The 57671-nt window shown below is 58.1% G+C and carries 50 protein-coding genes, 1 tRNA gene, 3 rRNA genes and 2 pseudogenes (2 of these 56 only partly in view); 34 read left to right on the plus strand and 22 right to left on the minus strand.

The window, feature by feature from the left end; genetic code table 11:
- From OHJ17_RS22130 to OHJ17_RS22160, 7 genes are all read left to right on the plus strand, one after another.
- Window positions 1-281, plus strand: partial view of a LysE family translocator gene (locus tag OHJ17_RS22130; RefSeq protein ID WP_004177543.1) — the end only. Its footprint begins 382 nt before the window's first position; 281 of the gene's 663 nt are visible here — the last part of the coding sequence; its start codon lies off the left edge, out of view; the stop codon is at window positions 279-281.
- Complete coding sequence (locus OHJ17_RS22135) at window positions 274-1566, plus strand: DUF445 domain-containing protein (RefSeq protein WP_004192182.1); 1293 nt, start codon at window positions 274-276, stop codon at window positions 1564-1566. The genes OHJ17_RS22130 and OHJ17_RS22135 overlap by 8 nt, the downstream gene beginning before the upstream one ends.
- Window positions 1567-1619: 53 nt before the next feature.
- Window positions 1620-2861 (plus strand): multidrug efflux MFS transporter MdtM, encoded by a 1242-nt coding sequence (gene mdtM, locus OHJ17_RS22140; RefSeq protein ID WP_004894536.1) that lies wholly within the window; start codon window positions 1620-1622, stop codon window positions 2859-2861.
- A gap of 25 nt (window positions 2862-2886) precedes the next feature.
- Window positions 2887-3126 carry a DUF2164 domain-containing protein gene (locus OHJ17_RS22145; protein ID WP_002887416.1) on the plus strand — a complete coding sequence of 80 codons (240 nt, stop codon included), beginning with the start codon at window positions 2887-2889 and terminating at the stop codon, window positions 3124-3126.
- 97 nt (window positions 3127-3223) lie between these two features.
- Entirely contained in the window at window positions 3224-4375 is a 1152-nt protein-coding gene (locus OHJ17_RS22150) for a double-cubane-cluster-containing anaerobic reductase (protein WP_002887414.1), read from the plus strand.
- Between the two features lie 9 nt (window positions 4376-4384).
- Window positions 4385-5152, plus strand: coding sequence for a putative 2-hydroxyacyl-CoA dehydratase activator YjiL (gene yjiL / locus OHJ17_RS22155; protein WP_002887413.1), 768 nt, complete (start codon window positions 4385-4387; stop codon window positions 5150-5152).
- Window positions 5149-5403, plus strand: a complete 255-nt coding sequence (locus tag OHJ17_RS22160) for a putative Se/S carrier protein (protein ID WP_002887412.1) — start codon at window positions 5149-5151, stop codon at window positions 5401-5403. Before yjiL ends, OHJ17_RS22160 begins: the two co-directional genes overlap by 4 nt.
- Here the strand turns inward: OHJ17_RS22160 and OHJ17_RS22165 are convergent.
- From OHJ17_RS22165 to OHJ17_RS22180, 4 genes are all read right to left on the minus strand, one after another.
- Complete coding sequence (locus tag OHJ17_RS22165) at window positions 5400-6464, minus strand: DUF2955 domain-containing protein (RefSeq protein ID WP_002887411.1); 1065 nt, start codon at window positions 6462-6464, stop codon at window positions 5400-5402. The genes OHJ17_RS22160 and OHJ17_RS22165 overlap by 4 nt on opposite strands.
- On the minus strand, window positions 6454-7521 hold the full coding sequence (locus OHJ17_RS22170) for an HlyD family secretion protein (RefSeq protein WP_002887394.1): 1068 nt from the start codon (window positions 7519-7521) through the stop codon (window positions 6454-6456). Before OHJ17_RS22170 ends, OHJ17_RS22165 begins: the two co-directional genes overlap by 11 nt.
- A gap of 6 nt (window positions 7522-7527) precedes the next feature.
- Window positions 7528-7992, minus strand: a complete 465-nt coding sequence (locus tag OHJ17_RS22175) for a MarR family winged helix-turn-helix transcriptional regulator (RefSeq protein ID WP_004177547.1) — start codon at window positions 7990-7992, stop codon at window positions 7528-7530.
- A gap of 164 nt (window positions 7993-8156) precedes the next feature.
- Complete coding sequence (locus OHJ17_RS22180) at window positions 8157-8321, minus strand: DUF1127 domain-containing protein (RefSeq protein ID WP_002887388.1); 165 nt, start codon at window positions 8319-8321, stop codon at window positions 8157-8159.
- 177 nt (window positions 8322-8498) lie between these two features.
- On the opposite strand from OHJ17_RS22180, the gene OHJ17_RS22185 reads away from it, so the two are divergent.
- Window positions 8499-9911: an aminotransferase-like domain-containing protein gene (locus OHJ17_RS22185; RefSeq protein ID WP_002887384.1), complete on the plus strand. Its 1413-nt coding sequence runs from the start codon at window positions 8499-8501 to the stop codon at window positions 9909-9911.
- 102 nt (window positions 9912-10013) lie between these two features.
- On the opposite strand, the gene OHJ17_RS22190 is transcribed toward OHJ17_RS22185, so the two are convergent.
- On the minus strand, window positions 10014-10982 hold the full coding sequence (locus OHJ17_RS22190; protein WP_032433806.1) for a hypothetical protein: 969 nt from the start codon (window positions 10980-10982) through the stop codon (window positions 10014-10016).
- 141 nt (window positions 10983-11123) lie between these two features.
- On the opposite strand from OHJ17_RS22190, the gene hsdR reads away from it, so the two are divergent.
- The 5 genes and pseudogenes from hsdR to OHJ17_RS22215 all read left to right on the plus strand — a co-directional run.
- Window positions 11124-13553: an EcoAI/FtnUII family type I restriction enzme subunit R gene (gene hsdR, locus OHJ17_RS22195; protein ID WP_032433805.1), complete on the plus strand. Its 2430-nt coding sequence runs from the start codon at window positions 11124-11126 to the stop codon at window positions 13551-13553.
- Between the two features lie 74 nt (window positions 13554-13627).
- Entirely contained in the window at window positions 13628-15097 is a 1470-nt protein-coding gene (locus OHJ17_RS22200; RefSeq protein ID WP_029602248.1) for an N-6 DNA methylase, read from the plus strand.
- A complete protein-coding gene (locus OHJ17_RS22205; RefSeq protein WP_040174621.1) occupies window positions 15097-16860 on the plus strand; it encodes a restriction endonuclease subunit S in 1764 nt (587 codons plus the stop codon). Before OHJ17_RS22200 ends, OHJ17_RS22205 begins: the two co-directional genes overlap by 1 nt.
- A gap of 215 nt (window positions 16861-17075) precedes the next feature.
- A pseudogene (locus OHJ17_RS22210) lies at window positions 17076-17285 on the plus strand (SymE family type I addiction module toxin); the annotation flags it as partial.
- 51 nt (window positions 17286-17336) lie between these two features.
- A pseudogene (locus tag OHJ17_RS22215) lies at window positions 17337-17417 on the plus strand (homocysteine S-methyltransferase family protein); the annotation flags it as partial.
- Between the two features lie 54 nt (window positions 17418-17471).
- Here OHJ17_RS22215 and fosA read toward each other — a convergent pair.
- Together fosA and OHJ17_RS22225 are read right to left on the minus strand one after the other, a co-directional pair.
- The gene (fosA, locus tag OHJ17_RS22220) at window positions 17472-17894 is read right to left on the minus strand and encodes a FosA5 family fosfomycin resistance glutathione transferase (RefSeq protein ID WP_023302439.1); all 423 of its coding nucleotides are present in this window, start codon (window positions 17892-17894) and stop codon (window positions 17472-17474) included.
- Window positions 17888-18796 carry a LysR family transcriptional regulator gene (locus tag OHJ17_RS22225; protein ID WP_004894547.1) on the minus strand — a complete coding sequence of 303 codons (909 nt, stop codon included), beginning with the start codon at window positions 18794-18796 and terminating at the stop codon, window positions 17888-17890. Before OHJ17_RS22225 ends, fosA begins: the two co-directional genes overlap by 7 nt.
- A gap of 86 nt (window positions 18797-18882) precedes the next feature.
- On the opposite strand from OHJ17_RS22225, the gene OHJ17_RS22230 reads away from it, so the two are divergent.
- Window positions 18883-19665 (plus strand): NAD(P)H-dependent oxidoreductase, encoded by a 783-nt coding sequence (locus OHJ17_RS22230; protein ID WP_032433802.1) that lies wholly within the window; start codon window positions 18883-18885, stop codon window positions 19663-19665.
- A gap of 36 nt (window positions 19666-19701) precedes the next feature.
- Here the strand turns inward: OHJ17_RS22230 and OHJ17_RS22235 are convergent, their stop codons facing one another.
- Genes OHJ17_RS22235 through OHJ17_RS22250 form a run of 4 tightly spaced genes read right to left on the minus strand, consistent with a single transcriptional unit; the run spans window position 19702 to window position 24137 of the window.
- A complete protein-coding gene (locus OHJ17_RS22235) occupies window positions 19702-20658 on the minus strand; it encodes an ABC transporter permease (RefSeq protein WP_032433801.1) in 957 nt (318 codons plus the stop codon).
- Window positions 20655-21626, minus strand: a complete 972-nt coding sequence (locus OHJ17_RS22240; RefSeq protein WP_004146909.1) for an ABC transporter permease — start codon at window positions 21624-21626, stop codon at window positions 20655-20657. Before OHJ17_RS22240 ends, OHJ17_RS22235 begins: the two co-directional genes overlap by 4 nt.
- Window positions 21619-23103 carry a sugar ABC transporter ATP-binding protein gene (locus OHJ17_RS22245; protein WP_009309139.1) on the minus strand — a complete coding sequence of 495 codons (1485 nt, stop codon included), beginning with the start codon at window positions 23101-23103 and terminating at the stop codon, window positions 21619-21621. Before OHJ17_RS22245 ends, OHJ17_RS22240 begins: the two co-directional genes overlap by 8 nt.
- A 50-nt stretch (window positions 23104-23153) precedes the next feature.
- A complete protein-coding gene (locus tag OHJ17_RS22250; RefSeq protein WP_002887349.1) occupies window positions 23154-24137 on the minus strand; it encodes an autoinducer 2 ABC transporter substrate-binding protein in 984 nt (327 codons plus the stop codon).
- A 504-nt stretch (window positions 24138-24641) separates the two neighbouring features.
- Between OHJ17_RS22250 and trpS the strand changes: the two genes are divergently transcribed.
- The 4 genes from trpS to OHJ17_RS22270 all read left to right on the plus strand — a co-directional run bounded on the left by trpS (window position 24642) and on the right by OHJ17_RS22270 (window position 30888).
- A complete protein-coding gene (gene trpS / locus OHJ17_RS22255; RefSeq protein WP_021313612.1) occupies window positions 24642-25649 on the plus strand; it encodes a tryptophan--tRNA ligase in 1008 nt (335 codons plus the stop codon).
- 306 nt (window positions 25650-25955) lie between these two features.
- Window positions 25956-27023, plus strand: a complete 1068-nt coding sequence (locus tag OHJ17_RS22260; RefSeq protein WP_250950023.1) for an HlyD family secretion protein — start codon at window positions 25956-25958, stop codon at window positions 27021-27023.
- A complete protein-coding gene (gene rbbA, locus OHJ17_RS22265; RefSeq protein WP_032433799.1) occupies window positions 27020-29764 on the plus strand; it encodes a ribosome-associated ATPase/putative transporter RbbA in 2745 nt (914 codons plus the stop codon). Before OHJ17_RS22260 ends, rbbA begins: the two co-directional genes overlap by 4 nt.
- Window positions 29764-30888 (plus strand): ABC transporter permease, encoded by a 1125-nt coding sequence (locus OHJ17_RS22270; protein ID WP_023313904.1) that lies wholly within the window; start codon window positions 29764-29766, stop codon window positions 30886-30888. Before rbbA ends, OHJ17_RS22270 begins: the two co-directional genes overlap by 1 nt.
- A gap of 40 nt (window positions 30889-30928) precedes the next feature.
- On the opposite strand, the gene OHJ17_RS22275 is transcribed toward OHJ17_RS22270, so the two are convergent.
- From OHJ17_RS22275 to OHJ17_RS22295, 5 genes are all read right to left on the minus strand, one after another.
- Window positions 30929-31246 (minus strand): hypothetical protein, encoded by a 318-nt coding sequence (locus tag OHJ17_RS22275; protein WP_002887322.1) that lies wholly within the window; start codon window positions 31244-31246, stop codon window positions 30929-30931.
- 590 nt (window positions 31247-31836) lie between these two features.
- A 5S ribosomal RNA gene (gene rrf / locus OHJ17_RS22280) occupies window positions 31837-31952 on the minus strand.
- Between the two features lie 96 nt (window positions 31953-32048).
- Window positions 32049-34950: ribosomal RNA gene (locus OHJ17_RS22285) — 23S ribosomal RNA — on the minus strand.
- A 182-nt stretch (window positions 34951-35132) separates the two neighbouring features.
- Window positions 35133-35208: transfer RNA gene (locus OHJ17_RS22290), tRNA-Glu, on the minus strand.
- A gap of 85 nt (window positions 35209-35293) precedes the next feature.
- A 16S ribosomal RNA gene (locus OHJ17_RS22295) occupies window positions 35294-36833 on the minus strand.
- The 16S, 23S and 5S rRNA genes sit together here with 1 tRNA gene alongside, the layout of an rRNA operon.
- Before the next feature lie 591 nt (window positions 36834-37424).
- Here OHJ17_RS22295 and OHJ17_RS22300 point away from each other — a divergent pair.
- Complete coding sequence (locus OHJ17_RS22300; protein WP_009309849.1) at window positions 37425-38546, plus strand: ribosomal protein uL16 3-hydroxylase; 1122 nt, start codon at window positions 37425-37427, stop codon at window positions 38544-38546.
- Window positions 38547-38592: 46 nt separating this feature from the next.
- Here OHJ17_RS22300 and kacT read toward each other — a convergent pair whose 3' ends face one another.
- The 4 genes from kacT to cusR all read right to left on the minus strand — a co-directional run bounded on the left by kacT (window position 38593) and on the right by cusR (window position 41612).
- Complete coding sequence (gene kacT, locus OHJ17_RS22305; RefSeq protein WP_002887280.1) at window positions 38593-39126, minus strand: type II toxin-antitoxin system toxin KacT; 534 nt, start codon at window positions 39124-39126, stop codon at window positions 38593-38595.
- A 10-nt stretch (window positions 39127-39136) separates the two neighbouring features.
- On the minus strand, window positions 39137-39403 hold the full coding sequence (gene kacA / locus OHJ17_RS22310) for a type II toxin-antitoxin system antitoxin KacA (protein ID WP_002887278.1): 267 nt from the start codon (window positions 39401-39403) through the stop codon (window positions 39137-39139).
- A 102-nt stretch (window positions 39404-39505) separates the two neighbouring features.
- A complete protein-coding gene (locus OHJ17_RS22315; RefSeq protein WP_023288193.1) occupies window positions 39506-40939 on the minus strand; it encodes a Cu(+)/Ag(+) sensor histidine kinase in 1434 nt (477 codons plus the stop codon).
- Window positions 40929-41612: a copper response regulator transcription factor CusR gene (gene cusR, locus OHJ17_RS22320; RefSeq protein WP_032105399.1), complete on the minus strand. Its 684-nt coding sequence runs from the start codon at window positions 41610-41612 to the stop codon at window positions 40929-40931. Before cusR ends, OHJ17_RS22315 begins: the two co-directional genes overlap by 11 nt.
- Before the next feature lie 172 nt (window positions 41613-41784).
- Between cusR and OHJ17_RS22325 the strand changes: the two genes are divergently transcribed.
- The 5 genes from OHJ17_RS22325 to OHJ17_RS22345 all read left to right on the plus strand — a co-directional run bounded on the left by OHJ17_RS22325 (window position 41785) and on the right by OHJ17_RS22345 (window position 48381).
- Entirely contained in the window at window positions 41785-43170 is a 1386-nt protein-coding gene (locus OHJ17_RS22325; RefSeq protein WP_032431458.1) for an efflux transporter outer membrane subunit, read from the plus strand.
- A gap of 17 nt (window positions 43171-43187) precedes the next feature.
- Complete coding sequence (cusF, locus tag OHJ17_RS22330) at window positions 43188-43493, plus strand: cation efflux system protein CusF (protein WP_032432083.1); 306 nt, start codon at window positions 43188-43190, stop codon at window positions 43491-43493.
- Between the two features lie 44 nt (window positions 43494-43537).
- Window positions 43538-44800, plus strand: a complete 1263-nt coding sequence (locus OHJ17_RS22335; RefSeq protein ID WP_004177564.1) for an efflux RND transporter periplasmic adaptor subunit — start codon at window positions 43538-43540, stop codon at window positions 44798-44800.
- A gap of 11 nt (window positions 44801-44811) precedes the next feature.
- Complete coding sequence (locus OHJ17_RS22340; protein ID WP_032433798.1) at window positions 44812-47961, plus strand: CusA/CzcA family heavy metal efflux RND transporter; 3150 nt, start codon at window positions 44812-44814, stop codon at window positions 47959-47961.
- Between the two features lie 72 nt (window positions 47962-48033).
- On the plus strand, window positions 48034-48381 hold the full coding sequence (locus OHJ17_RS22345; protein ID WP_004177568.1) for a DUF1294 domain-containing protein: 348 nt from the start codon (window positions 48034-48036) through the stop codon (window positions 48379-48381).
- A gap of 9 nt (window positions 48382-48390) precedes the next feature.
- Here OHJ17_RS22345 and OHJ17_RS22350 read toward each other — a convergent pair whose 3' ends face one another.
- Window positions 48391-48924, minus strand: a complete 534-nt coding sequence (locus OHJ17_RS22350) for a lipocalin family protein (protein WP_002887259.1) — start codon at window positions 48922-48924, stop codon at window positions 48391-48393.
- 116 nt (window positions 48925-49040) lie between these two features.
- Between OHJ17_RS22350 and OHJ17_RS22355 the strand changes: the two genes are divergently transcribed.
- The 10 genes from OHJ17_RS22355 to OHJ17_RS22400 all read left to right on the plus strand — a co-directional run bounded on the left by OHJ17_RS22355 (window position 49041) and on the right by OHJ17_RS22400 (window position 56855).
- On the plus strand, window positions 49041-49769 hold the full coding sequence (locus OHJ17_RS22355; RefSeq protein WP_002887258.1) for a MerR family transcriptional regulator: 729 nt from the start codon (window positions 49041-49043) through the stop codon (window positions 49767-49769).
- Window positions 49770-50000: 231 nt separating this feature from the next.
- On the plus strand, window positions 50001-50435 hold the full coding sequence (locus tag OHJ17_RS22360) for a nuclear transport factor 2 family protein (RefSeq protein ID WP_002887256.1): 435 nt from the start codon (window positions 50001-50003) through the stop codon (window positions 50433-50435).
- On the plus strand, window positions 50432-51151 hold the full coding sequence (locus OHJ17_RS22365) for an SDR family NAD(P)-dependent oxidoreductase (RefSeq protein WP_032433796.1): 720 nt from the start codon (window positions 50432-50434) through the stop codon (window positions 51149-51151). The genes OHJ17_RS22360 and OHJ17_RS22365 overlap by 4 nt, the downstream gene beginning before the upstream one ends.
- Window positions 51148-52407, plus strand: coding sequence for an NAD(P)/FAD-dependent oxidoreductase (locus tag OHJ17_RS22370; protein ID WP_032433795.1), 1260 nt, complete (start codon window positions 51148-51150; stop codon window positions 52405-52407). The genes OHJ17_RS22365 and OHJ17_RS22370 overlap by 4 nt, the downstream gene beginning before the upstream one ends.
- Before the next feature lies 1 nt (window position 52408).
- Entirely contained in the window at window positions 52409-53131 is a 723-nt protein-coding gene (locus tag OHJ17_RS22375; protein ID WP_004177578.1) for a DUF1365 domain-containing protein, read from the plus strand.
- Window positions 53128-54348, plus strand: coding sequence for an SAM-dependent methyltransferase (locus OHJ17_RS22380; protein WP_032433794.1), 1221 nt, complete (start codon window positions 53128-53130; stop codon window positions 54346-54348). The genes OHJ17_RS22375 and OHJ17_RS22380 overlap by 4 nt, the downstream gene beginning before the upstream one ends.
- Window positions 54345-54830, plus strand: a complete 486-nt coding sequence (locus OHJ17_RS22385) for a DUF2878 domain-containing protein (RefSeq protein ID WP_004186827.1) — start codon at window positions 54345-54347, stop codon at window positions 54828-54830. Before OHJ17_RS22380 ends, OHJ17_RS22385 begins: the two co-directional genes overlap by 4 nt.
- Entirely contained in the window at window positions 54827-55351 is a 525-nt protein-coding gene (locus tag OHJ17_RS22390; protein WP_004186821.1) for a hypothetical protein, read from the plus strand. The genes OHJ17_RS22385 and OHJ17_RS22390 overlap by 4 nt, the downstream gene beginning before the upstream one ends.
- A complete protein-coding gene (locus tag OHJ17_RS22395; RefSeq protein WP_032431450.1) occupies window positions 55348-55899 on the plus strand; it encodes a DUF3833 domain-containing protein in 552 nt (183 codons plus the stop codon). Before OHJ17_RS22390 ends, OHJ17_RS22395 begins: the two co-directional genes overlap by 4 nt.
- Window positions 55896-56855 carry a YbgA family protein gene (locus OHJ17_RS22400; protein WP_004178436.1) on the plus strand — a complete coding sequence of 320 codons (960 nt, stop codon included), beginning with the start codon at window positions 55896-55898 and terminating at the stop codon, window positions 56853-56855. The genes OHJ17_RS22395 and OHJ17_RS22400 overlap by 4 nt, the downstream gene beginning before the upstream one ends.
- Before the next feature lie 294 nt (window positions 56856-57149).
- Here OHJ17_RS22400 and OHJ17_RS22405 read toward each other — a convergent pair whose 3' ends face one another.
- On the minus strand, window positions 57150-57671 hold the final stretch of the coding sequence (locus tag OHJ17_RS22405) for a carbohydrate porin (RefSeq protein WP_004146875.1). 861 nt of this gene lie beyond the right edge of the window; the window shows 522 of its 1383 coding nt (coding positions 862-1383); the start codon falls outside the window, past its right edge; its stop codon occupies window positions 57150-57152.

Here is a 57671-nt window from a genome sequence, read left to right on the forward strand (position 1 = left end):
TCAACCCCAAAAACGCCCTGTTTTATCTGGCGCTGATGACTTCCCTGCTCGGGCCGGCTGTGACCCTGCTTCAGCAAACGGTGAGCGGGCTGTGGATGGTCAGCGTGGTGTTCTTCTGGGATTTACTGCTGGTGAGCGCGATTGCGCTGCCGCAGATACAGCGCCGCCTGGGCGCCATCGTCTGGCGAGTCGAGCGGGCGGCGGGAGCGATCCTGATGCTCTTCGGCCTGGGGATTATCTGGCGATTTTTGCACGACCTCGCCGTCAGGCTATATGCTTAAGCATATGGAAAAACTCGCTGAACTGAAACGCGCCAAACTGCTGGCGCTGTCGCTGCTGCTGATTGCAGCCGCCCTTTTTATCACTACCCTCGCGCTACCACCGTCGCCCTGGGTCGGTGCGCTAAAAGCTATTTCCGAAGCGGCGATGGTCGGGGCGCTGGCCGACTGGTTTGCGGTCGTGGCTCTGTTTCGCCGTATTCCGCTGCCCTTTGTCGCCCGCCATACGGCGATTATTCCGCGCAATAAAGACCGCATCGCCGACAACCTCGGCCGCTTTGTTGAGGAAAAGTTCCTTGATACCCCGTCGCTGGTCGCGCTGATCCGCCGCTATCAGCCAGCCCTGATGCTCGGCAACTGGTTCAGCCAGCCGGAGAACGCCCGACGGGTCGGCCAGCACCTGCTGCAGGTGATGAGCGGTTTTCTCGAACTGACCGATGACGCGCGCATTCAACGTCTGCTGCGACGCGCGGTGCATAAGGCTATCGATAAGGTCGACCTGACGCAGACCAGCGCCATGATGCTGGAGGGACTGACCCGCGACAATCGCCATCAAAAGCTGCTCGATTCGCTGATAAACCAACTGATTGCCCTGCTGCAGCGCGACAGCTCCCGCGCCTTTATCGCCCGCGGCATCGTACACTGGCTGGAGACCGAACACCCGCTGAAGGCCAAACTCCTACCCACCGAGTGGCTCGGCGAGCACAGCGCTGAGATGGTCACCGACGCGGTGAATACCCTGCTGGACGAGGTGACTCACGACCGTACGCATCAGATCCGTCAGACTTTTGACCGCGCCGTGCAAAAGCTTATCGATAACCTGAAATCCGACCCGGATATGGCGCAGAAGGCCGATAACATCAAAGCCTGGCTAAAAAATGATGAGACCTTTAACCACTATCTTGGCGAAGTATGGGGCGACCTGCGCGGCTGGGTAAAAAACGATATCAGCAGCGACGACTCACGTATTAAGCAGCGTATCGCCGAGGCGGGGCAGTGGTTCGGTGAAACCTTACTCCGCGACGACGCGCTGCGCGAATCGCTTAACGAACACCTGGAGCAGGCGGCGCACCGGGTGGCGCCGGAGTTCGCCGCCTTCCTCACCCGCCATATCAGCGACACAGTGAAGAGCTGGGACGCCCGCGATATGTCGCGGCAGATCGAGCTCAATATCGGTAAAGATCTGCAGTTCATCCGCATCAACGGTACCCTGGTGGGGGGAACCATCGGCCTGTTGTTGTGGCTGCTCTCGCAGATCCCCTCGCTGCTGCATCTGCATATTGGTTAGCAATGATACTATCCGAACAATAGCGCTGATAAATATTCCACAGGGAGGGCGAGATGATGCACAGGATTTCCCACTGGCTGAGCCGACACGCCGCCGCGCTGTTCTTCCCGGCGGCGTTAATTCTGTATGATTTTTCCGCTTATCTCACTACCGATCTGATCCAGCCGGGGATCCTGCACGTGGTGCGGGATTTCAATGCTGATGTGGCGCTGGCTCCGGCCTCGGTGAGCCTGTATATGGCCGGCGGCATGGCGCTACAGTGGCTACTGGGGCCGCTCTCTGACCGGATAGGACGGCGTCCGGTGCTGCTCACCGGCGCGCTGATTTTCACCCTCGCATGCCTGGCGACCCTGTTCACCACCTCCATGACGCAGTTCCTGATTACCCGCTTCGTGCAGGGCACCAGCATCTGCTTTATCGCCACCGTCGGCTACGTCACCGTACAGGAGGCCTTTGAGGAAAAAAGGTCGATCAGGCTGATGGCAGTGATCACCTCCGTCGTGCTGGTGGCGCCGATCGTCGGCCCGCTCTCCGGCGCGGCGCTGATGCATTTCATTCACTGGAAAGCGCTGTTCGGCATTATCGCCGCCATGGGATTGGTGGCCTGGCTCGGCCTGCTGTTGACCATGCCGGAGACGGTGCGCCGCGGCGATGTGCCGTTCAGCCCCCTGGGCGTGCTGCGCGATTTTCGCAACGTCTTTCGCAACCGCATCTTTTTACTCGGCGCCGCCACGCTGTCGCTGAGCTATATTCCGCTGATGAGCTGGGTGGCGGTATCGCCAGTGATTTTAATGGACGCCGGCGGACTGACCACCAGCGAGTTCGCCTGGAGCCAGGTGCCGGTCTTCAGCGCCGTTATCATCGCCAACCTGTCGGTGGCGCGCTGGGTAAAAGACCCTACCCGCCCGCGCTTTGTCCTCAGCGCGGTGCCGGTACAGATGCTCGGCCTGGCCATCCTGATCGTTGGCAATCTGGTATGGCCCCACGTCTGGCTGTGGTCGGTGCTCGGCACCTGCTTCTACGCCTTCGGCATCGGGCTGATTTTCCCGACGCTGTTTCGCTTTACCCTCTTTTCCAACGACCTGCCGAAAGGCACGGTCTCCGCCTCGCTGAATATCGTGATCCTCAGCGTCAGCGCGTTATCAATTGAAGGCGCGCGCTGGCTGTGGTTCCATGGCGGCAGACTCCCCTTCCACCTGTTGGCGGTGGCCGCCGGGATTGTCGCCGCCTGCTGCCTGGCCGGACTGTTACGCCACCAGCGCGGACAAGCGGTGATCGAAGCCCGGCAGTCGTGAGCCCTTTTACGGAGAAAGCCCCATCATGAATGACATTGAACTCAGCCAGGCGCAGCGCGACCTGCTGCGCGACAGGCTCAGCAAGTACTGCGCAGAGACCTTCGACCTCGAACTGGAGCAGTTTGACGCCGAATTTTTCGTCGACTTTATCGCCAAAGAGCTGGGGCCGCTGTTTTACAACGCCGGTATCGAAGAGGCCATCCGCACCCATCAGGCATGGAGCGAGCGTATCCAGGAAGAGATGGATTTGAAAAAGGTCTATTAACACCGCGTACAGACGCAGGAGATCAATAAAACCCTGCATACATCATGGCTATAATGGCGACTCTTTCAGCATCTCCCGTGTACGGGGAAGGAAAACCATGTCGCTTATCACCGATCTACCCGCCATTTTTGACCAGTTCTCAGAAGCTCGCCAGAAGGGCTTTCTCACCGTCATGGATCTTAAAGAGCAGAACGTACCGCTGGTGGGCACTTACTGCACCTTTATGCCCCAGGAGATCGCCATGGCGGCGGGCGCCGTTGTCGTCTCGCTGTGCTCAACCTCCGATGAAACCATCGAGGAAGCGGAAAAAGATCTCCCGCGCAACCTCTGCCCGCTTATCAAAAGCAGCTACGGCTTCGGCAAAACCGATAAATGTCCCTACTTCTATTTCTCTGACCTGGTGGTTGGGGAAACCACCTGCGACGGCAAAAAGAAAATGTATGAGTACATGGCCGAGTTCAAGGCGGTCCACGTCATGCAGTTGCCGAACAGCGCCAGCGATGCCGCCTCGCGCGCACTGTGGAAAACGGAGATCCTGCGCCTGCAGCAGGTGATTGAGGCCCGGTTTGGCACGCCGATTAGCGAGGCGGCGCTGCGCGAAGCCATCGTGTTGAAAAATCGCGAGCGCCGGGCGCTGGCCCACTTTTATCGTCTCGGGCAGCTCAATCCGCCGGCGCTCAGCGGCGGCGACATCCTGAAAGTGGTGTACGGCGCCACTTTTCGTTTCGACAAAACCGCCCTGATTGATGAACTGCATGCCATGGCGGAGCGCATCCATCAGGAGTGGCAGCAGGGTAAACGGCTGGAACCTCGTCCGCGGATCCTGATCACCGGCTGCCCGATCGGCGGCGCGGCGGAAAAAGTGGTCCGCGCCATCGAGGAAAACGGCGGCTGGGTGGTCGGCTATGAGAACTGCACCGGCGCGAAAGCGACCGAGCGCTGCGTGGCGGAAGAGGGCGACGTCTACGACGCCTTAACCGATAAATATCTCGCCATCGGCTGCTCCTGTATCTCCCCCAACGACCAGCGTCTGCAGCTGCTGAGCCAGATGGTGGAGGAGTATCAGGCCGACGGGGTGATCGACGTCATTTTGCAGGCCTGCCATACCTATGCCGTGGAATCGCTGGCGATTAAACGCCATCTGCGCCAACAGCACGATCTTCCTTACATGGCGATTGAAACCGACTATTCGACAGCGGACCTCGGCCAGCTCAGCACCCGCGTCGCCGCCTTTATCGAAATGCTGTAAGGAGCTGGCGTGAACTATACGGTTGGCATTGATTCCGGCTCCACCGCCACAAAAGGCATCCTGCTGGCGGACGGCGTCATCGTGCGCCGCTTCCTCTGCCCCACTCCCTTTCGCCCCGCCGACGCCATCCACGAGGCCTGGGAGACACTGCGCGCTGGCCTCACGGAGACGCCTTTTTTAACCCTCACCGGCTATGGCCGCCAGCTGGTGGATTTTGCCGATAAGCAGGTGACGGAGATCTCTTGTCACGGCCTCGGCGCCCGCCTGCTGGCGCCGGACACCCGCACGGTGATTGATATCGGCGGCCAGGACAGCAAAGTTATCCAGCTGGACGCCGGGGGCAACCTCAGCGACTTCCTGATGAATGACAAATGCGCCGCCGGCACCGGCCGTTTTCTGGAAGTCATTTCACGCACCCTCGGCGCCAGCGTCGAACAACTGGACGCCATTACCGACGGCGTGGAACCGCACGCCATTACCAGTATGTGCACGGTGTTTGCCGAATCGGAGGTCATCAGCCTGCGGTCGGCCGGCGTCGCGCCGGAGGCGATTCTGGCCGGGGTGATTAACGCCATGGCCCGGCGCAGCGCGAACTTTATCGGCCGCTTATCGGCGCAGGGGCCGCTGCTGTTTACCGGCGGCGTCAGCCACTGCGCCGCCTTTGCCCGGATGCTGGAAAGCCATGTCGGCATGGCGGTGACAACCCATCCCGACGCCCAGTTTGCCGGGGCGATCGGCGCGGCGCTGATCGGACAGCGCCAGCGGAGGCGCGGATGACAACGTTTCTGTTTTTATTTCACTCCACGGTGGGGGTGGTGCGGATGCGCAAAGCCATGCAGGCGGCGGGAGTGGCCTTCGAGGTCAAAGATATACCCCGCCAGCTGCGCAGCGGCTGCGGGCTGTGCATCCTGCTGGAGGGGACGGAAGCCGATGCGCGAGGCTGGATCGTCCCGGAACAGACGGCGGCGCTGTATCAGCAGAACGGGGAAGCATGGCGCTGTCTCGCCACCTTCCCACCGGCAGGTTAATCGCTCACCACAAAACGCGTCGCCGCGAAACAGTTCAGCAGGCGGTGCATGAGAAAAACCAGGGTCAGCGTCACCACCAGCGAGACCGTCACCGAGGTGATGCGGTACAGATCGCTGAACACCAGATCCTGATACGGATGCAGGTTCTGGCCGAACATAATGCCGATGGTAGTGATGCTGGCGAAGCCCACCCCGGCGCCCACTTTCTCCATCACGTGGAGGCGGGCGCTGAAGGCCAGCCCGAGACCAATCAGCGGCATCATCAGGATCATGTGGTTGCTGAAATCATAGATAATCAGCTGCACCACCAGTATATAGAGACAGGCCAGCACCACCCCGACGACGCGCCAGATCGAGCTGATCACCGCCCCGCGATAGTGCATCGGGAACAGGATCAGGATCCCGGCCATCAGCGCCGACAGCGAGTCGCTGAGATCGCAGATCTGAAACACCACAAAGATGATCGTCGCTACCGTACCGGAGAGCAGCGACTCATGACGGATGCGGGCGGCGTCTTTCTCAATCCGCGGCGGCGGCTTGCGCGGTTCGACGTCCGGGATCAGGTAATGCAGCAGCGCGCTCAGCGCCACGGCCATCACGCAGGCTTCCATATTGGAGAACATCAGGGTGTGCCAGTTGCTGGTGGGATAGCTCATAAAGTTGAGCATCGTGCTCTGGCACACCACCCCCATCGATCCCAACAGGAACAGCGGTCCCTGGCTCATAAAGCGGAAACGCATCACGTACAGGGCAAACACCACCAGGGTCATGATCACCGGCCACTGCGACAAATAGCCGACAATTAGCACCATTTCGACACAGTTTACCGCCGCGCTAAATATAAACTGGCGGGCGACGTGCAGGTTGAACATCGGTACCAGCGACATCAGCATCAGCGGATAAACGACGAAAAATACGCCGTACTGTACGTCGTAGAAGGTGGAGATGCTGAGCGCAATGGTCCCGGCCACGGCGATACGCACCGTCTGGCGAAAATCATTCGCCGTGTAGACGATATTGCCGTGCGGGGTAAAGACATGCGCTAGGGTATTAATAGACATAGTGCAACCAGCTCACCAGGTGGATCTGCAGGCCGGCGAAGGTGCGGGCGAAAGGTCCCTCGCTATTGTACAGCTGCACCGTGGCGCGGGCGCCGGTCGGCAGCGGTTTGTCCAGCGGCTGATCCAGCGCGACGTGAATGCGCATCCGCTGGGCGTCGCGCACCCAGCGGGTGGACTGCTCGGGCTGCGACAGCTGGCCGTTCACCGCCTCCTGTCCCGCCAGAATCCCGGCGTCGCTGCTGGTCACGTGCGCCGGGAAGACTTGACCCGGCAGGGCGTCAAAGACCACCGCCGCATCGGTATTCACCGCGGTGTGGCGCAGGCTTTTTTCGCGGAAGTCGGCGACGATGTCAGTGTTGTTGTTAACCAATGCCAGCACAGCCGTCGCCGCGGTGGCGTAGATCCCCGGGTTCAGCTGCAGGTTGCTGACCATGCCGTCAGTTTCCGCACGCACTTTGGTCCAGGCCAGGTTCAGCTGCGCCTCCTCCAGCGCATTACGGTATTTTTGCAGGGTGACGTTGCGCTTATCGTCGCGCTCGCCGCGCTGGATCAGCAGGTTCTGGATCTGCGCGTTCAGCGCCGAGACCGACTGCTCGCTGGTCTGCCAGGTGGTTCGCACCTTATCGAGGTCGGACTGCGAGACGTTCTGCATCGTACTCAAGCGCTGGTAGCGATCGAGCGTGACCTTATCGTTACGCGCGGTGTACTGCGCGGTGCGCAGGTTGGCGCGGGCGGCGGCGATTTGCGCGTCCAGCTGCTGGTTGCTCAGTTTCGCCTGCTCGAGGGCGATCTGCGCCGCTTCAACTTTATTAATGAATGGCGTTGGGTCGAGCTCATACAGCAGGTCGCCCTTTTTCACCTGGCTGTTGTTGTGCACGTAGACGTGCGAGACATAGCCGGAGACCCGCGACGAAACCGGGGTCACCACGCGCATGACGGTGGAGTCCGGCGTCAGCGGGATCCAGATATCGGCAACGATAAACCAGGCGAATATTCCCAGAAAAGCGGCAATACTCACCCGTACCCAGCGGGCAAATTTTTGTTCAGGCGTCATCATAGTGTGTTAGATCTTGTTATCTTCTTCGCGGATATTCCGCAAACGGCAGGCGATTTGATTTAACGTGGCGCTGAAGGTGGCGAGATCGGCCTCCGGGATGGTCTGGGTTACGCGCTCCTGATAGGTCTCGATCACGCAGCTCAGTTTTTCCAGAATAGCCCGCCCCTCAGCGGTCAGCGTCAGCAGGCGAATGCGTTTGTCATATGGCGATGTGGAACGCACCAGATAGCCCTGCTTTTCCAGTAATGAGAGGGTGCGCATTAGCGGCGGCAGTTCAATGCCCTGCACCTCCGCCAGTTCGCTGACCGAGACGTTGTCTCCCAGCTGATGCAGTTGCATCAGCACCGTCCAGCTGGACTGGGTGAGTCCGGTATCGGTGATAGCGGAGTCAATAATGGCGCGCCACTGGCGCACCACCATAGCCATCCGCATCCCCAGCGGGCGGCGGGCAAACAGTTCGTCTTCAGTCACGGGTCTTCCTCTCATTATTGAGAAGAAAATAATACTTATCAGGGTAAGTATCAAGAAACGGAAGCTCGTGCCGCATCAATTGATAAATTTCGTGAATGTATCCCGGCGGCACTTTGCGCTCACCGGGATAATGAAGAAGGTTTGCCTGTAAAAAACCGCACGTTTTAATTGATCTGGTCCCGACGCAGGCCGATATCTTTCAGCTGTTCGTCGCTCATTTGCTGCAAAACTCTGCGCGTTTGCTCCTGAAGCCACCATTTTTTGATAAACCGCACCAGCAGTACGAAACCGATAAATGGCTGTCTTGCCCTGTTCTCGTGAAATTCCATCCTCTACCTCCTCACCTTGCCAGAGGCTTTATCTTCACGGATTTGGGGGTAAGGAATACAGATTCACAAAACGCTTTTCTTTAACATACAGATTAGCTAAAACGTACACCAGAGCCCAATTTTTACGCCCATCTGTACTGGTTATTCCATCTGTATGGCGGCAATTAAGGATACAGCATGACCCGCTACCAACATCTCGCTACGCTGCTGGCCGAACGCATCGAACAGGGCCTGTATCGCCATGGCGAAAAGCTGCCGTCGGTGCGCAGCCTGAGCCAGGAGCACGGCGTCAGCATCAGCACCGTCCAGCAGGCCTATCAGCTGCTTGAGCAGCAGCAAATGATTGTGCCGCAGCCGCGATCGGGCTATTTCGTCGCCCCGCGCAAAGCCCAGCCGCCGGTGCCGCCGATGTCGCGTCCGGTCCAGCGCCCGGTGGAGATCACCCAGTGGGATCAGGTGCTGACCATGCTTGACGCCCGCTACGATAAATCGATCATCCCCTTCGGCGGCGGCTCGCCGGACGTGACGCAGCCAAGCCTGAAGCCCATCTGGCGTGAACTGAGCCGGGCTATCCAGCACAACCTCACTGAGGTGTTGAACTATGACGAGCTGGCCGGGCGTCGCGAGCTACGGGAGCAGATCGCCCGCCTGATGCTCGACGGCGGATCGGTGGTAACTGCCGACGATCTGGTGCTCACCAGCGGCTGCCACAGCGCGCTGTCGCTGGCCCTGCTGTCGGTGTGCCAGCCAGGGGACATCATCGCCGTGGAATCCCCCTGCTACTACGGCACCATGCAGATGCTGCGCGGGCTGGGATTAAAGACGATTGAGATCCCCACCGATCCGGAAACCGGGATCAGCATCGAGGCCCTGGAGCTGGCGCTGGATCAGTGGCCGATCAAAGGGGTGATCCTCGTGCCAAACTGCAATAACCCGCTGGGCTTTATCATGCCGGACGCCCGCAAGCGCGCGGTGCTGAACCTTGCCCAACGCTACGATATCGTTATTTTCGAGGATGATATTTACGGCGAGCTGGCCACCGAATACCCGCGCCCGCGCACGATCCACTCCTGGGATATCGACGGCCGGGTGATGCTCTGCAGCTCCTTTACCAAAACCATCGCCCCCGGGCTGCGTATCGGCTGGATCGCCCCCGGGCGCTACTACGACAAGCTGCTACAGATGAAGTACGCCGCCAGCGGGACCAACGTCCCCTCCACTCAGCTGGCGGCCTGCAATTTTATTCGCGAAGGCCACTACCACCGCCACGTGCGGCGGATGCGGCAGATCTATCAGCGCAATATCGAGATCTACACCTGCTGGCTGCGGGAATTTTTCCCCTGCGGGATCTGCGTCACCCGGCCGAAGGGCGGTTTTATGCTGTGGGTTGAGCTCCCGGAGCAGGTAGATATGGTCTGCGTCGCCAAGCAGCTGTGCCGGCTGAAGATCCAGGTCGCGCCGGGCTCGCTGTTTTCGGCAGCGGGCAAGTATCGCAACTGCGTCAGGATCAACTGCGCCCTGCCGCCGACCGAGAAACATAAAGCGGTGATGGTGAAGCTGGGAGAAGCGGTGAAGGTGGCGATGGAGTGAAGTTTAACCTGTTCTCCCCGGTGGCGCTGCGCTTACCGGGGCTACGGGGCCAGTAGCCCGGAAAAGGCGCGGCAAGCGCCGCCTCCGGGGAAGACGTATCTATTATTTTAACCACGCTGGAATATTATATTCAGGTAAGTACTCGACTGCATAAGAATCGTTCCTATTGCTACCTTTTTGACAAGTAAGCTCATAGAAACCCCATTTATCATTTTTATCTGAATAAAAAACGGTATATTTATCAGTATTAAATCCAAAGTATTTTTCATTTTTATTCTTCACTTTTAGCTCACCGCATTTTGCTTCATCACGCCATTCATAATTGATGGTTCTGTTTAACACATAATAAGCAGCATCACCAAACAGTTTAGGAACAAGGAGAAACAAGAAAACTGACATAATAAAGGCACCGGTTAATGTGAATATTCGATACCCTTTCGCTTTATCACCGTAAGTGATAAACAATCCATAACAAATTGGCTGTGATAACCACAAGAAGAACATAAGAAATGCTGTGGCTTTCCAGCAATATTCTAACCATGGAGAGGACGATAGTTCCAGATTACTAATTTGCCAAAAAATACTGGCTGAATAGCTACTGGTAAATGTAAACACACCTGAAAATACGGTAACCGCCAGACCGATTATTTTAAGAGTTTTTGCAGTATTATTTCTAGCAATATCTAAAATCGTCAAAATACTGCTAATGAGGATTAGGAGCGAAAATAAAATCGCTAACCAATACGTTATAGTGTTAACAAACACATTAGCAGACAACAATAAAAGCAAAAAAATTGACCATGCAGTTAGCGATAGAATGCCAGCAAATTGAGTCAGCAAATGGTCATTGCATGTACGTACAAAAAATCCAATATATTCCTTAAGCCGAGACTCTTGAGTGCAAGCGAAAATTAAAATAGATATAAAAAGAAACGCAACCAGGTAACTTTTCAACGGAAATTTATAGGGAATTAAATAGATGGCGATCGCTCCGTAGATAACTACCGCAGAGTCTAATTTTTTCTGTTTGAAATGTTTAAGAAAGGATTTGCAAATCTTGAAAATTTCCATATTAAAACCTTATATGTTGGGTACAGGATTCACGAACTCATCCAAAACAGAGACTTAAGACAAATAATGCACATAGAGTGTAATGATTTCATCTGATTTTGTGTGTAGAATTTGCGCATCGCTATTTGATGAGAATCCCCAATGGCTGACCTGAACCTGAGTACCCTGACGGAAGCAGATATCATCACCAAACGCGTTCTGCCCGCCATCCTCGATGCCGGCTGGAGTGACACAACGCAAATCCGACAGGAGGTCAAACTCCGGGACGGTAAGGTCATCGTGCGCGGCAAAATCGCGGCGCGAAGAACGGTGAAATCCGCCGATATCGTGCTGTATTACAAGCCGGGCATTCCGCTGGCAGTGATTGAAGCCAAAGCCAATAAACATGAAATTGGTAAAGGGATGCAGCAGGGAATTGAATACGCGCGCCTGCTGGACGTTCCTTTTGTCTTCGCCACCAACGGCGATGGTTTTATCTTCCGCGATGCCACGGTTGCTGACGGCGAACTAATGGAAAAACCGATTACCCTCGGCGAATTCCCTTCTCCCTCGGAACTGTGGCAAAAATTGTGCTTATCAAAAGGCTACACCGAAGCCCAACTTCCGGTAATTACCCAGGACTACTACGACGACGGCAGCGGCAAAGCGCCGCGTTATTACCAGCTACAGGCCATCAATAAAACCATTGAAGCCGTTTCCGGCGGGCAGAACCGCGTTCTGCTGGTGATGGCGACCGGAACGGGGAAAACCTACACCGCCTTCCAGATAATCTGGCGCTTATGGAAAGCGAAAAGTAAGAAGCGGATCCTGTTCCTCGCCGATCGCAATATTCTGGTCGATCAGACCAAAAACAACGACTTCCTGCCGTTTGGCACGGCAATGACCAAGGTCACCGGGCGCACCATCGACCCGGCATTTGAAATCCATCTCGCGCTGTACCAGGCCATCACCGGCCCGGAAGAAGATCAAAAAGCCTTTAAACAGGTGGCCCCGGATTTCTTTGACCTGATTGTGATCGACGAATGCCATCGCGGCAGCGCCTCGGAAGACAGCGCATGGCGCGAAATCCTCGACTATTTCAGCGCCGCCACGCAGATTGGCTTAACCGCCACGCCGAAAGAGACTCATGAAGTCTCCAGCACCGACTACTTCGGCGACCCGGTATATATCTACTCGCTGAAAGAAGGCATCGAAGACGGCTTCCTTGCCCCTTATAAAGTGGTGCGCGTCGATATCGACGTTGATCTCCAGGGCTGGCGCCCAACTAAAGGCCAGACGGATAAAAACGGCGAGCTGATCGACGACCGTATCTACAACCAGAAAGATTTTGATCGCACGATGGTGATTGATGAGCGCACCGAACTGGTGGCGAAAACCATCACCGATTACCTCAAGCGCACCAACCCGATGGATAAAACCATCATCTTCTGTAACGACATCGATCACGCGGAGCGGATGCGCCGCGCGCTGGTCAATCTCAACCCAGAGCAGGTCAAGAAGAACGACAAGTATGTTATGAAAATCACCGGTGATGACGACATCGGCAAAGCCCAACTGGATAACTTTATTAACCCCAAAAAGGCCTATCCGGTTATCGCCACTACCTCCGAACTGATGACCACCGGCGTCGACGCAAAGACCTGCAAACTGGTGGTGCTGGACCAAAACATTCAGTCGATGACCAAATTCAAGCAGATCATCGGCCGCGGCACCCGCATTGATGAACGCTACGGTAAGCTGTGGTTCACTATTCTCGATTTTAAAAAGGCCACTGAACTGTTCGCCGACGAGCGCTTTGACGGCATCCCGGAAAAGGTGATGGACACCACGCCGCAAGATATCGCCGACCCGGAGTCTGATTTTGAAGAGCAGTTCGACGAGCACGAAGAAGAGACCGAAGACGATGTCATCGGCGCCGATGAAGATCCCGCGCCGTATACCGTTACCGGTTCAGATGATGTCGGCCCGCTGCCGGAAGACGACGAGAACAAAGTGCGCAAGTTTCACGTTAACGGTGTTGCCGTCGGCGTGTTTGCCCAGCGCGTACAGTATTACGATGCCGACGGCAAGCTGGTCACCGAATCCTTCAAAGACTACACCCGCAAAACGCTGCTCAAAGAGTACGCCTCGCTGGATGATTTCACCCGCAAGTGGCAGGGCGCCGAGCGCAAACAGGCCATCATCAAGGAACTGGAGCAGCAGGGGATTATCTGGGAAGTGTTGGCGGAAGAGGTCGGTAAAGAGCTAGACCCGTTCGACATGCTGTGCCACGTGGTGTATGGTCAGCCGCCGTTAACCCGCAAAGAGCGGGCGGAGAACGTGCGTAAACGCAACTACTTCACCAAATACTCCGACGCCGCGCAGGCGGTGCTGAATACGCTGCTGGATAAATACGCCGATGCGGGCGTGCAGGAAATAGAGAGTATTCAGGTGCTGAAGCTTAAGCCGTTCGACAGCATGGGTACGCTGCCGGAGATCATTAAAAGCGGATTCGGCGACCGTAACGGGTATAATCAGGCCATCAGCGAGCTGGAGAGCGAAATCTACCACCTACCGCCCCGCTCCGCGTAACCTTTCCCCCTTTGCGCCTTCTGCTGCCACCGTGTAGCAGAAGGCCTTATTGTTAATGAAACATGGAACACATCATGTCAATCAGCTCGGTTATCAAATCATTACAGGACATTATGCGCAAAGACGCCGGCGTGGACGGCGATGCGCAGCGCCTCGGCCAGCTCTCCTGGCTGCTGTTTCTGAAAATCTTTGACGCCCAGGAAGAGGCGCTGGAACTGGAGCAGGATAACTACCAACTCCCCATTCCGCAGCGCTACCTGTGGCGCACATGGGCGGCGAACGCCGAAGGCATCACCGGCGATTCCCTGCTGGAGTTCGTCAACGATGACCTGTTCCCAACGCTGAAAAACCTCACCGCCCCCATCGATAAAAATCCGCGCGGCTTTGTGGTCAGACAGGCGTTCAGCGATGCCTATAACTACATGAAAAACGGCACCCTGCTGCGTCAGGTGATCAACAAGCTCAACGAAATCGACTTCACCAGCGCCAGCGAGCGCCACCTGTTCGGCGACATTTACGAACAGATCCTCAAAGATCTGCAATCGGCGGGCAATGCCGGTGAGTTTTATACCCCGCGCGCCGTCACCCGCTTTATGGTCGATCGCGTCGATCCGAAGCTCGGCGAGTCGATTATGGACCCGGCCTGCGGCACCGGCGGCTTCCTCGCCTGCGCGTTCGATCACGTAAAAAACAACTACGTGAAGAGCGTGGCCGATCACCAGACGCTGCAACAGCAGATCCACGGCGTGGAGAAAAAACAGCTCCCGCACCTGCTGGCGACCACCAACATGCTGCTGCACGGCATCGAAGTGCCGGTGCAAATCCGTCACGACAACACCCTCAACAAGCCGCTGTCGTCGTGGGATGAACAGCTGAATGTGATCGTCACCAACCCGCCGTTCGGCGGCACCGAAGAAGACGGCATCGAGAAGAACTTCCCGGCAGAGATGCAGACTCGCGAAACGGCGGATCTGTTCCTGCAACTGATCGTTGAAGTGCTGGCTAAAAACGGCCGCGCAGCGGTGGTGCTGCCGGACGGCACGCTGTTTGGCGAAGGCGTGAAAACCAAAATCAAAAAGCTGCTCACCGAGGAGTGCAACCTGCACACCATTGTGCGCCTGCCGAACGGCGTGTTTAACCCGTACACCGGGATCAAAACCAACCTGCTGTTCTTTACCAAAGGTCAGCCGACCAAAGAGATCTGGTTCTACGAGCACCCGTACCCGGCGGGCGTGAAGAACTACAGCAAAACCAAGCCGATGAAGTTTGACGAATTCCAGGCCGAGATCGACTGGTGGGGCGACGAGGCCGACGGCTTCGCCAGCCGCGTCGAGAACGAACAGGCGTGGAAGGTCAGCATCGACGAGGTGATTGCCCGCAACTTTAACCTCGATATCAAAAACCCGCACCAGGCGGAAACCGTCAGCCACGATCCGGACGAACTGCTGGCACAGTACGCGAAGCAGCAGGAAGCAATCCAGACCCTGCGCCACCAGCTGCGCGATATCCTCGGCGCGGCGCTCTCCGGTAAGGAGGCCAACTGATGGCGGTGGAAAAACTGATTGTCGATCATATCGACACCTGGACCACGGCGCTGCAGACCCGCTCCACGGCCGGGCGCGGCAGCTCGGGTAAGATCGACCTGTACGGCATTAAGAAGCTGCGCGAGCTGATTCTTGAGCTGGCGGTGCGCGGTAAGCTGGTGCCGCAGGATCCGAACGACGAACCGGCGTCGGAACTACTGAAACGCATTGCGGCGGAAAAGGCCGAGCTGGTGAAGCAGGGAAAAATTAAAAAGCAGAAGCCGCTGCCGGGGATTAGCGAGGAAGAAAAACCGTTTGATTTGCCGGTGGGGTGGGAGTGGGTGCGATTAGAAGATGTTACAGATAATATCCATTATGGATATACCGCATCAGCCGATGTAACAAAAAAAGTAAAGTTATTGAGGATTACTGATATCCAAGATGATAAAGTCATTTGGCGTAATGTTCCGGGTTGTGAAATAAAGGATAGCGATATTGAACAGTATCAGCTCCAACCTAATGACATTGTCATTGCCCGGACTGGCGGAACGGTCGGGAAATCTTATCTTGTTGATGACCTTCAGTATATTGCTGTTTTTGCCTCATACCTAATACGCCTTAAATATATAAAATTCACAAATGCAAACTATACTAAAATCTTCCTAGGTAGCCAATTATACTGGTTACAATTATATAACGGAGTTACTGGTACTGGTCAGCCTAATGTAAATGGAAATACATTAAAAAAAATGTTTTTCCCACTGCCACCAAGTAGTGAGCAAAATAAAATATGTTCAAGAGTTCAAACATTATTGAATCTCTGCGAACAACTGGAACAGCACTCCCTGATCAGTCTGGACGCCCATCAACAGCTGGTTGAAACCCTGCTAACCACGCTAACCGACAGCCAGAACGCCGATGAGCTGGCCGAAAACTGGGCGCGTATCAGCGAGCATTTCGACACGCTGTTTACCACCGAAGCCAGCATTGACGCCTTAAAACAGACCATTCTGCAACTGGCGGTGATGGGTAAACTGGTACCACAGGATCCGAACGACGAACCGGCCTCTGAACTGCTCAAACGTATTGCGCAGGAAAAAGCGCAACTGGTAAAAGACGGGAAAATTAAAAAGCAAAAACCACTGCCACCGATTAGCGATGAGGAAATACCGTTTGAACTGCCGGAGGGGTGGAAATGGTGCCTATTCGAAGACGTCGTTGATATTCAAAGCGGTATAACTAAAGGAAGAAATTTAGTCAACCGAAAACTAATTACTATTCCTTATCTACGCGTAGCTAACGTTCAGCGTGGTTATCTTGATCTGTCAGAGGTTAAAGAAATTGATATTCCTGAGGAAGAGCAAGATAAATATCATGTTATTAAAGGTGATCTTTTAATAACAGAAGGTGGTGACTGGGATACTGTTGGTAGAACAACTGTGTGGTGTCATGAATGGTATATAGCTAATCAAAACCATGTTTTTAAAGGAAGAATTATAGGAAAAGAGATTGATCCATACTGGCTTGAGACATACATGAATAGTCCTTATTCAAGAGATTATTTTGCTAGTGCCAGCAAGCAAACAACCAACTTAGCATCCATTAATAAGACTCAATTAAGAGGATGTCCTGTAGCGATCCCCCCAAGTAGTGAAGCAAACAAAATCATGCTCAAATTGAATGATTTTAATGAATTATGTGAAAAACTTAAATTACAGCTCCAATCCGCCCAACAAACCCAGCTCCACCTGGCCGACGCCCTCACCGACGCCGCCATCAATTAACCCGCCCCCAGAAACCAATAAAGCGGCTAAATAGCCGCTTTATTCTCATCATCAGAAATAATGTTTCTCTTCATCCACACCGTTATTTTCATTGATTTTCAGCTGGACTTTCCTTCTATTCCCTGATGATATGTACAGGTATTTATCGCAAGGCACCCGTGCTGCAACACGAGCGCCTTGCTAATCACAACCACTATTCATAGGAAATAGCCATCATGACTACCCCGCATTCTATTGCAGAATTCACCGATCCAGAAGTCTCCCCGGCAGTTAGTCGTCAATTAACCGTGAGTTATGCGACTCGTCATCCTGATTATCAGCGTATTCCGGCTTTGACCATGAAGGGTCAGTGGCTGGAGACGGCAGGTTTTGCCACCGGTACCGCAGTGGATCTCAAGGTGATGAACGGCTGTATCGTGATTACCGCCAAACCAACAGAGCCGGAGCTCACCGCCGCTTTGCGTCAGGTCAGCAAGCTGTCGGCCGGGGCGAAGCTGATTGGCGGCTGCTGCCGCACCACACCGAAGGACATCGCCGCGCTTAACGCGAAGCGCTGAGTTTTTTGCCGGGTGGCGCTGCGCTTACCGGGGCTACAGGTTCCCAGTTACCACTTACTCATCCTCAAAAAACACCATCCCCTTATACGGCTGTTCGCGGCAGGCGGCCAGCCGCTGGGCAAGACTGCCGACGTGCAGCTCCAGCTTGTGGCCGTCGGGGTCGAGAAAGTAGTGCGAGGCACCTTCGCTACGGTTCAGCTTCCAGATCGCCACGCCGGCAGCCTCAAGGCGGGCGGCGAAGCTAGCAAAATCGGCTTCGCTAATGCTAAACGCATAATGGGTGTAGTCGCTCTCCTCCGGCGGGGTAACGCGCCGCTGCGGATCCAGCGACAGGCACAGCCACAAATCGCCGCAGGAGAGATAAGCCCCGCTGTCCCAGCGGGCATGCAGCGTCATGCCCAGCAGCTGCTGATAAAACGCCACGCTCGGCGCCAGCTGGCTGACTGCCAGGGTCAGGTGATTCAGTCCACTCAGCATGTCTGTTCCTCCAGTGAATTCACAATGAACTGACGCAGCCATTGATGCGCCGGGTCGCGGTGCCAGCGCTCGTGCCACAGCATCAGCATCTCAAAGCCGGCGACCGCCAGCGGCGGCTCGACGACCACCAGCCCGCTCTGCCCGCGCACCAGCCGCTCCGGCAGGACCGCCACCAGATCGCTATTGCGCAGGGTCTCCAGCATAAACAGGAAATGTGGCACGGAAAGGACAACCCGCCGCATCAGTCCGAGGTTCGCCAGCGCGATATCGGTCGCCGCGCTGAAGCCGCCCCCGTCCGGGGAGACGATCACGTGCTCCAGCTGACAGAACGTTTCCAGGCTAAGCCCAGGCCGCAGCGCCGAATGTTCCGCCCGGCCAGCCAGCACGTAGCGTTCGCGAAACAGCAGGCGCTGATGCAGCCCCGGCGGCGCGCCCTCGCGGGTATGAAAGAAAAGATCTACTGTATCGTTGGCCGCCTGCTGCTCCAGCCGCGCAGGCTGCAGCTCGAATACCGCCAGCCGACTGCCGGGAGAGGCCTGGCGTAACCCAGCCAGCATCGGCAGGAGGATCGCCGAGGCCATATAGTCCGTCGCCGCCACCCGCCAGGTCTCCGCCGCCGTGGCCGGATCAAAAGGGCTGACCGGCGCCACCGCCTGCTCCAGCGCGGCTAATGCGGCGCGCAGCGGCTGGCGAAGCTCATCGGCGCGGGCGGTGGGCTGCATGCCGCGCGGGCCCGGCATCAGCAGCGGATCGGCGAAAATCTCCCGCAGCCTGGCGAGCTGAATACTCACCGAGGGCTGCGACAGATTCAGCCGCTGCGCCGCCCGGGTAACGTTGTTTTCGCTAAGCAGCACATCCAGGGTGCGCAACAGATTGAGATCCAGACGCTGTAAATTAATCACGACTATACCGGGAATTTAAGTAATTAATTTCTACTATAGCGTCAGCTTTCCTACTCTGCAGCTCTCCATACGCCAGAGGTGATATTATGAAAGTACTGCTGATTTACGCCCATCCGGAACCGCGCTCGCTCAATGGCGCGCTGAAAAATTTCGCCATCCGCCATCTGCAGCAGGCCGGGCATGAAGTGCAGGTTTCCGATCTCTATGCCATGCGCTGGAAGGCCGGGTATGACGCCGACGACAGCGGCGCGCCGCCGGTCGGCGAGTTCTGGCGGCCGACCCTCGATTCCAAACAGGCCTTTGCCCAGGGCACCCAAAGTGCGGATATCGTAGCCGAGCAGGAAAAGCTGCTGTGGGCCGATACGGTGATTTTCCAGTTCCCGCTATGGTGGTTCTCGATGCCCGCCATCATGAAGGGCTGGATCGACAGGGTGTACGCTTGGGGCTTTGCCTATGGCGTCGGCGAGCACAGCGACCGCCACTGGGGCGATCGCTACGGGGAAGGCACTTTCGTCGGCAAACGGGCGATGCTGATCGTCACCGCCGGCGGCTGGGCGGAACACTATTCACCGCGCGGGATCAATGGCCCCATCGACGACATCCTGTTCCCCATTCAGCACGGTATGCTGTTCTATCCCGGCTTTGAGGTGCTTCCGCCGCTGGTGTTCTACCGCACGGATAAAACCGATGCCGGGCAGTTCGCCGATCAGTGCGCCGCCCTGGCCGAGCGGCTGAACACGCTGTGGCAAACCGAGCCCATTCCATTCCGCCGGCAGAATCATGGCGATTATCTGATCCCGTCGCTGACGCTGCGCCCGGAGCTGGCGCCGGGGCAAAGCGGCCTGGCGGTGCATTTACGTAGCGAATAACTGGCTATCCCGTCTTCGCCCCCGAGGACGGGTCATTTACCCGGCTCTCTCCAGTCCCAGCATGCCTCGCGCCTGGATAAAGCACAGCAGCAATGCGCCCCACAGCGCCATCGTCAGATAGGGGCTGATACCGAGGATATTGAACCCACTCTCAATAATCTGCAGCAGGAACAGCGCGAGCACCATCCCAACGATGCGCCCGCTACCGCCATCCGGATTCACGCCACCAAGCACCGCCGCGAGGATCGACACCAGCAAATACGATTCCCCATAAGATGCTTTGGCTGAGTTCAGCTTCGACATCATCAGAAACGCAGCCACCGCGCAGAGCAGGGCCGAGATGACATATACCCACATCAACACCCGCCGGGTATTGATCCCGGAATAATGGGTCGCCCGTTCGTTGGATCCGATCAACATGATCGCCCGACCCAGCGGGCTTTTCTCCAGCAGCACCCACAGCCCGGCCGCCACCACCGCAAAAAGCCACATTGGCAGCGGAATACCGAACCACTGGGCGTGATTCAGCCACAGCACCCACTGCGGATAGTTAGCGATGGCGCTGCCGCCGGTGAGCAGAATATTTATCCCTTTGAGCAGGGTCATCATGCCAAGGGTAGCCAGGATCGGCGAAACGCGGATCCCGGCGATCAGTATCCCGTTGCACAGGCCAATGATCATCGCCGCCCCTCCGCCGGCCAGCAGCGTCGCCAGCGCGGTAGCGCCCCCAGGCGGATAGCTCGTCGCCACCCAGGCCATCACCAGCGAGCAGGCGTTAGCCGTCGCGATAATTGACAAATTAATGCCGCCGCAAAGCATAGTCATGGCCATCGCCAGCGCCAGGATCCCCAGCACCGGCATTTGCGAGGCAATCGACTGGAAATTGCTGACAGACCAGAAGATGTTTGGCATGGCGATGCTAAAGGCGATAACCATCAGCAGCAGCAGGCCGATCAGGTAAAACTCAACGTTGTTGCGCCACGATTTTTTCATAACAAGCTCCGGTTCTGATGCTGACTCCATGCCGTTACGCTGATGCTGACGACGATGATCGCCCCAGTGATCAGGGTCTGCCAGTAGGAGGAGACCCCTAGCAGGTTCAGGCCGTTCTGCATCACCGCCAGTAAAATCACCCCCAGCAGCGTACCGGTGAGAGTTCCGCGCCCGCCAATCAGGCTGGTGCCGCCCAGCACCACCGCCGCCAGCACCGTCAGCTCATAGCCCAGCAGTGAATCCGGCGCAACGGTCATCACTGTCCACGCCTGCACGACACCTGCGGCCCCCGACATTAGCCCCATATAGCCATAAACGAACAGCTGCAGGCGGAGCACGCTGAAGCCGACGCGGCTGGCGGATTCCCGGTTGCCCCCCATGGCATAGATCTTGCGGCCAACGGTGGTGAAATTCATGATAAACGCGGTCAACAGCACCACGACGATCATCGTCAGCAGCGGCAGCCCCAGGCCATAATCGTAACCATCGGCATCGGTATATTTGAACAGCATAACCCCCTTTTCAAACCACGGAGGGAAGTCGTAGAGCCAGACACCTTTGCTTAACCACAGCAGCAAACCGTAGAAAATGTTGAGCGTAGAAATGGTGATAATGATCGAGGGCACCCGCAGACGATTAACCAACAGCGCGTTCACCAGCCCCAGCAGCACGCCGATGCCGCCGGCAAGCACAAAAGCCACCGCGAAGTTGCCGCCTACTTTTTGCAGCATCACCACCATGCCGTACTGGGCGATAATGGTCATAGCCGGGAAGGAGATATCAATCCCGCCGGCGATCAGCACCACGAACAGACCACAGGCGAGAATGGTCAGCATCGCATAGTTATTAGCGAGGTCGTAAATATTGCCGAAAGTGAAAAATTCCTCACTGCGCCAGCCCAGCAGCAGGCACAGCGCAATAATGAACATGCCTAACCAGAATTCATGTCGTTTCAACAGATTAGCCATTGACCACCTCCGCTATCTGCTGCTGGGTACTGCTGTCCGGCAGGAAGCTATGGGTCAACTCGCCCTGCTTCATCACCAGGATGCGATGACTCTGGTACCACGCCTCTTCAATCTCGTCGCAAATCATCAGCACGGCGATACCATGGGCAGCCAAATCGCTGATGATATGATAGATCCCGGCTTTGTTTGCGATATCCACCCCCACGGTTGGGCTATCGAGGATCAGCAGCTTAGGAGAGATCGCCAGCCATTTGGCAATAGAAACGCGCTGGGCATTACCACCGGAGAGGGTATTCACCGGCAGATGCGTATCCGGCGCCTTAATGGTCAACGCGTTGACCATTCTTGCGACCAGCTGCTGAGCTTTACTATCACTCAATAGTCCGCAAGCGCCTTTCACTTTATGAAACACGGTGCTGATAATGTTGTTTTCAATCGACTGACTCATCACCAGGCCGCGCGACATACGGTCCTCGGAGACATAGCCGATACCGTGGCGGATAGCGTCCTGATTGCTACGCAACCGCACCGGCTGGCCATTTATCAGGATCTCGCCGCTGTCAGGGCGGGTCATGCCGAAAAGGCTCAGGCACAGCTCTGTTCGCCCGGCGCCCAACAGGCCGACTATCGACACCACTTCTCCGGCTTCGACCTTCAGGGAGACGTTATGATATTCCCCCTTGCGGCTGAGATTGCGCACCTCCAGCACCGGCGTACTGCCCTGCCCCTGCCACAGATCGCGCACCTGAAAGTCAAACTCCTGGCCCGTCATCAGAAAACCGAGCCGGCGGGTGGTTACCTCTGCCGCCGGCAAGGTGCCGACCAGATTGCCATCCTTCAGCACGCTGATGCGGTCCGATACGGCCATGACCTCTTCCAGACGGTGGCTTACGAAGACGATGCAGATCCCCCTCTCACGCAGCTGGCGCACCACATGCAATAGTCCCTCCACTTCCTGATGGGTCAATGAGGCCGTGGGTTCATCCATAATGATAAGCCGGGCATCCTGCGCCAGCGCGCGGCAGATAGCCACCAGCTGACAGCGAGCGATGGAGAGCGATTCCACGGCGGCATCCAGCGGCAGCGAGACGTTAATACTGCGCATCGCCTGCTCCGCACTGCGTCGCAGTTCGCTGCGCCTCACCAGCACGCCGCGATGATAGTGGTTTATAGCAATGTTCTCCCACACGCTGAGATTGGGAAACAGCGACAGATCCTGATAAATCACCTGGATCCCATGGGCGACAGAGGCCGCTGGCGTCAGTTTTGGCCACGTCTTGCCGCCCAGCGTCATCGCTGCGCCCTCATCCGGGCGATAGACGCCAGAGATAATTTTGATTAACGTCGACTTCCCGCAACCGTTCTGCCCGGCCAGGCAGTGCACTTCTCCGGGCATAAAGTCGATGCTGATATCATTGAGCGCGCGGTTCGCGTGGAAGGTTTTGCTGACGTGTCGAAGGGAAAGGAAAGGTTCCATAGCATCCCCTGGCTGGTTAAGCCGGGGCGGCAGGCGCCCCGGAAGGTGGATTAGTAGAGCGAATCAATATTGTCTTTATTTACCAGCAGCACTTTATGGAAGCGGATAATATGCTTGTCGCTATCGACTTCCGCTTTACCGAGCTCTTTCAGTTCAAATCCCGGCTCAATGGTTTTGCCGTTCAGCAGGGTGCTGGCGACGGCCGCGAGAGCATAGCCGGCTGTCGCCGGATCGTAGGTGATCCCTTCGGTAATATCGCCGCTCTTAATAAGAGAGGCCGCCTGCGAGGGGATCATCATCCCGTAGACCGCGACTTTATTTTTCGCACGCTTCTCTTTCACCGCGCGCCCCGCGCCAATCGGGCCATTCGAACCAAAAGAGACCACCGCTTTCAGATCCGGGTAAGTTTTCATCAGATCGAGCGTGGTACGGCGGGAATCATCAACACTTTCCGCCACCGGCATTCGGCGGGTGACTTCATGCATGTCCGGGTAATGTTCTTTTTGGTATTTCACCAGCAGATCGGCCCACAGGTTGTGCTGCGGTACCGTAAGGCTACCGACATAGATAACGTAGCCGCCTTTGCCACCCATCCGCTTGGCCATATGCTCCACGTATTCAGCAGCGAACTTCTCGTTATCGATTATCTCCACATCCCAGTTGGCGCTCGGCTGCCCGGGCGATTCGTTGGTCAGCACCACGATGCCGGCGTCACGGGCTTTTTTGAATACCGGCTCCAGCACGTTGGCATCGTTAGGCACGATAGTGATGGCATCCACTTTACGTGCAATCAGGTCCTCAATAATTTTCACCTGCTGCGGCGCATCGGTGCTGGACGGCCCTACCTGGGAGGCGTTGAGGTTAAACTCTTTCCCGGCCTGGACTACCCCTTCACCCATCCGGTTAAACCATGGCATGCCGTCCACTTTTGAAATATTGACTACGGTTTTTTCCGCCGCATATACCGGCGCGGAAATAAGCGCAGCCCCCAACAGCAATGATGAAAAAATATTAACGACCAGACGTTTATGCATAATAATTAGCCTCAATACGTTGTAGTCAGACAGGGGTATGACGCAAAGCGGAAAAATAGATAGAAATTGTAATAATGTTAATAATTTAGAAGAGAATAAACACAAGCTGTAACAGCAGACAGGTAATATTCAGCTATAAATATGGATAATAATACTATAATCCTGTGGCGTGAGCTTTTTCACAAAAAAAATGCAACATAGTTTGTTGTTCCAGAATAATGATCGGGTCGCAGAGAAAATATATTTTTCCCGCTTCGTTATTTACCGAAAAACAATCACATAAATAACATCAGGAAAAGTATGTGATTTTTGATTGCGCCTCCAGCCCCTTCCGTGGCAGGATACTCCCTATGAACAGAAACGTTATCGTTACCTATCCCCGCCGTTGGTGGCTGCCTGCATAACAGGCGGCACGATACACGTTTCCATGTTCAAAGCCGCCGGAAGGCGGCTTTGGTGTTTTCAGGACGTCTTTCGGCTGAACAGTCTGATAAGGAGTCCCTGATGAACCATCCACAAACCATCCTCACCGGCGACCGCCCGACCGGCCAACTTCATCTTGGCCACTACGTCGGCTCGCTGCGCCAGCGCGTCGCGCTGCAGCATAACCACCAGCAATTTATCCTGATCGCCGACCTGCAAGGGCTCACGGACAACGGCAGCAATCCGCAAAAAATCAGCCACCATATCCTCGAAGTCATGGCCGATTATCTGGCCGTCGGCATCGACACCAGGCTCACCACTATTTGCCTGCAGTCCGCCCTGCCGGCGCTGGCGGAGCTCAGCGCGCTGTATATGAATATCGTCACCGTCGCCCGCGTAGAACGTAATCCGACGGTCAAAAATGAGATTGCCCAGAAGGGATTCGCCCGCTCGCTGCCGGTGGGTTTTCTCGCCTATCCGATTAGCCAGGCGGCCGATATCACCGCGTTCAAGGCCGAACTGGTGCCGGTGGGTGACGATCAGCTACCGATGATTGAGCAGACCAACGAGATCGTCCACAAGATGAATAGCCTCACCGGCGAGCCGGTGCTGCGCCACTGCAAGGCGCTACTCAGCGAAGTGAGTCGCCTGCCGGGCGTCGATGGCAACGCCAAAATGTCGAAATCGCTGGGCAATACGCTGACGTTATCGGCCACAGAGGAGGAGATCCACCACGCGGTCAGCGCGATGTATACCGACCCGACGCACCTGAGAGTCAGCGATCCGGGGCATGTCGAGGGCAACGTGGTGTTTACCTATCTCGATGCATTCCACAGCGATAAGGCGCGGGTGGCAGAGATGAAAGCCCACTATCAGCGCGGCGGGCTGGGCGATCGCCAGTGTAAGAATGAGCTGGAGACCTGCTTGCAGACGCTACTGGCGCCGATCCGCGAACGCAGGGCCACTTTTATTCAGGATAAAGGGATGCTGCTGGAGCTGCTGCGCCAGGGCAGCGAACGCGCCCACCACCTCACACAGCAGACGCTGCATGAGGTGAAGCGTGGGCTGGGTCTGCCTGTGCTGTTCTGAGATGGTGAAATACTCCCTGTGCGGATAATTTTGTTAACACGCCGACAAGACCCTGTCTTTCGTATGGACAATATCGCCCCGGCTGTTACTATCGCGTTAACGGTAGCTCTCACTATGCGTGTTTCATTAAGGCCAGGATCGCTGATGATGACCACATAAGTAGCCCAGCGAGCGGCTGCGCATCGGCGCGGCAGAGCGCGGCGTCAGCGGCCCTCCCTCCACTTTTTCGTCCTTCGCAAGAAGGACGCTCCGCCCGCCGGAGGAAACACGCGCACCACTCAGCACAGGGAATCAAGCGAGTCGCGTATGGACAAAATAAAGAAACGTTGGGCAGGGTATTTTGTCGGCTTACTGGTGGTGCTCGCCGCCGCCGCATGGTGGCTGCTGCGCCCGCCGGGACTCCCGGCGGGGTTTGCCAGCAGCAACGGCCGAATCGAAGCCACCGAAGTCGATATTGCCAGTAAAATCGCCGGGCGTATCGACACCATTCTGGTCAAAGAGGGTCAGTTCGTGCACCAGGGAGAGGTGCTGGCGAGAATGGATACCCGGGTACTGAACGAGCAGCGTCTTGAAGCCGCCGCACAAATCAAGGAGGCGGAAAGCGCGGTCCTGGCCGCCAGAGCCTTGCTCAATCAGCGACAAAGTGAAATGCGCGCCAGCGAAGCGGTAGTGAAGCAGCGTCAGGCGGAGCTGGATTCCACGGCGAAACGCCATGTTCGCTCCAACACCCTCTCCCAGCGTGGCGCCGTCTCCGCCCAGCAGCTGGATGACGATCGCGCGGCCGCAGAGAGCGCCCGCGCGGCGCTGGAATCGGCGAAAGCCCAGGTCTCCGCCGCCCGCGCCGCCATCGAAGCTGCCCGCACCAGCATTATTCAGGCGCAAACCCGCGTCGAAGCCGCCCAGGCGACCGAGCGGCGGATCCTCGCCGATATTGACGATAGCGAGCTGAAAGCCCCTCGCGACGGCCGCATTCAGTATCGCGTCGCTGAGCTAGGCGAAGTCCTGGCCGCCGGTGGCCGGGTACTGAACATGGTCGATCTCGCCGATGTCTATATGACCTTCTTTCTGCCCACCGAACAGGCAGGTCTGCTGGCGCTCGGCAGCGAAGCGCGCTTGGTCCTTGATGCCGCGCCGGATCTGGTGATCCCGGCCAATATCAGCTTTGTCGCCAGCGTCGCCCAGTTCACGCCGAAAACGGTCGAGACCAGCGACGAGCGCCTGAAGCTAATGTTCCGCGTCAAAGCGCGTATCCCGCCGGAGCTGCTGGCGCAACACCTGGAGTATGTCAAAACCGGCCTGCCCGGTATGGCTTACGTACGGCTGGATAAACAACAACCCTGGCCTGAAGCCCTGGCGGTGAGGTTGCCGCAATGAAACTGACGCCGCAGGATACCTCGCCCCCCGTCGCCCTGCTGGAACATGTTGGTCAGCAGTTTGGCGCCACCATCGCGCTGCGCGATATCAGTCTGGCGATCCCGGCACGGCGTATGGTTGGCCTGATTGGCCCGGACGGCGTCGGCAAATCGAGCCTGCTTTCGCTGATCGCCGGGGCGCGGACCATCGAGCAGGGGAACGTGATGGTGCTTGGCGGCGATATGCGCGATGTGCATCACCGCCGCGAGGTGTGTCCGAAAATCGCGTGGATGCCGCAGGGACTGGGGAAAAACCTCTATCACACTCTCTCGGTGTATGAAAACGTCGACTTCTTCGCCCGCCTGTTCGGCCACGATAAAGCCGAGCGCGAACTGCGCATCAACGAGCTGCTGCAGAGTACCGGGCTGGCGCCGTTTCGCGATCGCCCCGCCGGAAAACTCTCCGGTGGGATGAAGCAAAAGCTCGGCCTGTGCTGCGCGCTGATCCACGATCCGCAGCTGCTGATCCTTGATGAACCGACCACCGGCGTCGATCCCCTCTCCCGGGCGCAGTTCTGGGAGCTTATCGACAGTATTCGCCAGCGCCAGCCGGCGATGAGCGTGCTGGTGGCCACCGCCTACATGGAAGAGGCCGAGCGATTTGACTGGCTGGTGGCGATGAACGCCGGCGAGGTGCTGGCGACCGGCAGCGCCGCAGAGCTCAAAGCCCAGACCGGCAGCCAGACCCTGGAGCAGGCGTTTATCGCCCTGCTGCCAGAAGCACAGCGTCAGGCGCATAGGGCGGTAGTTATCCCACCGCGCGACAGCCGTGAGGAAGAGATCGCCATCGAAGCGCGCGGCCTGACCATGCGCTTTGGCAACTTTGTTGCCGTCGACCACGTTAATTTCCGCATCGCCCGCGGTGAAATCTTCGGCTTCCTCGGCTCCAACGGCTGCGGCAAATCCACCACCATGAAGATGCTCACCGGCCTGCTGCCCGCCAGCGAAGGTGAAGCCTGGCTGTTCGGCCAGCCGGTCGACCCGAAGGATATCGCCACCCGCCAGCGGGTGGGCTATATGTCGCAGGCCTTCTCGCTTTACAGCGAACTGAGCGTGCGGCAAAACCTCGAACTGCACGCCCGCCTGTTCCATATTCCGGACGGCGAAATCCCCGGCCGGGTGGCGGAAATGTGCGAGCGCTTTATGCTGACCGAGGTTGAAGACGCGCTTCCCGCCGATCTGCCGCTGGGGATCCGTCAGCGCCTGTCGTTAGCGGTGGCGGTCATCCATCGCCCGGAGATGCTGATCCTCGACGAGCCGACCTCCGGCGTCGACCCGGTGGCGCGGGATATGTTCTGGCAGCTGATGGTAGACCTCGCGCGGCAGGATCAGGTGACCATTTTTATCTCCACCCACTTTATGAATGAGGCGGAACGCTGCGATCGTATCTCCCTGATGCACGCCGGCAAAGTGCTGGCCAGCGATACGCCGCAGGCGCTGGTCGAGCAGCGCGGTTCAAACAGCCTGGAAGAGGCGTTTATCGCCTGGCTTAAAGAGGCCCAGCCGTCCTCTCCAGTACCAGAAGAACCCACGTCTGCTGTGGCATCGCATTCCGGACATACGGCTCCACGGCAGGCCTTCAGTCTTCGCCGGCTGTTTAGCTATAGCCGCCGCGAGGCGCTGGAGCTGCGCCGCGATCCGGTACGATCGACGCTGGCGCTGCTGGGGACGGTGATCCTGATGTTTATCATGGGGTATGGGATCAGCATGGACGTTGAGGATCTGCGCTTTGCCGTCCTCGACCGCGATCAAACCCTCAGCAGCCAGGGCTGGTCGCAGAATCTCGCTGGCTCACGCTACTTTATCGAACAGGCGCCGCTGCACAGCTATGACGAACTGGACCGCCGGATGCGCGACGGCGAGCTGGCGGTGGCGATAGAGATCCCGCCGAACTTTGGTCGCGATATCGCCCGCGGCACGCCGGTGCAAATCGGCGTGTGGGTGGACGGCGCGATGCCCAACCGCGCGGAAACCGTGCGCGGCTACGTACAGGCGATGCATCTGGCCTGGCTGCAGGAGATGGCCGGCCGGCAGAGCAGCCCGCAGCGCGATACCTCGCTCATCTCCATCGAGACCCGCTATCGCTACAATCCAGACGTGAAGAGCCTGCCGGCCATCGTCCCGGCGGTGATCCCGCTGCTGCTGATGATGATCCCGGCGATGCTCAGCGCCCTGAGCGTAGTACGTGAGAAAGAGCTCGGGTCGATTATCAACTTGTACGTGACGCCGACCACCCGTAGCGAGTTCCTGCTCGGCAAGCAGCTGCCTTACATCGTACTGGGGATGTTTAACTTCTTCCTGCTGTGCGCGCTGTCGGTCTTTGTCTTTGGCGTCGCGCATAAGGGGAGTTTCCTGACGCTGACCCTGGCGGCGCTGCTGTATGTCACCATCGCCACTGGTCTGGGGCTGCTGATCTCAACCTTTATGAAGAGCCAAATCGCCGCTATTTTCGGTACCGCGATTATTACGCTGATCCCGGCAACCCAGTTTTCCGGAATGATCGATCCGGTGGCCTCGCTGGAAGGTCCCGGACGCTGGATTGGGCAAATCTACCCGACCAGCCACTTCCTGACTATCGCCCGCGGGACCTTTTCCAAAGCGCTGAATATTAGCGATTTGTGGGGCTCATTCATTCCGCTACTGATTGCGGTGCCGCTGGTGCTCGGGTTGAGCGTGCTGCTGCTGAAGAAACAGGAGGGATGATGCGCGGATTACGCAATATTTATAATCTTGGCGTCAAAGAGCTGCGCAGCCTGCTCGGTGATAAAGCGATGCTGGCGCTGATCGTGTTTGCGTTTACCGTGTCGGTGTACTCCTCGGCCACGGTGATGCCCGGTTCGCTGCACCTGGCGCCGATCGCGGTTGCTGATATGGATAAATCACAGCTCTCCTCACGCATTATTAACGCTTTTTACCGTCCCTGGTTTCTTGAGCCGGAGCTGATCACCGCTGATGAGATGGACGCCGGGCTGGATGCCGGGCGCTACACGTTCGCCATCAACATCCCGCCTAACTTCCAGCGCGATGTACTGGCCGGTCGGCAGCCGGAAATCCAGGTCAACGTCGACGCCACGCGCATGAGTCAGGCCTTTACCGGCAACGGTTACATCCAGAATATTATCACCGGCGAAGTAAACAGTTTTATCGCCCGCTATCGGGATAACAGCGTGCTGCCGGTAGAGCTGGCGGTCAGGATGCGTTTTAATCCTAACCTTGAGCAGGAGCGCTTTGGCGCGGTGATGGCGATCATCAACAATATCACCATGCTGGCCATTGTCCTCACCGGTTCGGCGCTGATCCGCGAGCGAGAACATGGCACCATTGAGCATCTGCTGGTGATGCCGGTCACGCCGTTTGAAATTATGCTGGCTAAGATCTGGTCGATGGGTCTGGTGGTGCTGGTGGTGTCCGGGCTGTCGCTGGTGCTGATGGTGCAGGGGATTTTACAGGTACCCATTGAAGGGTCGATTACCCTGTTTATGCTGGGGGTGGCGCTCAGCCTGTTCGCCACTACCTCGATCGGCATTTTTATGGGCACCCTCGCCCGCTCGATGCCGCAGCTGGGGCTGCTGATGATCCTGGTCTTACTGCCGCTGCAGATGCTCTCCGGCGGATCCACGCCGCGAGAAAGTATGCCGCAGCTGGTACAGGATATTATGTTGACCATGCCGACCACCCACTTCGTCAGCCTGGCGCAGGCGATATTGTATCGAGGCGCCAGCTTCGCCATCGTCTGGCCGCAGTTCTTAACCTTGCTGGCTATCGGCGGAGTGTTCTTTACTATCGCGTTGCTGCGTTTTCGTAAGACTATTGGTGAGATGGCATAAAGGCTTAAGAAGGGCCGTCGACTTACGGCGGCCGAATGGTTTATTTATGGCGATTCATAAAGCGACGTAAACCCCAGGTGAAGGCCATCGCCATACTGAAGAGAATGAACAGCAACACCACCCAGCTGATGGAGATGCGCAGCAGCGTGCCGGGGGTCATAAACGGCTGCAGATACACGGTGAAGGACTGGGCGGGTGATTTTCCCAGCAGTTCATAAACGTTATCGGTGAGCCACACGCCGACCCGGCAGAACAACCAGATAATCGCTGGCCAGCAGAGCAGCACCAGAAAGGTAAAGCGCTCCTGAATGTAAGTGAAGAGCTGGCGCAATGGCGACCAGTTAAGCAGGATTTTCATTTCTATTCTCATTTGCCAGCCGAGAACCAGTCTATGTTTCGCAAGGTATTTCGGGCAGCATCCATACAGGCAATCATCCCCCTTTGTATATCAAATTTGCTGCCATATAAACCAGATCAAGTTAACAAAGTGTTAATGATAAAGCTCATTTAGACAAAAACAGGGAAGAAGCATACCGTTCGCCACAATAAATCCGGAAGCGAAGTATCCAGTCACGGAAATATTTTTTCTGAAGCGTAAACGCGTTATTTTGTGGGAGGAAGAGGCCGCATCATTATTTTACCGGGGCACAATATAATGGCGCTGAAATAAAGAAATAATATTAATCGTAGCTGCTGATAATTATTTTCCGACTTATATCATCCGGTAAATTCACTATCCGGTTGACCATGCCACAAGCATTCGTCACGCTATTTTGCGAAGCAATAAAGGCGGTGCTGCGCACCTTGTCCGGCCACAGGGACGTAGCCCCGTGTCGGATCCGTAGCCCCGGTAAGCGCAGCGCCACCGGGGAGACATACCGGCACGCTGGCCGGACGCCAGAAACGCAAAAAGCCCATCCGGCAGGATGGGCTCTTCACTTGTTTGATGCCTGGCAGTTCCCTACTCTCACATGGGGAGACCCCACACTACCATCGGCGCTACGGCGTTTCACTTCTGAGTTCGGCATGGGGTCAGGTGGGACCACCGCGCTAGTGCCGCCAGGCAAATTCTGTTTTATCAACACGTTTCACCAACGTATCGATTAATCTGTATCAGAGCTGAAAATTCTCTCAATCCGCCAAAACATCTTCGGCGTTGTAAGGTTAAGCCTCACGGTTCATTAGTACCGGTTAGCTCAACGCATCGCTGCGCTTACACACCCGGCCTATCAACGTCATCGTCTTTAACGTTCCTTCAGGAGACTTAAAGTCTCAGGGAGAACTCATCTCGGGGCAAGTTTCGTGCTTAGATGCTTTCAGCACTTATCTCTTCCGCATTTAGCTACCGGGCAGTGCCATTGGCATGACAACCCGAACACCAGTGATGCGTCCACTCCGGTCCTCTCGTACTAGGAGCAGCCCCCCTCAATTCTCCAGCGCCCACGGCAGATAGGGACCGAACTGTCTCACGACGTTCTAAACCCAGCTCGCGTACCACTTTAAATGGCGAACAGCCATACCCTTGGGACCTACTTCAGCCCCAGGATGTGATGAGCCGACATCGAGGTGCCAAACACCGCCGTCGATATGAACTCTTGGGCGGTATCAGCCTGTTATCCCCGGAGTACCTTTTATCCGTTGAGCGATGGCCCTTCCATTCAGAACCACCGGATCACTATGACCTGCTTTCGCACCTGCTCGCGCCGTCACGCTCGCAGTCAAGCTAGCTTATGCCATTGCACTAACCTCCTGATGTCCGACCAGGATTAGCTAACCTTCGTGCTCCTCCGTTACGCTTTGGGAGGAGACCGCCCCAGTCAAACTACCCACCAGACACTGTCCGCAACCCCGGTAAGGGGCCAACGTTAGAACATCAAACATTAAAGGGTGGTATTTCAAGGTTGGCTCCACGCAGACTGGCGTCCACGCTTCAAAGCCTCCCACCTATCCTACACATCAAGGCTCAATGTTCAGTGTCAAGCTATAGTAAAGGTTCACGGGGTCTTTCCGTCTTGCCGCGGGTACACTGCATCTTCACAGCGAGTTCAATTTCACTGAGTCTCGGGTGGAGACAGCCTGGCCATCATTACGCCATTCGTGCAGGTCGGAACTTACCCGACAAGGAATTTCGCTACCTTAGGACCGTTATAGTTACGGCCGCCGTTTACCGGGGCTTCGATCAAGAGCTTCTCCTTACGGATAACCCCATCAATTAACCTTCCGGCACCGGGCAGGCGTCACACCGTATACGTCCACTTTCGTGTTTGCACAGTGCTGTGTTTTTAATAAACAGTTGCAGCCAGCTGGTATCTTCGACTGGTCTCAGCTCCATCCGCAGGGACTTCACCTACACACCAGCGTGCCTTCTCCCGAAGTTACGGCACCATTTTGCCTAGTTCCTTCACCCGAGTTCTCTCAAGCGCCTTGGTATTCTCTACCTGACCACCTGTGTCGGTTTGGGGTACGATTTGATGTTACCTGATGCTTAGAGGCTTTTCCTGGAAGCAGGGCATTTGTTACTTCAGCACCGTAGTGCCTCGTCATCACACCTCAGCCTTGATTATCCGGATTTGCCTGGATAACCAGCCTACATGCTTAAACCGGGACAACCGTCGCCCGGCTAACATAGCCTTCTCCGTCCCCCCTTCGCAGTAACACCAAGTACAGGAATATTAACCTGTTTCCCATCGACTACGCCTTTCGGCCTCGCCTTAGGGGTCGACTCACCCTGCCCCGATTAACGTTGGACAGGAACCCTTGGTCTTCCGGCGAGCGGGCTTTTCACCCGCTTTATCGTTACTTATGTCAGCATTCGCACTTCTGATACCTCCAGCAACCCTCACAGGTCACCTTCGCAGGCTTACAGAACGCTCCCCTACCCAACAACACATAGTGTCGCTGCCGCAGCTTCGGTGCATGGTTTAGCCCCGTTACATCTTCCGCGCAGGCCGACTCGACCAGTGAGCTATTACGCTTTCTTTAAATGATGGCTGCTTCTAAGCCAACATCCTGGCTGTCTGTGCCTTCCCACATCGTTTCCCACTTAACCATGACTTTGGGACCTTAGCTGGCGGTCTGGGTTGTTTCCCTCTTCACGACGGACGTTAGCACCCGCCGTGTGTCTCCCGTGATAACATTCTTCGGTATTCGTAGTTTGCATCGGGTTGGTAAGTCGGGATGACCCCCTAGCCGAAACAGTGCTCTACCCCCGAAGATGAATTCACGAGGCGCTACCTAAATAGCTTTCGGGGAGAACCAGCTATCTCCCGGTTTGATTGGCCTTTCACCCCCAGCCACAAGTCATCCGCTAATTTTTCAACATTAGTCGGTTCGGTCCTCCAGTTAGTGTTACCCAACCTTCAACCTGCCCATGGCTAGATCACCGGGTTTCGGGTCTATACCCTGCAACTTAACGCCCAGTTAAGACTCGGTTTCCCTGCGGCTCCCCTATACGGTTAACCTTGCTACAGAATATAAGTCGCTGACCCATTATACAAAAGGTACGCAGTCACACCCGAAGGTGCTCCCACTGCTTGTACGTACACGGTTTCAGGTTCTTTTTCACTCCCCTCGCCGGGGTTCTTTTCGCCTTTCCCTCACGGTACTGGTTCACTATCGGTCAGTCAGGAGTATTTAGCCTTGGAGGATGGTCCCCCCATATTCAGACAGGATACCACGTGTCCCGCCCTACTCTTCGAGTTCACAGCCTGTGCATTTTGGTGTACGGGACTATCACCCTGTACCGTCGGACTTTCCAGACCGTTCCACTAACACACAAGCTGATTCAGACTCTGGGCTGCTCCCCGTTCGCTCGCCGCTACTGGGGGAATCTCGGTTGATTTCTTTTCCTCGGGGTACTTAGATGTTTCAGTTCCCCCGGTTCGCCTCGTTAACCTATGTATTCAGTTAACGATAGTGCAACGAATTGCACTGGGTTTCCCCATTCGGACATCGCCGGCTATAACGGTTCATATCACCTTACCGACGCTTTTCGCAGATTAGCACGTCCTTCATCGCCTCTGACTGCCAGGGCATCCACCGTGTACGCTTAGTCGCTTAACCTCACAACCCGAAGATGTTTCACTTCTGATTGCGAAAATTTGAGAGACTCGAACACACATTAACTGTGTGTCGTTTCAATTTTCAGCTTGATCCAGATTTTTAAAGAGCAAATATCTCAAACATCACCCGAAGATGAGTTTTGAGATAGTTCGGCACGCGTCTTTCACTCACGAACCAGCAAGTGGCGTCCCCTAGGGGATTCGAACCCCTGTTACCGCCGTGAAAGGGCGGTGTCCTGGGCCTCTAGACGAAGGGGACACTGAAGTCTCAATCGCAAGACGCCTTGCTTCTCTACTTTCATCAGACAATCTGTGTGAGCACTACAAAGGCAGGTTCTTTAAGGTAAGGAGGTGATCCAACCGCAGGTTCCCCTACGGTTACCTTGTTACGACTTCACCCCAGTCATGAATCACAAAGTGGTAAGCGCCCTCCCGAAGGTTAAGCTACCTACTTCTTTTGCAACCCACTCCCATGGTGTGACGGGCGGTGTGTACAAGGCCCGGGAACGTATTCACCGTAGCATTCTGATCTACGATTACTAGCGATTCCGACTTCATGGAGTCGAGTTGCAGACTCCAATCCGGACTACGACATACTTTATGAGGTCCGCTTGCTCTCGCGAGGTCGCTTCTCTTTGTATATGCCATTGTAGCACGTGTGTAGCCCTGGTCGTAAGGGCCATGATGACTTGACGTCATCCCCACCTTCCTCCAGTTTATCACTGGCAGTCTCCTTTGAGTTCCCGGCCGAACCGCTGGCAACAAAGGATAAGGGTTGCGCTCGTTGCGGGACTTAACCCAACATTTCACAACACGAGCTGACGACAGCCATGCAGCACCTGTCTCACAGTTCCCGAAGGCACCAATCCATCTCTGGAAAGTTCTGTGGATGTCAAGACCAGGTAAGGTTCTTCGCGTTGCATCGAATTAAACCACATGCTCCACCGCTTGTGCGGGCCCCCGTCAATTCATTTGAGTTTTAACCTTGCGGCCGTACTCCCCAGGCGGTCGATTTAACGCGTTAGCTCCGGAAGCCACGCCTCAAGGGCACAACCTCCAAATCGACATCGTTTACGGCGTGGACTACCAGGGTATCTAATCCTGTTTGCTCCCCACGCTTTCGCACCTGAGCGTCAGTCTTTGTCCAGGGGGCCGCCTTCGCCACCGGTATTCCTCCAGATCTCTACGCATTTCACCGCTACACCTGGAATTCTACCCCCCTCTACAAGACTCTAGCCTGCCAGTTTCGAATGCAGTTCCCAGGTTGAGCCCGGGGATTTCACATCCGACTTGACAGACCGCCTGCGTGCGCTTTACGCCCAGTAATTCCGATTAACGCTTGCACCCTCCGTATTACCGCGGCTGCTGGCACGGAGTTAGCCGGTGCTTCTTCTGCGGGTAACGTCAATCGCCAAGGTTATTAACCTTAACGCCTTCCTCCCCGCTGAAAGTGCTTTACAACCCGAAGGCCTTCTTCACACACGCGGCATGGCTGCATCAGGCTTGCGCCCATTGTGCAATATTCCCCACTGCTGCCTCCCGTAGGAGTCTGGACCGTGTCTCAGTTCCAGTGTGGCTGGTCATCCTCTCAGACCAGCTAGGGATCGTCGCCTAGGTGAGCCGTTACCCCACCTACTAGCTAATCCCATCTGGGCACATCTGATGGCATGAGGCCCGAAGGTCCCCCACTTTGGTCTTGCGACATTATGCGGTATTAGCTACCGTTTCCAGTAGTTATCCCCCTCCATCAGGCAGTTTCCCAGACATTACTCACCCGTCCGCCGCTCGTCACCCGAGAGCAAGCTCTCTGTGCTACCGCTCGACTTGCATGTGTTAGGCCTGCCGCCAGCGTTCAATCTGAGCCATGATCAAACTCTTCAATTTAAGTTTGATGCTCAAAGAATTAAACTTCGTAATGAATTACGTGTTCACTCTTGAGACTTGGTATTCATTTTTCGTCCGAGGACGTTAAGAATCCATGTCACTTTGAGTGCCCACACAGATTGTCTGATAAATTGTTAAAGAGCAGTTGCGACGCGCTTTAGCGCTCTGTCGCGAGGTGGCGTATATTACGCTTTCCTCTTTCAGAGTCAACCCGTTTTTCAGGATTTTTCTCTGCAACCGAACCGGCTGTTTGTGTGAAGTGATTCACATCCGCCATGTCAGTGGGAGCGCATTATAGGGAGTTCGTCGGAAGTAGCAAGCGTTAAAATAGAAAAATCTTATCGACCGCTCATTATTTGAACTTTTCGCGAATTCATCTTCTTACCATTAAAGGCTCAATCCCAGTGTTCATGCGGCCTGCAGCGCAATTTACGCTAAGATCGGTTTTTGGCAAAAATGTGATTTTTCTCTCTTACCCAACGCCATTATCGCGCCGATGGTGAATTAAGCACCACTCTTGACCCACGACAATGCGCCCGCCCGGCCCTCATTTCTATAATCAGGCCCGTTTCTTCTTACTGGTAATAATCGATGGCTTATCAACTCAACATTAACTGGCCCGAGTTTTTAGAAAAATACTGGCAGAAACAGCCGGTGGTATTAAAAAACGCGTTTCCGGACTTCGTCGACCCGATTACTCCGGACGAGCTGGCCGGATTAGCCATGGAGCCGGAAGTCGACAGCCGGCTGGTCAGCCTGAAAAACGGCAAATGGCAGGCCAGCAATGGTCCTTTTGAACATTTCGACGGGCTGGGCGAAACCGGTTGGTCCCTGCTGGCCCAGGCGGTAAACCACTGGCATATGCCGGCCGCCGAGCTGGTGCGCCCGTTCCGCGTACTGCCGGACTGGCGCCTGGACGACCTGATGATCTCCTTCTCCGTCCCCGGCGGCGGTGTCGGCCCGCATATCGATCAGTATGACGTCTTTATTATTCAGGGCATGGGCAGCCGCCGGTGGCGCGTGGGTGACAAGCTGCCGATGCGTCAGTTCTGTCCGCATCCGGCACTGCTGCACGTCGATCCGTTCCCACCGATCATTGATGAAGATCTGCAGCCGGGCGACATCCTCTATATTCCACCGGGATTCCCGCACGACGGCATAACCCACGAAACCGCCCTGAACTACTCCGTCGGCTTCCGCGGGCCAAACGGCCGCGACCTGATCAGCAGCTTCGCCGACTATGTGCTGGAGAACGATCTCGGCGGCGAGCACTACAGCGATCCGGACCTCACCTGCCGCGAGCATCCGGGCCGGGTTGAAGAGTATGAACTCGAACGTCTGCGCACCATGATGATCGATATGATTCGCCAGCCGGAAGACTTCAAGCAGTGGTTCGGCAGTTTCGTCACCACCCCGCGTCACGAGCTGGATATTGCGCCGGCGGAACCACCGTATGAAGAAGAGGAAGTGCTCGATGCGCTGCTGGGTGGTGAAAAGCTTTCCCGCCTGAGCGGCCTGCGCGTTCTGCATATCGGCGACAGCTTCTTCGTGCATAGCGAACAACTCGACACCACCGATGCCGAAGCGCTGGATGCGCTGTGTCGCTATACCTCATTAGGCCAGGAAGAGCTCGGCAGCGGCCTGCAGAATCCGGCGTTCGTGAGCGAACTGACGCGGCTGATTAATCAGGGCTACTGGTACTTCGAAGAGTAAGAGAGTCGCGATACTGCGGGCAGCCGCCTGGCGTGCCCGGTTTCTTTTATGACTCATCGTCAGTAAAGAGCTGTTCAATCGATTTGGTCGGATAAAACAGTAAGTTACTATTTTCATCCACGAGCTGTATAAACCCCAGACGAAGATAGAATGCTTTAGCTTTCTCATTAAGGGCTTCAACAAACAATCCGTAGATGCCAACGGCTTTAGACGCTCCCCACACCACTCGCATCACATGGGCAACCAACATCTCTCCCCAGCCCTGCCCCTGAACAGATTTATCAATGGCCAGCCGCCCGAGGGTTACGCTTGGCGCATTTTGATACGGGATTTTCTTTTGCTGAGTTTTAGACGGCAACATGCCTCGCTCGAAACAACTCCCCGATAAGGTGTAATAACCCAGCAACCTGGGAACGGTATCCCCGGAGACCAGCGCATAACCCCTTAAGATTTGTCCATCGTGCTGCCGCTTGAGGTGCTCTTTTAAAAACGTATTCAGCGCTTCCTCGCCGCAATCAAATCCAGTGATATCGTAGCTGAACGCATCGGCAATCATCTCAATCGTCAGTTGCTGCTCCATTAGCTCTACCTTACCTGGTTTGTAGACGCTTCGCTGCACGTTTCAGTCGATCATTCGGGGCTGGCGGTTGGGTAATCGCCTCCATCACCAGGCTCCATGATTGCTCATTGAGGACCATTCTGCGGTGCTGCTCAATCACTTCCGCAGCACGTTCTGAGGCACTGGCAACCACAAACTGGGTAATCGTCTGATTCGAAATTGCCGCAGCTTCCTCGATGATGCTCTTATCATCATCGGTTAATCTCAAATCTATACGCTGCTTTTTAAGTGCGGGCATACGTTATCTCCGGCCTGTTGCAAACTTCATGTACGGTTATTTTCCGTACATTTAATATAGCGACAGAAAGCCACATACTCAACTATCACTCGCGGATTGCGCCTATTTCGGCAACACCACAATAAACCGCGTCGAGCGCAGATCGGACTGCGCCGCCACGCTGCCGTGGTGGGCTCCGACAATCGATTTCACAATCGCCAGGCCGATGCCGCTGCCCTCCCCTTTGCGCTGGCGCGAGGGGTCGACGCGATAGAAACGGTCAAACAGTCGTGGCAGATGTTCAGCGGCAATCGGCGTACCGGGGTTCTCCACCATCAGGCGTACCGTCTCCGCGCTTTCGCTCAACTGGATGGTCACCGCCTGCCCGGCCGGCGTATAGCGGATCGCATTCGACAGCAGGTTGCTGATTGCCCGCCGCAGCATCAGCGGATCGCCCGTCACCCGGCAGGGGCTACCGACAAAACGCAGCGCCACCGCCTTCTCTTCCGCCCACGCCTCGAAAAACTCAAACACCTTATGCACTTCATCGGCCAGATCCAGCGCCTGTTGCTCAGGGATCAGCTGGTTATTATCCGCCTGAGCGAGGAACAGCATATCGCTGACCATCCGCGACATCCGCGAGAACTCTTCGAGATTGGAGTAAAGCACCTCTTCCAGCTCCTGCTGGCTGCGGCTCTGGCTTAAGGCGATTTCGGTTTGCGTCACCAGGTTGGTAATCGGCGTGCGGATTTCATGGGCGATATCGGCGGAGAAGTTGGACTGGCGGGTAAAGACATCCTCTATGCGCTCCAGCATATGGTTAAACGACAGCGCCAGCCGCTCCAGCTCGACAGGCACCGCCTGCGGGTCAAGGCGCACATCGAGATCCCGCGAGGTAATATTCTGGATCTGGCGACTGATCTGGCGGATCGGCTTATGCCCCTGGTAGACCACAAACAGCACGATGGCGATGATCAGCAAACTAATTATCGACGCCGCGGAGATCAGCTTCGCTTTCAGCTCATTAATATAGTGCAGGTGAAAATCGATGGATAAGGCCATCAGCAGGTGGTACGCCGGTTTACCGTCCGCCTGCTTGCCCAGCGGCAGCATGATCAGCCGCCAGGCGCGGGTTTCCATTGGATGATTATCGTGCGCCATTGCCCGCGGCTGCGGGTCGGTCCATGAAATCACATTCCCGTCGCGGAGCTGCATCGCCAGCCCCGGCGTACTCAGCATATGGCTGAGATCCGGCCCGTTGGGCGACTGGAAGAGAATATTGCCCTGGCCATCGTCCAGGCAGATGAAGACGTTGGCGTAGCCCGCAATGATATTCTTCACGATCTCCAGCCGCCGCGCCTGCGGGTAGTCAGCGTGGTCGAGGACCGTCTCCAGGGTGGTGCTGAGCTGTCTGAGATCGTGAACGTCGCGCTCTTCAAAGTGGGCCTTCACCGAATGGATCATGATCCAGGTGAAGGCGAAGAAAGCAATGATGGTGGCGAGGCTAATAAAGAAGGTCAGCCGGGTGGCCAGGGAAAAGGGGCGCTTAGCGGCCATCCGGCACCTCAAGCATATAGCCGACGCCGCGCACGGTCTGGATCAGCTTCGGCTCGAAGTCGTTATCAATTTTGGCGCGCAGCCGCTTCACCGCCACGTCAATGGCGTTAGTGTCGCTGTCGAAGTTCATATCCCAAACCTGCGAAGCAATTAACGACCGCGGCAGCACCTCGCCCTGATGACGCAGGAAGAACTCCAGCAGCGTGAATTCCTTACTGGTCAGGGTGATGCGGGTGGCGCCGCGCGTCACCTTGCGGCTGACCAAATCGACGCAGAGATCGGCCGCCTGAAACTGGCTTTCGACGATGACCGCCGCCCCGCGGCGCAGCAGAGTACGCACCCGCGCCAGCAGCTCCGCAAAGGCGAACGGTTTTACCAGATAGTCGTCAGCGCCCAGCTCCAGCCCCTTCACCCGATGCTCAATGGTGCCCAACGCGGTAAGCAGCAGGATCGGCATGCCTTTCCCGGCGGCGCGCAGCATGCGCACGATATCCCAACCGTTCACATCCGGCAGCATGATGTCGAGGATCAGCAGATCGTAATCGCTGGTCATCGCCAGGTGATAGCCGTTGAGGCCGTTATCGGCCAGGTCGACGACGAAGCCGGCCTCGGTGAGCCCTTTGGTCAGGTACTCTCCGGTTTTCTTCTCATCTTCGACAATCAAAATCTTCACGGCAGGCTCCTTCACGCGCGCTTTGTGCGGGTATTCAATTTTAGAGGAGCGCCTCCGGATAGCAATGAAATATCAGGAAAATGACAGCTTTGTCATTTTCCCGTCACGCCCTGAACAGAGCCCGCTACGTAAAGTAGCCGCCATGGATAAATCGTCGAAACCCTCTGCCGCCATGCGTTCAATACAGCTACTTACCCTCAGCGTGATATTTGCCTTAACCGGCTGTCTGTCGCTCGCTCCGGACTACCAGCGCCCCGCAGCGCCGGTACCGCAGCAGTTCTCTCTCAGCCAGAACAAGCTGGTTACTGCAACAGCGGGCTACCAGGAGACCGGCTGGCGCACCTTTTTCGTCGACCCGCAGGTGAAAAGCCTGATTAGCACCGCGCTGGCCAACAACCGCGATCTGCGGATGGTGACGCTGAAAGTGCAGGAGGCTCGCGCGCAATATCGGGTTACCGGCGCCGACCGCTACCCGCAATTGAACGGTGACGGCAGCACCACCTATGGCGCCAAGCTTAAAGGCGACACCACCACCAGCAGCGATTATGCCGCCGGCTTAAACCTCAGCTACGACCTCGACTTCTTTGGCCGGCTGAAAAACCTTAGCGAGGCCGACCGACAGAACTTCTTCGCCAGCGAAGAGGCACGGCGCGCAGTGCATATCCTGTTGATTGCTAACGTTTCACAAAGCTACTTCAACCAGCGGCTGGCGGCAGCGCAGCTGCAGGTGGCCAACGATACCTTACAGAACTATCAGCAGTCTTACGCCTTCGTTGAAAAACAGCTGCTGACCGGGAGCACCACCGTGCTGGCGCTGGAGCAGGCGCGCGGCATGATCGAAAGCACCCGCGCCGATATCGCCAAACGTCAGGGCCAGCTGGCGCAGGCCAATAACGCCCTGCAGCTACTGCTCGGCAGCTATCAACATCTGCCGGACGATAGCGCCAGCAGCGCCGTGGACCTGCAAGGCGTAACCCTGCCGCCATCGCTCTCCTCAGCGATCCTGCTGCAGCGGCCGGATATTTTAGAGGCCGAACACAGCCTGCAAGCGGCCAACGCCAACATCGGCGCCGCGCGGGCGGCCTTCTTCCCGTCGATCACCCTGACCAGCTCGCTCTCCGGCAGCAGCAGCGAACTCTCCAGCCTGTTTAACGCTGGCGGCGCGATGTGGAACTTCATTCCCAAAATCGAACTGCCGATTTTCAACGCCGGGCGTAATCAGGCCAGCCTCGATCTGGCGGAGATCCGCCAGCAGCAGCAGGTGGTCAACTATGAACAAAAAATCCAGTCCGCCTTTAAAGAGGTGGCCGACGCGCTGGCCCTGCGCCAGAGCCTGGCCGATCAAATTGCCGCCCAGCAGCGCTATCTCGCCTCGCTGAATATCACCCTGCAGCGCGCCACTGCGCTCTATCGCCACGGCGCGGTCAGCTATATCGAAGTCCTGAGCGCCCAGCGCGATATTTTCACCACCCGACAAACCCTGCTGGAACTCAACTATTCCCGTCAGGCTAATGAAATCACCCTGTTCACCGCCCTCGGCGGCGGCTGGATGGAATAACCCAAGGAGTCTTGATGATGAATTCACTATCTAAAATAACCCTGTTCACCCTGCTCTCTGGCGCAGTGTTCGCCGCCCAGGCCGCCGCCCCGCAGGCGCAAAGCATCAGCGGCAAAGGCGTCATTAAAGCTATTGATATGGATAACAAAAAAATCACTATCGCCCACGAGGCCATCCCGGCGGTGAACTGGCCGCCGATGACCATGCGCTTCACCATCACCCCGCAGACGCAGCTCAACAATGTGAAGGATGGCGACAGCGTGGACTTCACCTTCGTTCAGCAGGGCAACCTGTCGCTGCTGCAGGATATCCGCGCCCAATAACGGCCCGGCGACGGTAGGCCCCTCAACAACTGAATGGACGACACATGGCATCCCTGACACTTAAAAATACGGCGTTGATCCTCGGCAGCATGCTGATTGGCGGCGCGCTTACCGCGGCGCTGTACGCCCGATGGGCTCCAACCCACTCTGCCGCTCCGGCGGCCGAGCAGCAGCGTAAAGTGCTGTTCTGGTACGATCCGATGTACCCGAACACCCGCTTCGATAAACCGGGTAAATCGCCGTTTATGGATATGGATCTGGTGCCGAAATACGCCGATGAGGAGCATGCCGCCGCCGGTGCGCCGGGGGTGCGTATCGACCCGACGCAGACCCAGAATCTTGGGGTGAAAACCGCCGCCGTCACCCGCGGGCCGCTGCGCTACGCCCAGACCTTCCCGGCCAACATCAGCTATAACGAGTACCAGTATGTGATTATGCAGGCGCGGGCGGCGGGCTTTATCAATAAAGTCTATCCGTTGACCGTCGGCGACAAAGTGAAACAAGGCACGCCGCTGCTCGAGCTGACCATCCCGGACTGGGTGGAAGCGCAGAGCGAATATCTGCTATTGCAGGAGACCGGGGGCACCGCTACGCAGGTCGAGGGGATCCTCGAGCGGCTGCGTCTCGCCGGAATGCCGGACGACGATATCCGCCGCCTGAAAGCCACGCGCAAGATCCAGACCCGCTTTACTCTCAAAGCACCGATCGATGGCGTTATTACCGCCTTCGATCTGCGCGCCGGAATGAACATCGCCAAAGATAACGTGGTGGCGAAAATTCAGGGCATGGATCCGGTGTGGGTCAGCGTGGCGGTCCCGGAATCCATCGCCTGGCTGATTAAAGACGCCTCGCAGTTCAGCATTCAGGTTCCCGCCTGGCCGGGCAAAACCTTCCGCATCAGCAAATGGACCCTTCTCCCCAGCGTCGATAGCGCCACCCGCACCCTGCAGCTGCGCCTGCAGGTCAACAACCCGGATGAAGCGCTGAAGCCGGGGATGAACGCCTATCTGCAGCTGACCAGCGAAAGCGCCCCGATGCTGCTGATCCCCTCCAAAGCGCTGATCGACAGCGGCAGCGAGCAGCGAGTGATCACCGTCGATAACGAGGGCCGCTTCGTGCCGAAAATCGTGCAGGTATTCCATGAATCCGCCGGCGTCACGGCCATTCGCAGCGGGCTGCAGGAGGGTGAGAAAGTCGTCGCCAGCGGCCTGTTCCTGATCGACTCGGAGGCCAATATCGCCGGCGCGCTGGAGCGCATGCGCGCGCAGGCCCCTGATGCCGCGGCCTCTGCCGCCCACGCGCACTAAGGAACGGAACCATGATTGAATGGATTATCCGCCGCTCGGTGGCCAACCGCTTCCTGGTGATGATGGCGGCGCTGTTTCTCAGCATCTGGGGAACCTGGACCATCATCCACACCCCGGTAGACGCCCTGCCGGATCTCTCTGATGTACAAGTGATCGTCAAAACCCGCTATCCGGGACAGGCGCCGCAGATCGTCGAAAACCAGGTCACCTGGCCGCTGACCACCACCATGCTGTCGGTCCCCGGCGCCAAAACGGTTCGCGGCTTCTCGCAATTCGGCGACTCCTACGTGTACGTGATTTTTGAAGACGGCACCGATCCTTACTGGGCGCGCTCGCGGGTGCTGGAGTATCTCAACCAGGTACAGGGCAAACTTCCCGCCGGGGTCAGCGCCGAAATGGGCCCGGACGCCACCGGCGTCGGCTGGGTCTTCGAGTACGCGCTGGTCGACCGCAGCGGCAAGCACGACCTCGCCGAACTGCGCTCCCTGCAGGACTGGTTCTTAAAATATGAGCTGAAAACCATCCCTAACGTCTCGGAAGTGGCGTCGGTGGGCGGCGTGGTCAAGGAGTATCAGATTGTCGTCGACCCGATGAAGCTGACCCAGTACGGCATCAGTCTCGGCGAAGTGAAATCGGCGCTGGACGCCTCTAACCAGGAGGCGGGCGGCTCTTCCGTCGAACTGGCGGAAGCCGAATATATGGTGCGCGCCAGCGGCTACCTGCAGACGCTCGACGACTTCAAAAATATCGTGCTGAAAACCGGGGATAACGGCGTGCCGGTCTATCTCGGCGACGTCGCGCGGGTGCAGATTGGCCCGGAGATGCGCCGCGGAATCGCCGAGCTTAACGGCGAAGGCGAAGTGGCCGGCGGCGTGGTGATCCTGCGCTCCGGCAAGAACGCCCGCGAAGTGATCTCCGCGGTCAAAGCGAAGCTGGCGTCGCTGCAAAGCAGCCTGCCGGAAGGGGTGGAAGTGGTCACCACCTACGACCGCAGCCAGCTTATCGACCGCGCCATCGACAACCTCAGCTACAAGCTGCTGGAAGAGTTTATCGTCGTCGCCCTGGTCTGCGCCCTGTTCCTGTGGCACGTGCGCTCGGCGCTGGTAGCGATTATCTCGCTGCCGCTCGGCCTGTGCTTCGCCTTTATCATGATGCATTTCCAGGGGCTCAACGCCAACATCATGTCGCTGGGCGGGATCGCCATTGCGGTGGGGGCGATGGTCGATGCCGCCATCGTGATGATTGAGAACGCCCATAAGCGGCTGGAGGAGTGGGAACATCAGCACCCGGGAGAGAAGCTCAGCAACGACACACGCTGGAAAATCATTACCGAGGCCTCGGTGGAGGTCGGCCCGGCGCTGTTTATCAGCCTGCTGATCATCACCCTGTCGTTTATCCCGATTTTCACCCTCGAAGGCCAGGAGGGCAAACTGTTCGGTCCGCTGGCCTTCACCAAAACCTGGTCGATGGCCGGGGCGGCGCTGCTGGCGATCGTGGCGATCCCGATCCTGATGGGCTTCTGGATCCGCGGCAGGATCCCGGCGGAGAGCAGCAATCCGCTGAACCGCTTTTTGATCCGCATTTATCACCCGCTGCTGCTGAAGGTCCTGCACTGGCCGAAGACTACCCTGCTGATTGCGCTCCTGTCGATCCTGACGGTTGCCTGGCCGCTTAACCGGGTCGGCGGCGAGTTTCTGCCGCAGATCAACGAGGGCGATCTGCTGTATATGCCGTCCACGCTGCCGGGGATCTCCGCTGCGCAGGCGGCGGATATGCTGCAGAAAACCGATAAGCTGATCATGACGGTGCCGGAAGTGGCGCGGGTGTTCGGCAAAACCGGCAAAGCCGAAACCGCCACCGACTCGGCGCCGCTGGAGATGGTGGAGACCACCATTCAGCTCAAGCCGCAGGATCAATGGCGACCGGGGATGACCATGGAGAAGATCGTCGACGAGCTGGATAAAACCGTGCGTCTGCCAGGGCTGGCGAACCTGTGGGTGCCGCCGATCCGCAACCGCATCGACATGCTCTCCACCGGCATCAAGAGCCCGATTGGCATTAAGGTTTCCGGCACTAACCTGGCCGATATCGACGCCATCGCCGAACAAGTTGAAGTGGTGGCGCGCACCGTGCCGGGGGTCACGTCAGCGTTAGCCGAGCGGCTGGTCGGCGGGCGCTATCTCAACATTGATATTCAGCGTGAGAAGGCGGCCCGCTACGGGATGACCGTCGGCGACGTGCAGTTGTTCGTCTCGTCCGCCATCGGCGGGGCGATGGTTGGCGAAACAGTGGAGGGCGTCGAACGCTATCCGATCAACATCCGCTACCCGCAGAGCTATCGCGACAGCCCGGAGACCCTGCGCCAGCTGCCGATCCTCACGCCGCTGAAGCAACAGATCGTCCTCGGCGACGTGGCTGAGGTGAAAGTGGTCACCGGACCATCGATGCTGAAGACCGAGAACGCCCGCCCGACCAGTTGGATCTACATCGACGCCCGCGACCGCGACATGGTGTCGGTAGTGCACGATCTGCAGCAGGCCATCGGCAAGGAGGTGAAGCTGAAGCCGGGCATAAGTGTGTCCTACTCCGGGCAGTTTGAGCTGCTGGAGCGCGCCAATCAGAAGCTGAAGCTGATGGTGCCGATGACGCTGATGATTATCTTCGTGCTGCTGTATCTGGCGTTCCGCCGCGTCGGCGAAGCACTGCTGATTATCACCAGCGTGCCGTTCGCCCTTGTGGGCGGGATCTGGTTCCTCTACTGGATGGGGTTCCATCTGTCGGTGGCCACCGGTACCGGCTTTATCGCCCTCGCCGGGGTGGCGGCAGAATTTGGCGTGGTGATGCTGATGTACCTGCGCCACGCCATCGAGGCGGAGCCATCGCTGGAGAATCCGCAGACTTTCAGCGTCGATAAGCTCGACGAGGCGCTGTACCAGGGGGCGGTGCTGCGCGTTCGGCCGAAGGCGATGACCGTGGCGGTGATTATCGCCGGCCTGCTGCCGATTTTATGGGGCACCGGCGCCGGTTCGGAAGTCATGAGCCGTATCGCCGCGCCGATGATTGGCGGGATGATCACCGCCCCGCTGCTGTCGCTGTTTATCATTCCGGCGGCGTATAAGCTGATGTGGCTGTATCGGCATCGGGGCAAGCGTAGCCAATAGCCCGCCGCGTTTACGCCGGTCCGGGAAATTGGCTATAGTGGCGCCATTCTTCTGGCCGGCGTGAACGTCCCTATGAATCTGAACCTGGTATGTTATTCCCTGCTGCTGCTCACCGCCGTGGGCAGCGCCCTGCTGCCCTACCCGCTGGCGATGTGGTTTTTACTGAGCAGCCTTCTGACATGGCTTATCTATGGCGCCGACAAGCTGGCGGCGCGCAAAGCCTGGCGCCGGGTGCCGGAAACCACGCTGCTGGTGCTGGGCCTGGCGGGAGGCTGGCCGGGGGCCATCCTCGGCCAGCAGTGCTTTCGCCATAAAACGCAAAAGCAGCCCTTCCGGACGCGGTTTTTCATCAGCGTAGCGCTCAACGTGGCGGCGCTGGCCGGGCTGTACGTGGTTTATACCCATCTGCTCAGCCGCTAAGCGGCGAGGCTAGCGCGGCGTCTGGCGGATCCACACCAGGCGATCGACGTCAAAGCCCAGCTCGCGCGCAGTATTCAGGTAATCCTGCTTCACCGCCGCCGGAATGGTGGGGGTTCGCGACAGGATCCACAGATAGTCGCGGTTGGGGCCGCTGACCAGCGCGTACTGGTAGTCGTCGTCCAGGCGGATCACGTTATAGCCGCCGTAGAACGGCCCGAAGAACGACACCTTCAGCGCCGCGGTGGTGGGGGCGCCGGTGAAATAGGCTTTTCCGTCGCTCTCATTCCAGCGTTTTTTGACCGGGTCATAACCGCGATTGACGACGCTGATCCCCCCGTCGCTGCGGGCGCCGTAGGTGGCGGTCACCTGCTCCAGGCCTCGCTCGAAGCGATTCTCCAGGCGGGCGACCTCATACCATTTCCCGAGATAACGGCTGGCGTCAAACCCGCTAATCGGCTGAACGCCCTTCGGCGGCGTGGGCGACTTGCAGGCCACCAGGGTTAACGCGATAGCGACGCCGGTGACAACAGGCCATAGCTTCATGAGAACTCCTTTCATTTACGCGGTTGGGGAAAGTGTAGTGCAAAGCCACTACACTTCACGCCAGCCGTCGTGATTCGTAGTATATTGAGAATATTCTTTGTTAACAGGTGGCCTCCATGCCTTACTCCATCGGCGAATTTGCCCGACTATGCGGGATAAATGCGACCACGCTTCGCGCCTGGCAGCGCCGCTACGGCCTGCTTAAGCCGCTGCGCACCGATGGTGGACACCGTCTGTACAGCGATGACGACGTCCAGCAGGCGCTGAAGATCCTCGACTGGGTGAAAAAAGGGGTGCCGGTCAGCCAGGTGAAACCCCTGCTGTCGCGCCCCGGCGCGCGGCGCACCAATAACTGGTTGACGCTGCAGGAGACCATGCTGCAGCGGCTGAAAGAGGGAAAAATCGAGTCCTTGCGCCAGCTGATCTACGACGCCGGGCGCGAATATCCGCGCCAGGAGCTGGTAACCGAAGTGCTGCGTCCGCTGCGCAGCCAGGTCTCCGCCAACGTGCCGGCCATCATGACGCTGCGCGAAATTCTCGACGGCATCATCATCGCCTATACCTCGTTTTGCCTCGAAGGCGACAAGAAGGCGCCCGGGGACAACTTTCTGATCACCGGCTGGCACCTGACCGACGCCTGCGAAATCTGGCTTGAGGCGCTCAAACGTACCGGCCAGGGCCATCGCATCGACGTCCTGCCGGTGCCTCCCGCCGCCCTGGCGCCGGAGATTTTTCCCCAGCGCAACTGGCTGCTGGTTACCAGCGGCAAACTTTCCGCCGCCCGCCAGAGGCAGGTCGAACTCTGGCAGCAGCAGGTCGTCTCCCTCGAGGTGATCCCGCTCTAACCCCCTGTTTTAACCTACATCCCCTCTCTGAGACGCCAGCGCCCGGTGGCGCGGCGGGCTCACGCTTGCCCTTTGCACCACCCGCGATTTTCACTCCTTAAAACACCAGTCATAACAACATGATTTTTAACACAAATAAAATATATTTTTCTAGAAACTTGGACAAATAATTTTATTTGTGTAAGTTTTAAGTATGCCATTACGCTACCGTATCTAGCCAGGATGTGATCCATGAGCACCTCGCCGTCCGTGATTCGTCGTTTCGTTGAGTACTACGCCGGGCTGGATGCACAGCCGCCCGCGGCGCTGGCCACGCTGTACCATCCGGACGCGACGCTGAGCGATCCTTTTGGTCAGCATCAGGGGCTGTTCGCCATTCAGCGCTACTTTACCCATCTGCTGGCCAACGTGGAGCAGTGCCGGTTCACCATCGACACGCCGCTTTGCGACGGCCAGCGGTTCGCCGTGACCTGGACCATGCACTGGTCGCATCCGCGCATTGCCGGTGGAGAAACCCTGGCCCTGCCGGGCTGCTCGGTGGTGGACATCGCCGGGGAGCAGGTTCTCCATCAGCGCGACTACTACGACGCCGGGGAGATGATCTACGAGCATCTTCCCCTGCTGGGCTGGGCGGTACGCGGCGTGAAGCGGAGGGTGCGCTCATGATGACGGTGCTCATCACCGGCGCCAGCTCCGGGATCGGCGCCGGCCTGGCGAAATCCTTCGCGGCGGATGGCCATCTGGTCATCGCCTGCGGGCGCGATGCGTCGCGCCTGGCAGCGCTCCAGCAGTTCAGCCCCAACATCAGCGTACGCCTGTTCGATATGACAGACAGGGACGCCTGTCGCCAGGCGCTGACGGGCTGTTTTGCCGACCTGATCATTCTCTGCGCCGGGACCTGCGAATACCTCGACCACGGACAGGTGGATGCCGCCCTCGTGGAGCGGGTGATGGCCACCAACTTCCTCGGGCCGGTGAACTGCCTGGCAGCGCTGCAGACGCAGCTGGAGGCAGGCGATCGGGTGGTGCTGGTCAGCTCCATGGCGCACTGGCTGCCCTTCCCGCGCGCGGAAGCCTATGGCGCCTCCAAGGCGGCGCTGAGCTGGTTTGCCAATAGCCTGCGTCTGGACTGGGAGCCGAAAGGGGTGGCCGTCACGGTGGTCTCTCCGGGCTTCGTCGACACCCCGCTGACGCGCCAAAACGACTTCGCCATGCCCGGTCGGGTGAGCGTGGATCGGGCGGTGGCGGCGATCCGCTACGGTCTGGCGAAGGGCAAAAACCACATCGCCTTCCCCACCGGCTTCAGCCTGGCCCTGCGGCTGCTGGCCAGCCTGCCATCGGGTATCCAGCGCCTGCTGTTGCGCAGGATGGTGCGCTCATGAATATCGCCATCATCGGCAGCGGCATCGCCGGGCTGACCTGCGCCTGGCGACTGGCCGGACACCATCAGGTAACGCTGTTCGAAGCGGGCGCCACGCCGGGCGGCCACACCGCCACCGTGGATGTCGCCACGCCGCAGGGCACCTGGGCCATCGATACCGGATTTATCGTCTACAACGATCGCACCTATCCGCGCTTTATGGGCCTGCTCAGCGAGCTGGGGATCGCCGGGCAAAAAACGCAGATGAGCTTCTCGGTCCACAACCCGGCCAGCGGCCTGGAGTACAACGGCCACAGCCTGACCTCGCTCTTCGCCCAGCGGCGCAATCTGCTGAAGCCGGCCTTCTGGGGACTGCTGAGCGAGATCGTCCGCTTCAACCGCCTGGCGAAACTGGCGCTGACCGAGGCGCTGGATCCAGGCGCGACGCTGGAGAGCTTCCTCACCCGCCACCGCTTCAGCCCCTTCTTCGCCCGCCACTATATTCTGCCGATGGGGGCGGCCATCTGGTCGTCGTCGCTGCAGGAGATGCGCCGCTTCCCGCTGCCGCTGTTTTTGCGCTTCTTTGAAAACCACGGTCTGCTGGATATTCGCGATCGCCCGCAATGGTACGTGGTGCCCGGCGGTTCCCGGGAATACGTCCGCGCCCTGCTCGCCAGGCTCGGCGATCGCCTGGACCTGCGGCTCAACGCGCCGGTGCAGCAGGTGGAGCGCCACCCGGCGGGAGTTATCCTGCGGCTGGCGTCCGGGGAGGCGCATTTTGACCAGGTGATCTTCGCCTGCCACTCCGCGCAGGCGCTGGCGATGCTGGCGGTGCCCACCGATTCCGAACGAGAAGTCCTTGGGGACATCGGCTGGCAGCGCAACGAGGTGGTGTTGCACAGCGATCCGCGCTGGCTGCCGGAGCGCCAGCGCGCCTGGGCCAGCTGGAACTATCGCCTGAGCGACGGGGATCGGGCCCGGGCCTGCGTCACCTACAACATGAATATTCTCCAGGGGCTGCCCGCGGGCGCGCCGCTGTTCTGCGTCACCCTGAACCCGGACGCGCCGGTGGACGATCGCTACGTCTGGCAGCGCTTCGTCTATGAGCATCCGCTGTTTAACCCGCAAAGCTGGTCGGCCCAACTGCGGCGCGAAGAGATTAACGGCCAGCAGCGGAGCTGGTACTGCGGCGCCTACTGGTACAACGGCTTTCATGAGGATGGGGTGCGCAGCGCGCTCGACGTGGTGCAGGGCATCGCCGCGGCGGAGGGCCACTGAAATGAACAGCTGCCTCTATCAGGGCGTCCTGCGCCACCGTCGCCTGCAGCCGAAGGCGCACCACTTCGTCTACCGCCTGTTTATGGCCTGGCTCGACCTCGACGAACTGGACAAGCTGCCTGAGGCGGGCATCCGCCGCAACCGCCTGGCCGCCGCTGCCTGGTACGACGCCGATTATCCGCTGGGCGCGCCGCTGAAGGCCCAGGCGCTGAACCGGCTGGAGAGCCTGACCGGCTGCCGCCCGGCGGGCCGCGTGATGCTCCTGACCCAGCTGCGCTACTTCGGCTTCCATTTTAATCCGGTCAATTTTTACTACTGCTATGACGAAGCCGACACCCTGCGCTGGGTGCTGGCCGAAGTGCGCAACACGCCGTGGAATGAGCGTCATTACTACGCGGTGGACGGCCAGCAGGCGCGCCCGCTGGAGAAAGCCTTTCACGTTTCGCCGTTTAACCCGATGGACATGGTCTATCACTGGCGCTTCAACGCGCCCGGCAAAACGCTGCATATGCATATTGAAAACCATCAGGCCAGCAAGGTGTTCGACGCCACGCTGGCCCTGAGCCGCGTGCCGTTGACCCGCGCCAACCTGCGCGGGCTGCTGCTGCGTCTGCCGCTGATGACCCTGAAAACCGTCCTCGCCATCTACTGGCAGGCGCTGCGGCTGTGGCTGAAGCGCGTGCCGCTGTACAACCATCCTGTCAGCAGGAGTGAACGCTCATGACCGATCCCGTCTTTGCGCTTGAACCAGATGTGCCGCGCAACGTGCGGCTCGCGCGCTGGCTGCTCTTTCGTCTGTTGAGCGGCCTCCGCGAAGGCTCGCTCACCGTGCGCGAAGGGGCGCAGACTTTTCAGTTTGGCGACCCCGCCGCCGCGCTGCGCGCCGAGGCGCGGGTCTGCGCGCCGGAGGTGTACTGGCGTCTGCTGACCGGCGGCAGCCTGGCGGCGGCCGAGGCCTGGATGGACGGCGACTGGGAGAGCCACCAGCTGACGGCGCTGCTGCAGATCCTTGCGCGCAACGGCGAGGTGCTGGGGCGTCTGGAGCGCGGCTTTCGTCTGCTGGGTAAGCCTGTCGCCCGCCTGCGCCACTGGACTCGCCGCAACACCCGCGCCCAGGCGCGGGAGAACATTGCCGCCCATTACGACCTCGGCAACGAATTTTATGCCCACTTTCTGGATGACGACCTGCTCTACTCCAGCGCGCTGTTTACCGACGACGAGCAGGATCTGACCCAGGCCCAGCGGGCCAAGATGGCGCGTCTGTGCGACCAGCTGGCGCTCAACCCCGGCGATCATCTGCTGGAGATTGGCACCGGCTGGGGGGCGCTGGCCGAATACGCCGCCCGCCATTACGGTTGCCGGGTCACGACTACCACCCTTTCCCGGGAGCAGCACCGCTGGGCTACCGAGCGCATGGCCCGCGCCGGGCTGCAGGATCGCGTCAAGGTGCTGCTCTGCGACTACCGCGATCTGCGCGGCGAGTACGACAAACTGGTGTCGGTGGAGATGATTGAGGCGGTGGGCCAGCGCTACCTCCCGGCCTTCTTCCGCACCTGTCAGGCGCGCCTGCGCCCGGGCGGTAAAATGGCCCTGCAGGCGATCACCATTCAGGATCAGCGCTATCGCGACTACAGCAAAAGCGTCGATTTTATCCAGCGCTACATCTTCCCGGGCGGCTTTTTGCCCAGCATCACGGCAATGAGCGAGCTGATGACCCGCCATACCGATTTTGTGGTGCGCAACCTGTTCGACATGGGCCCGGATTACGCCCGCACCCTGGCCCACTGGCGGCAGCGTTTTACCCACGCCTGGCAGGATATTGAAAAGCTCGGCTTTGATGAGCGCTTCCGCCGGATGTGGCTCTACTACTTCGGCTACTGCGAAGCCGGATTTAACGCCCGCACCATCAGCGTGGTGCAGCTCACCGCGGAGCGGGTATGACACGCCCGGCGCAGCATCTGCTGATGGCCCTCGCGTTCGATGTTTACTGGACGCTGGTGGTGATGTTGCGCGAGCGCGGTCTGCTGATCTGGCTGACGCTGGCCATTTTCGCCTGGCTGCGGTTGCCGGCGGCCAGTCGTCCGCCCGCCCTGCTGTTGGCCGCGGCGGGCTGCGGCCTGGACGCCTGCTGGGCGCTGGCGGGGCTGATCGATTTTCGCGGCGACAGCCTGCTGCCCCTGTGGATGGTGGCCCTGTGGCTGATGTTCGCCGTCGTCTGGACCCGACTGACCCGCACCGCGACGCTTCCCGGCTGGGTGCTGGCCACGGCCGCCACCGTCGGCGGCCCGGTGGCCTACCTGATCGGCGCTCGCCTCGGAGCCATGACCCTGCTGGTGCCGACGGCGCTTGGCGTGGCCGCCATGGCCTGCGGCTGGCTGGTGCTCATGCTGTTATTCCATCTGGGGATGGGGAGGCAAAAATGAGATTCGCCCTGTTACTGCTGTGGCTGACCATCCTCGCCCCGGCGGCCCACGCCGCCGACTGGCTGACGTGGCGCCGCGTCGGCGAGGCGACCCTCACCTGGGGGCCGTTCACCGTCTATCACTCGCAGCTGCGTACGCCCAATGGCCGGTATGACGGCCCGCAGCAGGATCGGGCGCTGATCATCACCTACCGGCGCGACATCGATCGCGAGGCGCTGGTGGAGGCCACCCGCGACCAGTGGCAGGCGCAGGGCATTCTGCAGCAGGAACCGCGCAGCGAAGCCTGGCTACGCATGCTGCAGGGGATCTGGCCGGACGTCGCACCGGGCAGCCAGCTGGCGTTCGTGGTCAGCGGCGGCGAGGGGCAGTTCTGGTACCGCGCCAGCGCCGCGCAGACCGCCTTTACCCCGCTCGGCCCGCGCCAGTCGGCGGCGTTCAGCACCCGCTTTCTCGCCATCTGGCTCGATCCGCGCACCACTTATCCCGAACTGCGTCAGCAGTTGATCGGAGGTACACCATGAAACGCATTCTGACCCTTGGCCTGGCGCTGCTGATGCTGATCCTCGCCGGCTGCAGCACCGAGGTCACGGAGTACCGGCAGCAGCAGCCCGCCCTCGACATCTTTCACTATTTTCAGGGCCGAACCGAGGCGTGGGGGATGGTGCAGGATCGCAGCGGCAAGCAGCTGCGCCGCTTCCATGTTGAGATCGATGGCGACGTCGTCGGCGACACCCTGACCCTCCATGAGCGCTTTGTCTATGACGACGGCGAGAAGCAGCAGCGGGTATGGCGCATTCGCCGCACCGGCGATAACCGTTATCAGGGCACCGCCGGCGATATCGAAGGGGTGGCCAGCGGCCAGGCGGCAGGCAATGCCTTTCACTGGCGCTACAGCATGAGCGTCGAGGCCAGCGGCAGCCGATGGCTGCTGCACTTTGACGACTGGATGTACCTGCAGGACGGCAGCCATTTGTTTAACAAAACCGAGATGAAGAAATTCGGCATTACGGTCGCCACCGTGACCCTTTTCTTTACCCGAACCACAGCAGAAGAGAGGACAGCGCCATGAACACGCAACCTGTCATTGGGATCAGCGGATGTTTAACCGGCTCAGCCGTGCGATTCGACGGCGGGCATAAGCGTATGGGCTTTGTAATGGATGAGCTCGCGCAGTGGGTGGCGTTTAAACCCGTCTGCCCGGAGATGGCGATCGGCCTGCCCGTTCCCCGCCCGGCGCTCCGCCTGGTGCAGACCCCGGTCGGGGAGATCCGCATGCGCTTCAGCCACGCCCCGCACGAGGATGTGACGGAGAAGATGGCTGATTTCGCCAGCGCCCACCTCGCAACCCTGGGCGAGCTGTCGGGCTTTATCGTCTGCGCCAAATCGCCGAGCTGCGGGATGGAGCGCGTGCGGCTGTATGACGAAAAAGGCAATCGCGGGCGTAAGGAAGGCGTGGGGCTGTTTACCGGCGCCCTGATGGCGCGCTACCCGTGGCTGCCGGTGGAAGAGGATGGCCGGCTGCACGATCCGCTGCTGCGGGAGAATTTTGTCGAGCGCGTTTTCGCCCTGCATGAACTCAACGCCCTGCGCGCCCGCGGCCTGACCCGTCACGGTCTGCTGGCCTTTCACAGCCGCTACAAGCTGCAACTGCTGGCTCATCACCAGGCGGGCTACCGGGAGATCGGCCCGTTCGTCGCCTCGCTGCATGAATGGGAGGATCTGGAGGCGTTCTTCGAGGTTTACCGCGAGAAGCTGATGGCGATCCTCAAGCAGCCCGCCTCGCGGAAAAACCACACCAACGTGCTGATGCATATTCAGGGTTATTTTCGCGACCAGCTGAACAGCCGCCAGCGCGGCGAGCTGCGGGAGGTGATCCTCAACTATCGCGCCGGGCTGCTGCCGATCCTCGCCCCGCTGACGCTGCTTAAGCACTATCTGGCCGAGTATCCGGATCGCTACCTGCAGGCGCAGAACTATTTTGACCCCTACCCGCAGGATCTGGCCCTGCGCCTGACGGTGAACTGAAGGGGGATGGGCCAGCTGCCCGGCGGCGCTGCGCTTGCGCGGGCCTGGGGGTGTGAGCCTGCGGGAAGGAACGTAGGCCGGATAAGGCATTTATGCCGCCATCCGGCACTACCGCAGGTATGGAGCCTGACCGCCCGGCGGCGCTGCGCTTGCCGGTCCTGGGGGGAGCCCGCAGGAAGGAACGTAGGCCGGATAAGGCATGTATGCCGCCATCCGGCATAAATGGAGCGCATCAGTTGTAGCCCGGCTAAGCGTAGCGCCAGCCGGGAACGCTCCTTCGACAACGCTATCGCATCAGAACCACGCCTCAAACATCCCGCCGACGTTCAGCGAATCCAGCTGCTGGTCCTGGGTGCCGTTAACCTTCGCGGTATGCTCGTTGTCCACCTGGCCGCCGGTCACGTAGAAGCGCAGCATCGGACGGAACTCCGGCCCCATGCCGATGGCTATGTTCTGCGACAGCGTCAGCTTCCAGCCGTGGTTATCCCCGCCCTGGTCGTAATCCACGCGCTGGTAGCCCGCTTCCAGCCAGGTGGAGTGCACGTCGTTCCAGAAATACATCGGCCGCACGATGGCACCGTAGTTTTTACGGTTGTCGGTATTATCCTTGCCGTTGTCGTAGTCATGGAAGGCCAGCAGATATTCCACCTGCGCCTGCTGGGTGAACTTATGGCTGCCCTCGAAGCTGGCGTAGACCGTGGTCAGGTCGTCGGTTTTGTTATAGACGCTGTTATCCGAGTTGTCGGAATAGCGCAGGATCACCTTGTTCACCCCGCTGTCGTTGGTGTGGCTCAGCACCAGGCCGCCCTGCCAGGC

Origin of the sequence: Klebsiella sp. KP20-425-1, from assembly GCF_025813515.1 — a bacterium.
Classification (GTDB): Bacteria; Pseudomonadota; Gammaproteobacteria; order Enterobacterales; family Enterobacteriaceae; genus Klebsiella; species Klebsiella pneumoniae.

Bases quoted from the DNA above. Each gene is read 5' to 3' on its own strand.
- OHJ17_RS22135 (WP_004192182.1), top strand. From the start codon at position 274: ATGCTTAAGCATATGGAAAAACTCGCTGAACTGAAACGCGCCAAACTG.
- mdtM (WP_004894536.1), top strand. From the start codon at position 1,620: ATGATGCACAGGATTTCCCACTGGCTGAGCCGACACGCCGCCGCGCTG.
- OHJ17_RS22145 (WP_002887416.1), top strand. From the start codon at position 2,887: ATGAATGACATTGAACTCAGCCAGGCGCAGCGCGACCTGCTGCGCGAC.
- OHJ17_RS22150 (WP_002887414.1), top strand. From the start codon at position 3,224: ATGTCGCTTATCACCGATCTACCCGCCATTTTTGACCAGTTCTCAGAA.
- OHJ17_RS22160 (WP_002887412.1), top strand. From the start codon at position 5,149: ATGACAACGTTTCTGTTTTTATTTCACTCCACGGTGGGGGTGGTGCGG.
- OHJ17_RS22165 (WP_002887411.1), bottom strand. From the start codon at position 6,464: ATGTCTATTAATACCCTAGCGCATGTCTTTACCCCGCACGGCAATATC.
- OHJ17_RS22170 (WP_002887394.1), bottom strand. From the start codon at position 7,521: ATGATGACGCCTGAACAAAAATTTGCCCGCTGGGTACGGGTGAGTATT.
- OHJ17_RS22180 (WP_002887388.1), bottom strand. From the start codon at position 8,321: ATGGAATTTCACGAGAACAGGGCAAGACAGCCATTTATCGGTTTCGTA.
- OHJ17_RS22185 (WP_002887384.1), top strand. From the start codon at position 8,499: ATGACCCGCTACCAACATCTCGCTACGCTGCTGGCCGAACGCATCGAA.
- OHJ17_RS22190 (WP_032433806.1), bottom strand. From the start codon at position 10,982: ATGGAAATTTTCAAGATTTGCAAATCCTTTCTTAAACATTTCAAACAG.
- hsdR (WP_032433805.1), top strand. From the start codon at position 11,124: ATGGCTGACCTGAACCTGAGTACCCTGACGGAAGCAGATATCATCACC.
- OHJ17_RS22200 (WP_029602248.1), top strand. From the start codon at position 13,628: ATGTCAATCAGCTCGGTTATCAAATCATTACAGGACATTATGCGCAAA.
- OHJ17_RS22205 (WP_040174621.1), top strand. From the start codon at position 15,097: ATGGCGGTGGAAAAACTGATTGTCGATCATATCGACACCTGGACCACG.
- fosA (WP_023302439.1), bottom strand. From the start codon at position 17,894: ATGCTGAGTGGACTGAATCACCTGACCCTGGCAGTCAGCCAGCTGGCG.
- OHJ17_RS22230 (WP_032433802.1), top strand. From the start codon at position 18,883: ATGAAAGTACTGCTGATTTACGCCCATCCGGAACCGCGCTCGCTCAAT.
- OHJ17_RS22235 (WP_032433801.1), bottom strand. From the start codon at position 20,658: ATGAAAAAATCGTGGCGCAACAACGTTGAGTTTTACCTGATCGGCCTG.
- OHJ17_RS22240 (WP_004146909.1), bottom strand. From the start codon at position 21,626: ATGGCTAATCTGTTGAAACGACATGAATTCTGGTTAGGCATGTTCATT.
- OHJ17_RS22245 (WP_009309139.1), bottom strand. From the start codon at position 23,103: ATGGAACCTTTCCTTTCCCTTCGACACGTCAGCAAAACCTTCCACGCG.
- OHJ17_RS22250 (WP_002887349.1), bottom strand. From the start codon at position 24,137: ATGCATAAACGTCTGGTCGTTAATATTTTTTCATCATTGCTGTTGGGG.
- trpS (WP_021313612.1), top strand. From the start codon at position 24,642: ATGAACCATCCACAAACCATCCTCACCGGCGACCGCCCGACCGGCCAA.
- OHJ17_RS22260 (WP_250950023.1), top strand. From the start codon at position 25,956: ATGGACAAAATAAAGAAACGTTGGGCAGGGTATTTTGTCGGCTTACTG.
- rbbA (WP_032433799.1), top strand. From the start codon at position 27,020: ATGAAACTGACGCCGCAGGATACCTCGCCCCCCGTCGCCCTGCTGGAA.
- OHJ17_RS22270 (WP_023313904.1), top strand. From the start codon at position 29,764: ATGCGCGGATTACGCAATATTTATAATCTTGGCGTCAAAGAGCTGCGC.
- OHJ17_RS22275 (WP_002887322.1), bottom strand. From the start codon at position 31,246: ATGAAAATCCTGCTTAACTGGTCGCCATTGCGCCAGCTCTTCACTTAC.
- OHJ17_RS22300 (WP_009309849.1), top strand. From the start codon at position 37,425: ATGGCTTATCAACTCAACATTAACTGGCCCGAGTTTTTAGAAAAATAC.
- kacT (WP_002887280.1), bottom strand. From the start codon at position 39,126: ATGGAGCAGCAACTGACGATTGAGATGATTGCCGATGCGTTCAGCTAC.
- kacA (WP_002887278.1), bottom strand. From the start codon at position 39,403: ATGCCCGCACTTAAAAAGCAGCGTATAGATTTGAGATTAACCGATGAT.
- OHJ17_RS22315 (WP_023288193.1), bottom strand. From the start codon at position 40,939: ATGGCCGCTAAGCGCCCCTTTTCCCTGGCCACCCGGCTGACCTTCTTT.
- OHJ17_RS22325 (WP_032431458.1), top strand. From the start codon at position 41,785: ATGCGTTCAATACAGCTACTTACCCTCAGCGTGATATTTGCCTTAACC.
- cusF (WP_032432083.1), top strand. From the start codon at position 43,188: ATGAATTCACTATCTAAAATAACCCTGTTCACCCTGCTCTCTGGCGCA.
- OHJ17_RS22335 (WP_004177564.1), top strand. From the start codon at position 43,538: ATGGCATCCCTGACACTTAAAAATACGGCGTTGATCCTCGGCAGCATG.
- OHJ17_RS22340 (WP_032433798.1), top strand. From the start codon at position 44,812: ATGATTGAATGGATTATCCGCCGCTCGGTGGCCAACCGCTTCCTGGTG.
- OHJ17_RS22345 (WP_004177568.1), top strand. From the start codon at position 48,034: ATGAATCTGAACCTGGTATGTTATTCCCTGCTGCTGCTCACCGCCGTG.
- OHJ17_RS22350 (WP_002887259.1), bottom strand. From the start codon at position 48,924: ATGAAGCTATGGCCTGTTGTCACCGGCGTCGCTATCGCGTTAACCCTG.
- OHJ17_RS22355 (WP_002887258.1), top strand. From the start codon at position 49,041: ATGCCTTACTCCATCGGCGAATTTGCCCGACTATGCGGGATAAATGCG.
- OHJ17_RS22360 (WP_002887256.1), top strand. From the start codon at position 50,001: ATGAGCACCTCGCCGTCCGTGATTCGTCGTTTCGTTGAGTACTACGCC.
- OHJ17_RS22365 (WP_032433796.1), top strand. From the start codon at position 50,432: ATGATGACGGTGCTCATCACCGGCGCCAGCTCCGGGATCGGCGCCGGC.
- OHJ17_RS22370 (WP_032433795.1), top strand. From the start codon at position 51,148: ATGAATATCGCCATCATCGGCAGCGGCATCGCCGGGCTGACCTGCGCC.
- OHJ17_RS22375 (WP_004177578.1), top strand. From the start codon at position 52,409: ATGAACAGCTGCCTCTATCAGGGCGTCCTGCGCCACCGTCGCCTGCAG.
- OHJ17_RS22380 (WP_032433794.1), top strand. From the start codon at position 53,128: ATGACCGATCCCGTCTTTGCGCTTGAACCAGATGTGCCGCGCAACGTG.
- OHJ17_RS22385 (WP_004186827.1), top strand. From the start codon at position 54,345: ATGACACGCCCGGCGCAGCATCTGCTGATGGCCCTCGCGTTCGATGTT.
- OHJ17_RS22390 (WP_004186821.1), top strand. From the start codon at position 54,827: ATGAGATTCGCCCTGTTACTGCTGTGGCTGACCATCCTCGCCCCGGCG.
- OHJ17_RS22395 (WP_032431450.1), top strand. From the start codon at position 55,348: ATGAAACGCATTCTGACCCTTGGCCTGGCGCTGCTGATGCTGATCCTC.
- OHJ17_RS22400 (WP_004178436.1), top strand. From the start codon at position 55,896: ATGAACACGCAACCTGTCATTGGGATCAGCGGATGTTTAACCGGCTCA.